This window comes from Escherichia sp. E3659 (genome assembly GCF_005781135.1).
GTDB lineage: Bacteria > Pseudomonadota > Gammaproteobacteria > Enterobacterales > Enterobacteriaceae > Escherichia.
This window is the reverse complement of the sequence record NZ_VATQ01000021.1, coordinates 39,420-94,042: the sequence shown is the minus strand read 5'-3', so window position 1 is coordinate 94,042 and position 54,623 is coordinate 39,420. Positions and strand designations below refer to the sequence as shown.

Below are 54,623 nucleotides of genomic sequence, written 5' to 3'. Positions count from 1 at the left end.
GTGCATAATACGCTTTCCCGCTACAGAGTCAAGCATTTTTTTGCTTTTCTCTGCCGGAATTCTCAGGAGAATCCCGCTGACCCGGCGGCGCGTTTGCCGTTGTTCCGTGTCAGTGGTGGCGCATTATAGGGAGTTATTCTGAGCTGACAAGAGGAAATTTAAAATAATTTTCCGAATGCGCGTTTTTTATTCTTTATGCTTATTTCGACGCCGATCTGTTGGTTAATTGAGCTATTTCTCGGGCAAAATTCGCGACCTGCTCCCAATCGGTATAGACAACCTCTTTGCGCGTATCTGTTTCTCCGCCTGACATCTTCATAATCAGCTTGATCATAAAGCGGTCGTACCAACGATAGCGTGGATAACGCAGCGCCCCAGCAATAACGGCACAGCGATCGGGGCGCCATTGTGAGTTCATCAGAAACTTTCGTGCGTAGCTGTTGGTCTGCACAGTCCGCTTCTCCGGCTTGCGTGCCACCAGGTTGACGGAGTAAAAGGCGCTCGGCATTGAGTTCAGCCGGGTGGCATGCTTTTTGACAAATGCCTGGAACGCAGAATGGTAATGACCGTAGCGAATAGAAGCGCCAATCACCACGCGATCGTAGTTTTCCCACTGTGGTTCTTCAATGCGGTGCACATTAGCGACATCCGCCTGGATCCCCAGTTCTTTCAGTTCCGAAGCCAGGTAGGAGGCAATCTCGCGCGTTTGTCCGTCCCTTGTTGAGAAAAGAATTAATGTTTTCACGTATTACTCCATCATTCACGCCAGAAAGTCGGGGTAAAGAGCACCAGCAATGTAAAGACCTCAAGACGACCAAACAGCATGTTGGCAATCAGGATCCATTTAGCCACCGGGTTCATGCTGGTAAAGTTATCAGCAACCACGCCAAGCCCAGGCCCCAGGTTATTCAATGTCGCAACAACCGAGGCAAAGGCAGAAAAGTCATCCACGCCCGTGGCGATTATCGCCAGCATACTGACAATAAACACTAATGCATAGGCGGAGAAAAATCCCCAAACGGCTTCGAGGATACGTTCCGGCAGTGCACGGTTCCCCAGCTTAATGCTGTAGACGGCGTTCGGATGCACCAGTCGTTTCAGCTCACGGTTCCCCTGCTTAAACAGCAGCAGGATGCGGATCACTTTCAGGCCACCGCCCGTTGACCCGGCGCAACCGCCGATAAAAGCTGAACATAAAAGCAGTACCGGCAAAAAGAGCGGCCAGCGGGCAATGCTGTCAGTCGTAAACCCGGCGGTTGTCGCCATCGACACCACCTGGAAAAACGCCTGGTTAATTGTCATCAGCGCTGAACTGTAGACATTATGAAACCACAGCACGAGGGTACAAATAACCACCAGCGTAAACTGTACGCCGATAAACATGCGAAATTCCGGATCGCGCCAATAAACCTTCAGACTACGCCCACTTAACAGCGAAAAGTGCAGACCGTAGTTACAGCCGGAGATCAGCAGGAAGATAGCAATGATGGTGTTAATGGTCGGGCTATCGAAATAGCCAACGCTGGCATCATGAGTCGAGAAGCCGCCAATAGCGATGGTCGCAAAGCTATGACCGATGGCATCAAAGGCATCCATTCCAGCAAACCACAGCGCCAGTGCACAGGCGACGGTCAACAAGACATAAATCAACCACAGGGTTTTCGCCGTTTCCGCAATTCGCGGGCGCATTTTGTTATCTTTCAGTGGGCCGGGCATTTCCGCGCGATAGAGCTGCATCCCACCCACGCCGAGGATAGGCAGTATCGCAACCGCCAACACGATGATCCCCATCCCGCCAAACCATTGCAGCATCTGGCGATAAAAGAGGATGGCATGAGGGAGTGAATCCAGCCCCACCAGCGTAGTGGCCCCCGTGGTGGTCAGGCCGGAGAAAGATTCAAAAAACGCATCGGTAATCGTGAGGTTCGGGCTTTCCGAGAAGATAAAAGGGAGCGCACCGACGCTACCCAGCACGGTCCAGAACAGCACCACGATCAGAAACCCTTCACGGGATTTCAGTTCGCCCTTCTCTTTACGGTTCGGCCACCACAGCATAGAGCCAATGGCGAGGGCGACAAAAAAGGTCTGGGTAAAAGCGCGGCCCGCTCCATCCCGGTAGATGAGTGCTACCAGCCCGGGAATAATCATCGTCCCTGAAAATAAGATGACCAGTAGTCCAACGATTCGGGTAATGGCGCGAAAATGCATCTCTGCCGCTTCCTTAGTTCTGCAAAACGAAGTGGGGATTATTCTTCAATCGCTAACAATTGCAATGAACCACGGCTAAAATCCGCCAGCTTTGCGGAAAATTCAGCCACTTTCGCTGCCGGAAGCGCCACCCGCAGCAAAACGAATGCCTGATAATCACTGTTGATAATTTTGCCATCACACTGCCCCAGCAACGCTTCAATGCCGGTTAACTGACTATATTCACATTGCAAAGTATATTCGGTTAATGGCGTCTTGCGTTGGGTCGTTAGCTGGCGCAGCGCCTGATTCACACCGCCGCCATACGCTTTCACTAACCCACCGGTGCCAAGCAATATGCCGCCGTAGTAGCGCACCACCACAGCGGTAATTTCCCCGACGCCGCTGCCCATTAGTTGGGCGAGCATCGGTTTACCTGCCGTTCCCGCCGGCTCCCCGTCGTCAGAGAAACCCAGCTGTTGAGAATCATCCGGCGCACCCGCCACCCACGCCACGCAATGGTGGCGGGCATCGGGGTGTTCTGCCCGCACCGATTCAACAAACGCTTTCGCCGCCTCAACGCCATCGGTATGCGCCAACATCGTTATGAAGCGGCTCTTTTTGATCTCTTCAACGACCGTGACCGGTGCCGCAGGAATTAACCAGCTTTCCATCACGCCAGTTTCAGATCCCGGGTCATGTTTTCCACGTTGTTTTCGTGGATCACCACGTTGTCTTCGATACGAATGCCACCGAACGGTTTCAGTGCTTCAATTTTCTGCCAGTTGAAGTGTTTGCTGAACTGCCCTTCACGCCACGGCGCCAGCAGCGATTCGATGAAGTAGATGCCCGGTTCGATGGTTAACACCATGCCCGGCTGGAGAATACGGGTGCAGCGCAGGTACGGATATTTTGCCGGTGCCGCGAGGTGCGTACCGCTATCATCCTGCATAAAACCTGCTACGTCATGCACCTGCAGGCCCAGCGGATGGCCGATACCGTGCGGCATAAACGGTCCGGTGAGATCGTTTTCGACCATCGCTTCTTCACTCATATCGGTGATGATTTGATGTTTACGCAGCAGTTTGGCAATGCGCTGATGGAACTGGATGTGGTAATCCACATAGCTGACGCCTGCTTTCATGGTAGCGATCAGCGCCAGTTGTTCATCATTGACGTCTTTCACCAGCTGCGCGTAGTCGTTGTCGCTTTTTGCCGACCAGGTACGAGTCAGGTCAGCCGCATAACCGTTATATTCTGCCCCGGCATCCAGCAGGAAGCTGCGCATCTCTTCCGGTGCCTGATGATCCAGTTTGGTGTAATGCAACACCGAAGCGTGTTCGTTAAGCGCCACAATGTTGCTGTAAGGTACGTCGGTATCACGATGACCGGTCGCGGTCAAATAGGCAATGTTGATATCGAACTCGCTCATGCCAGAACGGAACGCTTCTTCTGCCGCGCGATGACCGTTAACCGCCATTTTCTGCGCTTCACGCATACAGGCCAGTTCATACTCGGTTTTGAAGGAGCGGTAGTAATGCAGATAGTCGATCACCCCTTTCGGGTTGATGTTGCTGGCCTCAATACCCAGTTGCAGCGCACGTTCCGGCACCGGACCGATATAACCGATATTGCCGCGCGCAGCAGGCAGCAGGCTACCAATGCCATCGGCTTTCGGCAGCGCGATCACTTCCACGTCTTCAGTCCAGAAAGAGGTCGGCAGCGGTTCGACGTTGTGCCAGTAATCAACTGGCAGATAGAACCACAGTTTCGGCTTGTTCACGCCATCCACAAGCAACCAGCAGTTTGGCACCTGAGTTACCGGCACCCACGCTTTGAATTGTGGGTTCACTTTAAACGGGTAGGGATGATCGTCGAGAAAAACGTTGAACAGCTCGCCGGAGTGAATAAGTAACGCATCCAGCTTGAAGCGCGCCAGCGCATCGCGAGTCCGTTCTTGTAAGGTAGCTATATGATTTTTATAGAGCGAGGCCAGTGATTCCATTTTTTACCCTTCTGTTTTTTTGACCTTAAGTCTCCGCATCTTAGCACATCGTTCATCCAGAGCGTGATTTCTGCCGAGCGTGATCAGATCGGCATTTCTTTAATCTTTTGTTTGCATATTTTTAACACAAAATACACACTTCGATGCATCTGGTACGACCAGATCACCTTGCGGATTCAGGAGACTGACATGCTTTACAAAGGCGACACCCTGTACCTTGACTGGCTGGAAGATGGCATTGCCGAACTGGTATTTGATGCCCCAGGTTCAGTTAATAAACTCGACACTGCGACCGTCGCCAGCCTCGGCGAGGCCATCGGCGTGCTGGAACAGCAATCAGATCTAAAAGGGCTGCTGCTGCGTTCGAACAAAGCAGCCTTTATCGTCGGTGCTGATATCACCGAATTTTTGTCCCTGTTCCTCGTTCCTGAAGAACAGTTAAGCCAGTGGCTGCATTTTGCCAATAGCGTGTTTAATCGCCTGGAAGATCTGCCGGTGCCGACCATTGCCGCCGTCAACGGCTATGCGCTGGGCGGTGGCTGCGAATGCGTTCTGGCGACCGATTATCGTCTGGCGACGCCGGATCTGCGCATCGGTCTGCCGGAAACCAAACTGGGCATCATGCCGGGATTTGGCGGTTCTGTACGTATGCCACGTATGCTGGGCGCTGACAGTGCGCTGGAAATCATTGCCGCCGGTAAAGATGTCGGCGCGGATCAGGCGCTGAAAATCGGTCTGGTGGATGGCGTAGTCAAAGCAGAAAAACTGATTGAAGGGGCGATGGCGATTTTACGCCAGGCCATTAACGGCGACCTCGACTGGAAAGCGAAACGTCAGCCGAAGCTGGAACCGCTAAAACTGAGCAAGATTGAAGCCACCATGAGCTTCACCATTGCTAAAGGGATGGTCGCGCAAACGGCGGGGAAACATTATCCGGCGCCCATCACCGCAGTAAAAACTATTGAAGCTGCGGCCCGTTTTGGTCGTGAAGAAGCCTTAAACCTGGAAAACAAAAGTTTTGTCCCGCTGGCGCATACCAACGAAGCCCGCGCACTGGTCGGCATTTTCCTTAACGATCAATATGTAAAAGGCAAAGCGAAGAAACTCACCAAAGACATTGAAACACCGAAACAGGCCGCTGTGCTGGGCGCAGGCATTATGGGCGGCGGCATCGCTTACCAGTCTGCGTGGAAAGGCGTGCCGGTTGTCATGAAAGATATTAACGACAAGTCGTTAGCCCTCGGCATGACTGAAGCCGCGAAACTGCTGAACAAGCAGCTTGAGCGCGGCAAGATCGATGGTCTGAAACTGGCTGGCGTGATCTCCACGATCCACCCAACGCTCGACTACGCCGGGTTTGACCGCGTGGATGTTGTGGTAGAAGCGGTTGTCGAAAACCCGAAAGTGAAAAAAGCCGTACTGGCAGAAACCGAGCTGAAAGTACGCCCGGATACCGTGCTGGCCTCTAACACTTCAACCATTCCTATCAGCGAACTGGCCAACGCGCTGGAACGTCCGGAAAACTTCTGCGGGATGCACTTCTTTAACCCGGTCCACCGAATGCCGTTGGTAGAAATTATTCGCGGCGAGAAAAGCTCCGACGAAACCATCGCGAAAGTCGTCGCCTGGGCGAGCAAGATGGGTAAAACGCCGATTGTGGTTAACGACTGCCCCGGCTTCTTCGTCAACCGCGTGCTGTTCCCGTATTTCGCCGGTTTCAGCCAGCTGCTGCGCGACGGCGCGGATTTCCGCAAGATCGACAAAGTGATGGAAAAACAGTTTGGCTGGCCGATGGGTCCGGCATACCTGCTGGATGTCGTGGGGATTGATACCGCGCATCATGCCCAGGCTGTCATGGCAGCAGGCTTCCCGCAGCGGATGCAGAAAGATTATCGCGATGCCATCGACGCGCTGTTTGATGCCAACCGCTTTGGTCAGAAGAACGGCCTCGGTTTCTGGCGTTATAAAGAAGACAGCAAAGGTAAGCCGAAGAAAGAAGAAGACGCCGTCGTTGACGACCTGCTGGCAGAAGTGAGCCAGCCGAAGCGCGATTTCAGCGAAGAAGAGATTATCGCCCGCATGATGATCCCGATGGTCAACGAAGTGGTGCGCTGTCTGGAAGAGGGCATTATCGCCACTCCGGCAGAAGCGGATATGGCGCTGGTCTATGGCCTGGGCTTCCCTCCGTTCCACGGCGGCGCGTTCCGCTGGCTGGACACCCTCGGTAGCGCAAAATACCTCGATATGGCACAGCAATATCAGCACCTCGGCCCGCTGTATGAAGTGCCGGAAGGTCTGCGTAATAAAGCGCGTCATAACGAACCGTACTATCCCCCGGTTGAGCCAGCCCGTCCGGTTGGCGACCTGAAAACGGCTTAAGGAGTCACAATGGAACAGGTTGTCATTGTCGATGCAATTCGCACCCCGATGGGCCGTTCGAAGGGCGGTGCTTTTCGTAATGTGCGTGCGGAAGATCTCTCCGCTCATTTAATGCGTAGCCTGCTGGCGCGTAACCCGGCGCTGGAAGCGGCGGCCCTCGACGATATTTACTGGGGCTGTGTGCAGCAGACGCTGGAGCAAGGTTTTAACATCGCCCGTAACGCGGCGCTGTTGGCTGAAGTACCGCACTCTGTCCCGGCGGTTACCGTCAATCGCTTGTGTGGTTCATCCATGCAAGCATTACATGATGCAGCACGAATGATCATGACTGGCGATGCACAGGCATGTCTGGTTGGCGGCGTGGAGCATATGGGCCATGTGCCGATGAGTCACGGCGTCGATTTTCACCCCGGCCTGAGCCGCAATGTCGCCAAAGCAGCGGGCATGATGGGCTTAACGGCAGAAATGCTGGCGCGTATGCACGGTATCAGCCGTGAAATGCAGGATGCCTTTGCCGCGCGGTCACACGCCCGCGCCTGGGCCGCCACGCAGTCGGGCGCATTTAAAAATGAAATCATCCCAACCGGTGGTCACGATGCCGACGGCGTCCTGAAGCAGTTTAATTACGACGAGGTGATTCGCCCGGAAACCACCGTGGAAGCCCTCGCCACGCTGCGTCCGGCGTTTGATCCAGTAAACGGTACGGTAACGGCGGGCACATCTTCTGCGCTTTCCGATGGTGCAGCGGCCATGCTGGTGATGAGTGAAAGCCGCGCCCATGAATTAGGTCTTAAGCCGCGCGCCCGCGTACGTTCGATGGCGGTCGTTGGTTGTGATCCGTCGATTATGGGTTACGGCCCGGTTCCGGCCTCGAAGCTGGCGCTGAAAAAAGCGGGACTTTCTGCCAGCGATATCGGCGTGTTTGAAATGAACGAAGCCTTTGCCGCGCAGATCCTGCCGTGCATTAAAGATCTCGGGTTAATGGAGCAGATTGACGAGAAGATCAACCTCAACGGTGGCGCGATCGCGCTGGGTCATCCGCTGGGCTGTTCAGGTGCTCGTATCAGTACCACGCTGCTGAATCTGATGGAGCGCAAAGACGTCCAGTTTGGTCTGGCGACAATGTGTATCGGTCTGGGTCAGGGTATTGCAACGGTGTTTGAGCGGGTTTAAACACTTGCCGGATGCGGTGTAAACGCCTTATCCGGCCTACGGTCCAGGACTATTGTAGGCACGATAAGACACGCCAGCGTCGCATCGGGCATTGTTTGCCGGATGCGGCGTAAACGCCTTATCCGGCCTACGGTTCAGGACTATTTGTAGGCACGATAAGACGCGCCAGCGTCGCATCGGGCATTGTTTGCCGGATGCGACATAGATCCAAATGCCACTGTATAAAGTTTTAGTTGCCGTTCTTCCCGCCTGTCAGGGGCGGGTTTTTTATGGCTTAGATAAACGCAAACGCATCGCCAAACAGGCGATCTTCCCGTGCATTACGCTCATTGCAGAACAGGTCACGGGCGATTTTCGCCATCTCAAAGCGGCCAGCGATATAGATATCATGCTCCGCCAGCGTACCGTGATCCTGCAATACAGCTGTTAACACGGTGCCAGTACGTCCACGCCAGCCCGCTTCTGGTTGTTCAACCACCGGCACCACACGCAAACCAGGATGCTTCAGAGAAAGCGCCTCAAGCTCGGACAGATCATAAAGATGTTGCTCTTCACGCCCGCCCCAGTAAATGGTGATATCACGATTGGGATTACGTGCCAGCGCTGTCAGCAAAATCGAGCGCGCATAAGAGAATCCCGTGCCGCCCGCAATCAGAATCATCGGACGTTCTTCATCATCACGCAGCCACGCTTCACCGTGGGGAATATCGACCACGATTTGATGATCTTTAAGGATGCGATCCATAACGGCTTTGGCGTAGAGATTGATTTCCGAAGCGCCAATGTGCAGCTCAATGAAACCTTGTTCATTCGGCGTCGAAGCCATTGAAAACGGGCGTTTGTCGCGCTCGTCCATCACCACCATCAAATACTGACCAGCACGAAAAGAAAAGGCCGCGTCTGGCACGATGCGGACACGATATACGGTATCCGTGATAGCTTCTACCGAGGTCACTTTACAGCTTAAGGTTGTCATGCGCTTTCTCTGTCGGATCGATAAATAGGGCAAAACAAACGCGCATCAGGCGCTTTTACCGTTGTTAAAAATAGCCAGTTCATCCCAGATGGCGTCAATATGCGCGACAACATCTGGATCTTTTTTGATGGGACGCCCCCATTCACGCTGGGTTTCCCCTGGCCATTTATTCGTGGCATCCAGCCCCATTTTTGAACCCAGCCCGGAGACGGGCGAGGCAAAATCCAGATAATCAATGGGCGTATTTTCTACCAACACCGTATCCCGCGCAGGGTCCATACGGGTGGTAATTGCCCAAATCACATCGTTCCAGTCGCGTGCGTTGACATCATCATCGCAGACGATCACGAACTTAGTGTACATAAACTGGCGTAAGAATGACCAGACCCCCATCATGACGCGCTTCGCATGTCCGGCGTACTGTTTTTTGATTGTCACTACCGCCAGGCGATAAGAACAGCCTTCCGGCGGCAGGTAAAAATCGACAATTTCCGGGAACTGTTTTTGCAGAATCGGCACGAACACTTCGTTCAACGCCACGCCCAGTACCGCGGGTTCATCTGGCGGACGCCCGGTATAGGTGGAATGGTAAATCGCATCTTCACGCTGGGTAATATGCGTCACGGTAAATACCGGAAAACTATCGACTTCGTTATAGTAACCGGTGTGGTCGCCATACGGCCCTTCCGGCGCCGTTTCGCCTTGTTCGATATACCCTTCCAGCACAATCTCCGCACTGGCGGGCACTTCAAGGTCATTGGAGATACACTTCACCACTTCGGTCTTGGTGCCGCGCAGCAATCCGGCAAAGGCGTATTCCGACAATGTATCCGGGACTGGCGTCACTGCACCGAGAATCGTAGCGGGATCGGCACCCAGCGCCACAGAAACCGGGAAACGTTCGCCCGGATGCGCCGCGCACCACTCCTGATAATCCAGTGCGCCGCCGCGATGCGACAACCAGCGCATAATTAGTTTGTTTTTACCAATCAGCTGCTGGCGATAAATACCCAGATTCTGCCGCTCTTTATGCGGGCCGCGCGTTACGGTCAGCCCCCAGGTAATCAGCGGAGCGGCGTCTTCCGGCCAGCAGGTCATAATGGGAATGCGGTTAAGATCGACGTCATCACCAGAGACGATTTTTTGTTGGCAAGGCGCACCACGCAATCGCTTTGTCGGCATGTTTAACACCTGCTTAAACTGCGGCAGTTTATCAAACAGGTCGCGGAAACCTTTTGGCGGCTCCGGCTCTTTCAGAAACGCCAATAATTTACCGACTTCACGCAGCGCCGAAACATCTTCCTGGCCCATGCCCATCGCCACGCGCTTTGGCGTACCAAACAGGTTGCACAGCACCGGCATCGAATAACCTTTGGGGTTTTCAAACAACAACGCAGGTCCACCGGCACGCAGAGTGCGGTCAGCAATTTCAGTGATTTCCAGATGCGGATCCACCGGGAGCGTGATACGTTTTAGCTCACCCTGCTGTTCAAGCAGCGTCAGGAAGTCGCGTAAATCGTTATATTTCATGGCGTCCATTGTAGCCTCTTAATCTTCGCCCATTATACGGCGTTCATCTTCGCGATGCTGTAAATTTGTTAAATTAGCGTGAACTCTGACGGCATAACGCAAACCGGGGAATATAATTAACTTAGCGTAAAGCTTTTGCTATCCTTGCGCCCCGATTAAACGGATAAGAGTCATTATGCAATCCTGGTATTTACTGTACTGCAAGCGCGGGCAACTTCAACGTGCCCAGGAACACCTCGAAAGACAGGCGGTGAATTGCCTGGCGCCGATGATCACCCTGGAAAAAATCGTGCGAGGCAAACGTACCGCAGTCAGTGAACCATTGTTCCCCAACTACCTGTTTGTGGAATTTGACCCGGAAGTGATTCATACCACAACCATCAGTGCTACCCGCGGAGTCAGCCACTTTGTGCGCTTTGGCGCATCGCCGGCGATAGTCCCATCTGCGGTTATTCATCAACTGTCGGTGTATAAACCGGAAGACATTGTTGATCCGGCGACACCCTATCCTGGTGATAAGGTGATTATCACCGAAGGCGCTTTCGAAGGTTTTCAGGCTATTTTCACCGAACCCGACGGCGAGGCTCGCTCTATGCTATTGCTTAATCTTATCAATAAAGAGATTAAGCACAGTGTGAAGAACACCGAGTTCCGCAAACTCTAGAACGCAATCCTAAATAACTTTTTGACATTGGCATCCGTGGTGGCAGCCAGCCATGCGGCATCTTCCCCACGCCAGTGTGCAATACGTTGCAAAATATGGGGCAGATAGGCTGGCTCATTACGCCGTGACGATGGCTTCGGCGTGAGATCGCGCGGAAGCAAATACGGTGCGTCTGTCTCAACCAGCAATTGCTCCGCCGGAATAAATGGCAACAGTTCTCGCAGCTCCAGTCCGCGTCGTTCATCGCAAACCCAACCAGTAATGCCGATATAAATTCCGCGCGCCACGCACGCCTGCATCTCTTCGCGTGTGCCGGTAAAACAGTGCAACACTGCGCCAGGCAGTTTATCCAGCCACGGCTCCAGCAATGTCATAAACCGCTCGTGGGCATCACGGCAGTGCATAAATACCGGCATATTTAACTCTGCGGCAATACGTAGCTGGGCAACAAAAGCGCGTTCCTGCTCTTCCGGCGTCGAAAAGTTGCGGTTAAAGTCGAGGCCACACTCACCAATCGCCACCACTTCTGGCTGCGAGGCCAGCGCCACAATCATTTCTTCTGTTGCGTCTTGCCACTGGCTACTGTCGTGAGGATGCACGCCCGCCGTTGACCAACAGGACGAATACTGACGCGCCAGCTTTTGCGCCTGCTGGCTTTCGCGCAGGTTAGTGCCGGTGATGAGTAACCCATTAACTCCCGCGTCAAAAGCGCGCGCTACAACATCATCACGGTCTTTCGCAAATTGCGAACTGGTCAAATTAACGCCGATATCAAACATCCTGTACTCCATATGACAACCGCCCTGACGGGCGGTTGAATTTATTCTTCAGTTTTTTCGCTTTCTGCTTCAGCGTCGTTTTCCTCTTCCCGATTTCGCCCTTTACCAACGTAAAAGCGTGAGAAGAAGACACCGATTTCAAACAGACAGTACATCGGGATCGCCAACAGCGTTTGCGAGAAGACATCCGGCGGCGTCAGCAGCATCCCGACGACGAATGCGCCAACCAGCACATACGGACGTTTTTTGCGTAAGTCTTCTGGCGAGGTAATCCCCATCCAGCACAGCAGCACAATCGCCACAGGCACTTCAAAGGAGATACCAAACGCCATAAACAGCGCCATCACGAAGCTCAAATAGCTGGCAATGTCGGTGGATACCTGCACCCCTTCAGGCGCGGTATTGGCAAGGAAACCAAACGCCAGCGGGAAGACCACGAAATAAGCGAACGCCATGCCGATATAAAACAGCAGAGAGCTGGAAACCAGCAGCGGCACCACCAGGCGACGTTCGTGCTTATAGAGTGCAGGAGCGATAAATGCCCACACCTGATAGAGAATCACCGGCGCTGACAGAATCAGCGACACCATAAAGGTCAGCTTGATTGGCGTAAAGAACGGCGAGGCCACATCGGTGGCGATCATCGTTGAACCTTGCGGCAACTGCTTGATCAATGGCGCGGATACCAGGTGATAGATGTCATTGGCGAAATAGACCAGACACAGGAATATCACGATCACCGCGATAATGCAGTTCAGCAGACGCTTACGCAGCTCAATCAGATGCGTGATAAGCGGTTGAGTATCTTCTACAGACATGTTTACGGTTTATCACTCGACGAAGGGGAAGGTGCAGCGGTTTTCGGTTCAGCGTCCGCAGCAGGTTTTACCACCGGCTCTGGCGTGGTTTCTGGCTTCTGTTCCGGCGAACTGGCCTGCGTTTGTGCAGCAGCAGGCGTTACGCCTTCATGCGCAGCCTCATTGTCCTTCACCACCGGGTTATGAATGGTGTGCGCTTCATCGCTCGCCTTTTCAGGGTCATTCGCAACGTAGGAACGCTTCATCGACTCCGCAGCCTGGCGCAGTTCATCCATTGACGCTTTCAGTTCAGGCGTCAGGTTGGTGAGACTCGCCTTTTCAACCTTTTTCAGGCTGTCCTGAAACTCCTGGAGTTTTAACTCCTGGGTCAGTTCGTTCTGCACCGTTGTCGCCAGTGAACGCAACGCGCGAATCCAGCCCGCTACCGTTTTTACCGCCACAGGCAGTCGTTGCGGCCCCAGAACGACGAGGCCGATGATGAACACCAATAGCAGTTCGCTAAAACCGATATCAAACACGGATTACACCTGCTCTTTATCGTGGCGCTTCGCGTCTTCTGTTTTAGCCTGTTCCTGATTCGTATCCGCCTGCTTATCGGCGATAGTTTTCGCAGTAAAATCAGCATCCTGACTGGTTTTATCCTGCTTTGGTTCATCATCGCTCATTGCTTTTTTAAAGCCTTTGATCGACGCACCAAGATCGGAACCGATGGAGCCGAGCTTTTTGGTGCCAAAAAGCAGTACAACGATGACGGCAATAATCAATAACTGCCAAATACTGATACCACCCATACATGTTCCTCTGTGGTAGATGATGATTAAACAAGGCCGCATTATACGTTACACGGCCCGCCTTGAGCGATGAAAAAATCAGCGTGTTTTGCACCAACCGACAAACCAGGCGATCAGACCGGCCGCCATTAACCAGCCGGGCATCAGCCCCCATTCCGGTCGGCTGACCAACAAGAATGTGCCGCTTAATACTAACGTCGCACCAATCCCCAATAAGTAACGAGATTGTCCCTGACGCACATGATTCGACTGTAACTCGCGCGCAATCTTATCAACACTATGCTGTAAATACTTGCCCTGGCGCAAACTGTCATAAACCAATTCAGGCAGTTCTGGCATTTTTTCGATCCAGAACGGCGCTTTTTCCTTAAATGCTCTCACCAGCGCGGGAATACCGACCTGATCTTTAATCCACGATTCAAGGAAAGGTTTTGCAGTTTTCCATAAATCGAGCTGCGGATAAAGCTGCCGTCCTACCCCTTCGATATAGAGCAAGGTTTTCTGAAGTAACACCAGTTGCGGCTGCACTTCCATATTGAAGCGACGCGCCGTATTAAACAGATTTAACAGCACATGTCCAAACGAAATTTCGGCCAGCGGTTTCTCAAAGATAGGTTCGCAAACGGTACGAATGGCAAATTCGAACTCTTCAACGTTGGTATCTGGCGGTACCCAGCCTGAATCGACATGCAGCTCTGCCACTTTGCGATAGTCGCGGTTAAAGAAGGCGATAAAGTTTTCCGCCAGATAACGTTTATCTTCCTTGTTTAGCGAGCCGACTATCCCGCAATCAATGCCGATATATTTCGGGTTTTCCGGGTGTTCATAGCTTACGAAGATGTTGCCTGGATGCATATCGGCATGGAAAAAGCTGTCACGGAAAACCTGGGTGAAGAACACCTGCACACCGCGTTCCGCCAGCAATTTCATGTTAGTGCCATTTTTCTCCAGCGCCGCAACATCAGAAACGGGAATGCCGTAAATGCGCTCCATCACCATCATCCCTTCGCTGCAATAGTCAGGGTAAACTTCCGGGATGTAGAGCATCGGGCTGTCTTCAAAATTGCGTCGTAACTGAATGGCGTTGGCAGATTCCCGCAGCAAATTCAGTTCATCAATCAAGGTCTTTTCGTACTCGCGCACCACTTCAGTTGGGCGCAGACGGCGGCCATCCGGCAGCAAACGCGGCACCCAACGAGCCAGACGGTAGATAAGTTTCAGATCCGCTTTAATCACCGGCAAAATGTCCGGACGGATGACTTTAATTACCACATCTTTGCCATTCGATTTCAATCGCGCGGTATGAACCTGGGCGATAGAGGCCGACGCCAGCGGCTCGATTTCAAAATCGTCAAACCACGCCTCCACCGGCAGACCGCCCATTGCAGCTTCAATCTGCTGCTTTGCCAGCTTGCCATCAAACGGAGCGACTTTGTCCTGCAATAACGCCAGCTGATCGGCAATATGCGGCGGGAAAAGGTCGCGACGGGTAGACAACATCTGCCCGAACTTGATCCATACCGGCCCCAGCTCTTGCAGCGCCAGTCGCAGTCGCTCACCTAACGGTTTTTCTTTATGCCGGTTCGGCATCCAGAAGAGCGTGTATCGCCATAGCCGCAGCGGCAGGGTGATACGCATGTTGGGGATCAGTTCATCAAGTCCGTAGCTTAGAAAGGTGCGAATGATGAAATATAGGCGCCGTACTTCACCTGGCGTCATTTAGCCTCCAGTTTTTCCAGCCGTTTGGTCAGGGCATCAACAGCACGCTCGACGGCAGCCGTCTCTTCCGCAAACCAGGCCACTTCAAGCGGACCTGGCGCCATACGCCACTCTTCGGTGATAGCTTCCGCCACGTAACGTTGCTGGCGTTTAATACCATGATGCAGGAATTTTGCACCGCCGCGCAGGGCTTTGCTGATTCCTTCAGCGGCGATATCACCGGTATAAGGGGCCAGCAGTTCCGCAGGGTCGAACTCTGCCAGATCTGCCAGCGCAACGAAATTCTGTACCACCTGAATATCGCCCTGCACTTCCAGCTCACCGCTACGAATTAGTGCGGCAAGCTGCTGGCGGTCACGAAGTTTCGGCAACACGCTGGCGTAGGCGATAACGGTGCAATCAGCATCGCCAGACCATTCGCCCAGCACATCGACCTGGCGTTCACTAAACACCAGAATTAGCGACGTCGAAAAGCCTTTTACCTCCACGCGCAATACTTTACCCAGCAGACGCGAGCGGGCTGTTTTCAGCGCGGGTGAGCGATACAGGAAAGTGTTGAGCAGACTTTCAATTCCTGCCGTCACAAAAGGTTTAAAAGGCATAGTCGTACTCCTGTCAGAATTTATAACCACGATGCAGCGCCACAACGCCAGCCGTCAGGTTGTAATAATCGACACTTTCGAATCCGGCATCCTGCATCATGGCTTTCAGCGTATCCTGATCGGGATGCATACGGATGGATTCGGCCAGATAGCGGTAGCTGTCGGCATCGTTCGCCACCAGCGAACCAATACGTGGCAGCACATGGAAGGAGTAAGCGTCATAGGCTTTGCTTAACGGTTCGATAATCGGCTTCGAGAACTCAAGCACCAGCAGGCGGCCGCCCGGTTTCAGCACGCGATACATCGAACGCAGTGCTTTATCTTTGTCGGTAACGTTACGCAGACCAAACGAAATGGTGATGCAATCAAAGGTGTTATCCGGGAACGGCAGCGCCTCTGCGTTCGCCTGAACATACTCAACGTTGCCAATCACACCGATATTACGCAACTTCTCGCGGCCCATTTTGAGCATGGATTCATTGATATCGGCGAGGACCACTTTGCCAGTCTCACCGACCAGGCGGGAGAATTTTGCCGTCAGGTCACCGGTGCCGCCAGCCAGATCCAGCACGGTCTGCCCACGGCGTACGCCGCTGCAATCGATCGTGAATCGCTTCCACAAACGATGAATACCAAATGACATCAAATCATTCATGACATCGTATTTAGATGCCACGGAATGGAAAACGTGGGCGACCATATCCGCTTTTTGTTCTTTCGCGACGGTCTGAAAACCAAAGTGCGTCGTTTCTTGTGACTTATCCACCATCTCAATGCCTGCTCATCAAAAAATTGTTCCAGAAGTGTAACAGATTGGGCGTCGATGCCCTAGATTTCTACCCGGCTTAACTACCCCTAATGGGCTAGCGCGACTGCTGATTATATTCATCATCGCGTTGATAAGCTTCATCATTCGGCTGCCCCGGAACCGACCGCAGTCGATACTCTTCATCCTGGCTCACCGCCTGTTCAGCCAAGTCCGGATTAATCTCGCGTTTAATTTCTACCCCTAAACCGCGAAACGCTTCTGCCTGCGCCAGCACATTTCCGCGACCTGAAGAGAGTTTTTTCATCGCCTGGCGATAGTTATCCTGCGCTTTGTCCAGACTTTGACCAATCGCGGACATATCATCAATAAATAGACGCATCTTGTCGTACAGCTTGCTGGCACGATCGGCGATTTGCTGGGCGTTACGGCTTTGATGCTCATAACGCCACAGGTTGGCGATAGTACGCAACGCCACCAACAGCGTGGTGGGGCTAACCAGCATGATGTTGTTCTTTAACGCTTCGGTGATCAGCTCCGGCTGGCGATCAAGCGCCAGTAAAAACGCTGGCTCAACGGGGATAAACATCAGCACGTAATCCAGCGTTCGTAGCCCCGGCAGCTGTTGATAGTCTTTGCGCCCAAGCAAGCGGATGTGATTACGTACCGAAGCAATATGCTCCTGCAATGCGCTTTCACGTGTGTAGTCGTCTTCCGCGTTGAAGTAGCGTTCATAGGCGACCAGCGTCATTTTTGCATCGATCACCACATCTTTCCCCTGCGGTAGCCGCACGATGACATCCGGCTGCATCCGCGAGCGAGCGTCATTTTCAATGCTTACCTGGGTTTCGTATTCATATCCTTCACGCAGTCCGGAAGCCTCCAGCACCCGCGTCAGTACCACTTCGCCCCAGTTCCCCTGGGTTTTGTTATCACCTTTCAGCGCGCGCGTCAGGTTGATCGCTTCCTGGGCCATTTGCGCGTTGAGTTGCTGTAGATTACGAATTTCGTGGGTCAGGGTATGGCGTTCTTGTGCTTCTTTACCAAAGCTGTCCTGTACCTGTCGGCGAAAACCATCTAGTTGTTCACGCAGCGGCGATAGCAGGTTGTTCAGACTCTGGCGATTTTGTTCATCTACACGGCGATTACTGTGCTCAAAAATACGGTTGGCGAGGTTTTCAAACTGCTCGCTCAAACGCTGCTCGCTGTTAATCATCTGGCGAATTTTATCGTCAGCATGTTGCTGTGCAGCTTCCATCCGCGTAGTTACTTCACGCAGATCTGCCTCCAGCGAGGTGTTAATACTTTGCAGACTACGCACTTCGTTATTGAGCAATTCACACTCTGCACGCCAGTGCTCACTTTGGGTAATTTGTTGTTTTGCCGCACTTAACTCCGCAACCATCTCTTCACGTTCGGCTAATTGCTCGGCTTTTTGCTGCGCATGTTGATAACTGGCAAACAGCCAACCGATGGCCACACTGACCAGCGCAATAATGGCATAAACAATGATTGAGAAATCCACAAAGCCTCCTGACGCAACAACTTACCCGCACAAAATAGAATTGTGCTGTACAAACGTCCAGTTTGAAAGGTATTTCCTGCGAGGCGCTACGCAAAACGATCGTTTATTTTGCTTATTTTATCCCACAATATGAGACTAAGTTTATATTGTGGGATGCATCACCTTTTCCCCACTTTATTCTGTGAAACACTCGGCAATATCCTCAGGAGACACCTATGGCAGAAACCTCTTCAACCACCGCTGGCGCACAAACGTTATTACGCGGACTGGCGGTTATTAATGCTGTTTATAACGGTTGCCATGACCTGAAAAGTATCGGCGAGTTCACCGGCACGACGCGGAGTACAACCCATCGTTTAGTCTCTGTTTTGGTGGAGCAACGCTATCTGCGCCATGTCCCAACTCAGGGCTACCAACTGGGCGCCAAACTGATCGAACTCGGTGCCAGAGCTCTGGAAAGCACTTCATTGTATGAAGTTGCACAGCCCGTTTTGCAGCGTCTGGCCCGTTACACCCTGGACACCGTGCATCTGGGTATCGTTGAGAGCGACGAAGTGCTGTATCTGGAGAAGATCAACGGTCAGCGCGGGCTGGAGATGCGCTCACGTCCTGGGCATCGCATGCCTCTGGCAATTACGGGAATCGGTAAGGCGTTGATCCTCAACCGAACAGAAGAAGAGTGGCGCACACTATTTTTGACTTGTGGTGATGAAACAAAACTGGGCGCATTTATACAAAACATGCGCCGTTATGCCGCCAGTGGTTTTGCTTTTGATCTGGAAGAGAACGAGCCCACTATCCGTTGCATTGCAGCGCCGATTTACAACGCCCGGAATGAAATTGTGGCGGCCATTTCTGTCGCCAGTACCACCACGTATATGTCGCTGGCGCGCCTGGAAGAACTGGCACCTTACGTCAAATCCTGTGCAGAAGAGATCTCCGCTGAACTGGGCTGGGGTAAGCACGTCCGCAAAGATAATTAAACCATGATTAAAGGAAACGGCTAATGTCGGGAAATACCTCATTTATTGCCCTGGACTGGGGAACGTCATCGCTTCGGGCATGGCGTTTTGGTGACTCACCAGATCCACAAGAAAAACGTGAATTCCCCTGGGGAATCATGAAATTACCCTCCCAGGCAGCAACACGTGAGGACGCTTTCCACGATACATTTTTGCGTGTCTGTGGAGACTGGCTGGCACAAACCTCATGCCCGGTTCTGGCTTGCGGCATGATCGGCAGTGCGCAAGGGTGGCAACCAGCAGCTTATTTACCTTGCCCGGTCACTCTCGATGGACTGGCGAAGCAACTGACGCCGGTTATCCACCAACAGCAGACAATGCTGCACATCATTCCCGGCGTGATTAAAGAAGGTGAAATGCCCGAAGTGATGCGTGGCGAAGAGACACAAATCTTCGGTGCCATCGCAATGGAACCTGCCCTGCAAGACGCAATCCGTAGGGGTATGCCGGTGCTGATTGGCTTACCTGGCACTCATGCGAAATGGGCGGTGGTTGAAAACAACACCATTACCGATTTCCGAACCTTTATGACGGGCGAGTTATTTGATGTTTTATCCCGCCATTCGATTCTTGGTGCCACCATGCGTTCGGGAGATGAACCTCACTGGGATGCCTTCGCCCAAGGACTGACAGCGGCACTGGAGCATCATCAGACCGGATTATTATCGACGCTGTTTTCGACCCGTTCGCGCTTGCTGACCGATAATCTTACGCCGTCCTCACAGGGCGATTATCTTTCCGGATTACTGATAGGCCATGAATTATGTGGTCTGGCATCCAGCTTGCTGCGTGATTTACCCGCCACAACGCCGATCGCCTTAATCGGTAGCGCCACCCTGAACAGCCGCTATTCACGGGCGTTCAGCCACGTTTTTCCCGACAGACAGCTTCACGCAATTCCTAATGCCACTGAACAGGGATTATGGCGAATCGCCCACGCTGCCGGGTTACTCTCCACCAACGCCAGGGAATGTACTCATGCCATTTAATACTCTTTTGCAAAAAACCGGGTTAGTCGCCATTTTACGCGGCGTGAAACCGGATGAGATTGTCGCCATCGGTGAAAAGCTGTACGCCGCCGGATTCCGCCTGATTGAGATTCCCATGAACTCGCCGGAGCCGTTGCAAAGTATCAGTCTACTGCGCGACGCCCTGCCTAAGGACTGCCTGGTCGGAGCCGGAACTGTGCTTTCAGTAGAGCAGGTGGTCGCGGTTAAAGAGGCTGGAGGCCAGATTATCGTGATGCCGCATTGCGATACTGCGGTGATCCGTCGCGCCCGTGCGCTGGGTATGTATTGCGCGCCTGGCGTCGCTACGCCCACCGAGGCTTTTGCTGCCATTGAACATGGCGCCAATGCCATCAAGCTGTTCCCGGCTGAACAAATTACGCCAGAAGTCACCAAAGCCTGGCGTGCGGTTATTCCACAATCCGTTCCGATGTTACCGGTTGGCGGCATCACACCGGAAACCATGGCGCGTTATCTGAGCCACGGCGCAAACGGTTTTGGTCTCGGTTCTGCGCTATATCGCCCCGGCATGACGCCAGAGCAGGTCTATGAAAATGCAGTGCTGTTTATGAACGCATGGAACAATTTAAATAATAAATAACTGAACAGAGGATGCAGCCAACCTCGGGGATATCGCTCCCCGAAGTTGGGGAGCGTGAGACTGATGACAAACGCTAAATTGCCTGATCTCTGCAATATACTGGATATGCAGACTTTTGTAGGCCAGATAAGGCGTTCACGCCGCATCCGGCAAAGGCAGCGCAGCCCGATTTAGCGATAGCGCCGGATGCGATGCTGGCGCATCTTATCCGGTCTACAGGACGCTGCAATTTATTGAATTTACACGATATTGCAGGCCGAATAAGGCGTTTACGCCACATCCGGCATGAATAAATCGCACTTTATCAACAAGTTGTCATTTCAGCAGACGACGCGCCGCTTCCACCACGATTTTCACCGCATGGCTTTCAGTTTGTTTCATCGTCTCAGCATTTGGGATCTCTTGCTGGGTGCGGTTAACGATAACGCCCGCCACCATACCCGCACGCAGGCCCTGGCTTGCGCACATGGTTAGCAACGTTGCAGATTCCATTTCATAGTTCATCACGCCCATCGCCTGCCACTCTTCCATAGAACCTTTAAAGTGACGGACTACGCGACCAGAGTATGTGTCATAACGTTCCTGGCCCGGGTAGAAGGTGTCAGAAGAAGCAGTCACACCAATGTGGGTGGTCGCGCCAATGGATTTCGCGGCTTCTACCAGTGCAGTAGTACATTCGAAATCAGCGACAGCCGGGAACTCCAGCGGAGCGAAGTGCAGGCTCGCGCCATCCAGACGAACAGACGCCGTGGTAACCAATACATCACCAACATTAATATGCGGCTGAATAGCACCCGTCGTACCGATACGCAGGAAGGTGCGAATGCCCAGCTGTGCCAGCTCTTCAACAGCAATAGAAGTAGACGGACCGCCGATACCGGTAGAGCAGACAATAACAGGTTTACCATCCAGCTCTGCGCGCCAGGTGGTGAATTCGCGGTGAGATGCCAGCTTAACCGGCTTATCCATCAGCGCGGCGATCTTTTCCACACGATCCGGGTCGCCAGGGACGATGGCAAGCGTAGCCCCTTGTAAATCGTTTTTAGTGAGGCCGAGATGAAAAACATCAGACTTGGACATATACAACTCCTCTGTGAATCGGTTTAGTCAGAAGAAGCAAAAAGACACTTTACCGAAGGATTTAACATTTTTTCGTGACACCCATCACCATGACGCAAATGTGTTGCATGCATTTACCTGATAAAAGTGATTTAAATCACATAAATAACTCTTTGCCATGTGTTGTTGCATAAAAGATGAGCCGATTCAGGCAATGTGATTTGTTGCATGCTGACTATAGTTAACATTGCGCAAAATTTTTATAAGGGTACGGAGAATACCATGGCAACAACACAACAATCTGGATTTGCACCTGCTGCATCGCCCCTCGCCTCGACCATCGTTCAGACTCCGGAAGATGCGATTGTGGCAGGGTTCACCTCTATCCCTTCGCAAGGGGATAACATGCCTGCTTACCATGCTCGCCCAAAGCAGAGCGATGGCCCACTGCCAGTGGTCATTGTAGTGCAAGAAATTTTTGGCGTGCATGAACATATCCGCGATATTTGTCGCCGTCTGGCGCTGGAGGGGTATCTGGCTATCGCACCAGAACTCTATTTCCGCGAAGGCGATCCGAATGATTTCGCCGATATCCCAACGCTGCTAAGTGGTCTGGTGGCAAAAGTACCTGACTCACAGGTATTGGCCGATCTCGATCATGTCGCCAGTTGGGCGTCACGCAACGGTGGCGATGTCCATCGTTTAATGATCACCGGGTTTTGCTGGGGCGGACGCATCACCTGGCTGTATGCCGCGCATAATCCACAGTTAAAAGCCGCAGTGGCGTGGTACGGCAAACTGACGGGCGATAAGTCGCTGAATTCACCGAAACAACCTGTTGATATCGCAACCGATCTTAACGCTCCGGTTCTCGGCTTATATGGCGGCCAGGATAACAGCATTCCGCAGGAGAGTGTGGAAACGATGCGCCAGGCGCTGCGGGCAGCAAACGCGAAAGCAGAGATTATCGTTTACCCGGATGCCGGGCATGCGTTCAACGCCGATTATCGTCCGAGCTATCATGCAGCATCTGCAGAAGATGGCTGGCAGCGTATGCTGGAATGGTTCCGGCAGTATGGTGGCAAGAAGTCGCTGTAATGAGAAAAGACCGGGTGGTATTACCACCCGGTTTGGATTTTATCCCCGACGCAAATTCTGCGCCGCCTGTACCATGTTCGCCAGCGCGGCGCGGGTTTCTGGCCAGCCGCGCGTTTTCAGGCCGCAGTCCGGGTTGACCCACAGACGCTCTGCCGGAATGCGTTTTGCCGCTTTCTTCAGCAGGGCTTCAATCCATTCCACGCTCGGTACGTTTGGCGAGTGAATGTCATAGACGCCTGGGCCAATTTCATTCGGATAATCAAACTCTTCGAACGACTCCAGCAACTCCATGTCGGAACGCGAGGTTTCGATGGTGATGACGTCTGCGTCCAGCGCGGCAATCGAATCCATGATGTCGTTGAACTCGCAATAACACATGTGGGTGTGGATTTGCGTGTCATCTTTCGCCACGGCGGCGTTGATACGGAAAGCCTCCACGCCCCACTGGAGATAGGCATCCCAGTCGCTGCGACGCAACGGTAAACCTTCGCGCAGCGCCGGTTCATCAATCTGGATGATGCCAATTCCAGCGGCTTCCAGGTCCGCCACTTCATCACGCAGCGCCAGCGCAATTTGTTTGGCGATGGTTTCACGGCTGACATCTTCACGCGGGAACGACCAGCAGAGAATCGTCACCGGGCCAGTCAGCATCCCTTTCACCGGTTTGTCGGTCAGCGATTGTGCATACTTCGCCCACTCTACGGTGATCGGTGCCGGGCGGCTAACGTCACCAATAACAATCGGTGGCTTCACGCAGCGGGAACCGTAGCTCTGTACCCAACCGTTTTGCGTAAAGACAAAACCGTCGAGGTGCTCGCCAAAGTATTCCACCATGTCGTTACGCTCAGCCTCGCCATGGACCAGCACATCCAGTCCCAAACGTTCCTGCTCAACAATGGCCTGCTTGATATGTTCCGCAATGCCCGTGCGGTAGTTATTGGCGTCAAGATTGCCCTTTTTGAAATCCAGACGCAGGGTACGAATTTCCGTGGTTTGCGGGAAGGAACCAATCGTGGTGGTCGGCCACGCGGGCAGTTTAAAACGCGCACGCTGGGCTTCAGCACGCACTTCATAGACATTCGCACGCTGACTGTCCTGGGCGGTGATCGCCACCAGACGTTTTTCTACCGCCGGATTATGGACACGGGTAGAATGGCGGCGCGCCTGAATCGGGGCGCTCCACTCTGCCAGAGCAGCCGTGTCACCACTGTTCAGCGCATCGCGCAGCAGTGTCAGTTCATGACATTTTTGCAGGGCGAAGGCAAACCAGCTTTTCACTTCTGCATCAAGACGCGTTTCCACGCTCAGGTCGATGGGGCTGTGCAGCAGTGAGCAGGAAGATGCCACCCACAAATCACGTTTGCCGACAATGTCCTTAATTTGTGCATATTTCTCGGTAAGATCGGCGCGCCAGACGTTACGACCATTGATAAGTCCCGCAGACAGTAGCCAGTCTGAAGGCAGGCGCTTGTGCAGTTCGGCAATGTCATCTTTACCATGTACTAGGTCCACATGCAGCCCCTGAACAGGCAGCGCAGTAATCGTGTCGAGGTTTGGCGTTACGCCTTCAAAATAGGTGGTCAGCAGCAGTTTCACCTGGCCCTGGAGCGCGTCGTAAGCGGGTTTGTATGCGTCCAGCCACGCCTGCGGTAGTTCCAGTACCAGAGCCGGTTCGTCGATCTGTACCCACTCAATGCCGCGTTTTGCCAGTTCTGCCAGCACTTGCTGATAAACCGGCAGAATGTCGTTCAGCAGACTCAGGCGATCAAACTGTTCACCTTTCACTTTCCCCAGCCACAGGTAGGTAATCGGCCCCAGCAGCACAGGCTTGACCTTGTGGCCCAGCGCCAGCGCCTCGTCCACTTCCTCCAGCAGCTGCGTCCAGGTCAGTTTGAACTGTTGGCCTTTAACAAACTCCGGCACCATGTAGTGATAGTTGGTGTTAAACCATTTGGTCATTTCCGCTGCCGCCGCAGGTTCACCAGTCGGCGCACGTCCACGACCAATACGGAACAGGGTGTCGATATCTACCGAACCCTCTTTGTTCTGATGACGCGCCGGAACATTACCCAGCAGCAGACTGGTAGTCAGAACATGATCGTACCAGGCAAAATCGCCCACCGGCAGCAGGTCGATACCCGCTTGCTTTTGTTGATCCCAGTGACGAGCACGCAATTCACGCCCTACTGCCAGCAGTTCTTCACGCGTGGAGTTCCCCGCCCAATAACTCTCTTGCGCTTTTTTCAGCTCGCGACGCAGGCCAACGCGAGGGAAACCGAGGGTGTGATTAAGAATTGTCATTATATGCCCCTTGTGGAATTTTTAGTATTTAGACGTCCAGATGTTTACACATCCATATTTGCCAGTTACTGTATATTCCTCAAGCGCAAATTATTCATGCCGAAGTGAAGGACTTTCATGATCGAAGTAAAACACCTGAAAACGCTACAAGCGTTGCGGAACTGCGGCTCGCTCGCAGCCGCTGCGGCGACGTTGCATCAGACGCAATCCGCCCTGTCTCACCAGTTTAGCGATCTGGAACAACGTCTTGGCTTCCGGCTATTTGTGCGTAAAAGCCAGCCGCTTCGCTTTACACCGCAGGGAGAAATCCTGTTGCAACTGGCAAACCAGGTACTGCCGCAAATCAGCCAGGCACTGCAAGCCTGCAATGAACCGCAGCAGACGCGCCTGCGCATCGCCATTGAGTGCCACAGCTGTATTCAGTGGCTGACGCCCGCGTTAGAAAATTTCCATAAGAACTGGCCGCAGGTCGAGATGGACTTTAAATCGGGCGTGACGTTTGACCCGCAGCCTGCGTTGCAACAGGGCGAGCTGGATCTGGTGATGACGTCCGATATTCTGCCGCGCAGTGGACTGCATTATTCGCCGATGTTCGATTATGAAGTGCGTCTGGTGTTAGCACCTGACCATCCCCTGGCGGCAAAAACGCGTATCACGCCGGAAGATCTCGCCAGCGAGACGCTATTGATTTATCCGGTGCAGCGTAGCCGACTTGATGTCTGGCGGCATTTTCTTCAGCCGGCAGGCGTCAGCCCGTCACTGAAAAGCGTCGATAACACCTTATTATTGATTCAGATGGTTGCTGCGCGGATGGGCATTGCCGCCCTGCCGCATTGGGTAGTAGAGAGTTTTGAGCGCCAGGGTCTGGTGGTGACCAAAACCCTGGGCGAAGGCTTGTGGAGCCGACTGTACGCCGCCGTGCGCGATGGCGAGCAGCGTCAGCCGATTACGGAAGCATTTATTCGCTCAGCGCGCAATCACGCCTGCGATCATCTGCCGTTTGTGAAGAGCGCGGAGCGACCCACTTACGATGCACCCACAGTGAGGCCAGGATCACCAGCGCGCCTGTAATAAACGTAGGCCAGTGCGGCTGTTGGTGCCAGATAGCCAGGTTTACCAGCAGCCCTGCCGGAACGTGCATATTATTCATAATGCCCAGCGTTCCGGCGTCCACCTGCGTCGCGCCGTAGTTCCACATAAAGTAGCCAATTCCGGAAGCCACCACGCCAAGAAACACCAGAATGCCCCATTGCAGCGAGGTTTGCGGCATTTTCTGCGCATTTCCCAGCAAGAACCATGCAATCACCGCCACCAGGAACGCGCCGAGATAGAACCACGCAAAGGCGTTATGCTGTGGCATCGGGCGAGTTTCCATCAGGCGTTTGTAACCCACCATGCCGATGGCGAAAGTGATATTGGAGAGTTGCACCAGCAGCAGGCCGGTCCAGAAATGGTCAGTCACCTGATCATAGCGAATAATTCCGGCACCAATCACCGCCAGTAACGCGCTAAAGGCATATCCCCAGCGCAGACGGCGCTTACTCATGATGTCATAAATCAGCGTGATGTAGAGCGGCGTCAGTACGGTGAACAACAGCAGTTCAGAGACCGTCAGGTAGAGATAAGCACGGAAACTCAGCATATACATCACGCCAAGCTGCATCGCGCCCACCAGCATATACAGGCCGACCGTTTTCAGGCTATTGCCACGGGTACGCAGAAACGGCAGAAAAACGAGTGCCGCCAGGCCAACGCGCACCAGCACCGCAAAATAGCTATCGACGTGCCCCGCAAGGTACTCGCCATAAAAGCTAAAGGAGAAGGCCCACAGAATCGTGGTGATGATAAGTAGCGCCACAATGGAAAACTCTTTGATTAACGAGTATCCATTGTAGCGAAGTATCAGGTTGACAACTGACCAAATAAAGAACGATTACGATAAATAGAGTTTACGCAGATAATGCGGCACTGCGTCTTCGGCGTTAGTACCAATCACTTCCAGCTCTGGATGCAGATCTTTCAGGCGCTGATGCGCGCTGCCCATAATGCAGCCTTTACCCGCCATCGACAGCATTTCGGCATCGTTCATTCCATCGCCAAAGGCAATACAATCTTGCAGGCTGTAGCCCAGTTTCTTCGCTACCGCTTCCAGGGCATGGCCTTTTGAAACGCCGCCAGCCATGACTTCCAGGCAGGTTAAGGTAGAGAAACTGACATTGACGCGATCGCCCCAGCGAGCGTTAATCGCTTGCTCCAGTGGCAGAAGTTTTTCATGGGTATCACTGGTGAAGAACACTTTGCTGACGCCTTCTGGTTCCAGCAATCCCGGCTCATACAGCGCGTAATTGAACACCGCTTCTTTGAAAAAGCGCATCTCTTCCGGGCGATGGCGATTCATAAACCATTCATCATCGCGATAAACGTTAGTAATGATCTCCGGGTTGTCGTTGACCACGCCAAACAGATCGCTGGCAATGTCGCGATCCAGATTATGAGCAAAAATCAGGTTGCCATCGAGGTCGTGAACGCGCGCGCCATTGGAGGTAATCATGTAAGACTTAATCTCCAGATTATCGCGAATTTGCCCCACATCAACGTGGTGGCGACCGGTCGCAAATACAAAGTTGATGCCGCGCGCGGTGAGCAGCTTCAGAGTTTCTTTGGCGTAAGGGGATAACGTATGGTCGGGAGAAAGTAACGTGCCATCTAAATCAGACGCAACAACCTGGTACATAAGAAATTTAAACCTCTGTAGAGCGGTTTCCGCTGGGTGAGTTATGCCTGTTGAAAAAATCAACGATGGCGTGGAGCGCGACTGAGCGCATTGCGTCCTTTTCAAAAAGGATCTCGTGGTACGCACCTTTAATTACCAACGGTCGACCTCCTTCTACAGGGTGGCCCGCGGCGGCGCGAAGTTCACAAAAACGGTCGTGCATGCGGTTATCCACCACGCGCTCTTCTTCAGCCTGCAAGAGAAGCGTTGGCGTGGCGTCATCACCTGCTCCGGCTAACACCTGTTCTCCGGCCAGAATACTTTCACGTACCCAATGGTAGGTCGGCCCGCCGACACGAATTGTTGGGTCATCAGCATAGAAGCGTAGATTGCGCCGATATCGCTGCCCGCTGTGGGTAAGCACGTTGATGGCAAACGGCAAGGCGCGCCAGCGCCCGGTGCCTATCGCATAGCCATCGCGAAAACGTGGGTGCGCTTCGGCCCAGTTTAGGATCTGCCGCGCCATAAATGACGGCATGCGAATCACAATGCCGAACATTGGCGCGGTCAGTGCAATGGCATCGCACACGCCAGGATGGCGTTGCAGGAACAGAGTGGAGATTGCGCCGCCCATCGAGTGGGCCAGTATATAGCGTTTACGCCACGGACCTGGCTGGACCTCTTGTTGCCAGAACGCCGCCAGATCATCAACATAATCATCAAAACGATTAACATGGCCGAGATGTGGATCGGCTAACAGACGACCAGAACGCCCTTGCCCGCGATGGTCGATGATTAATACGTCAAACCCCAGGTGAAACAGGTCGTAGGCCAGTTCCGCATATTTTACGTAGCTCTCAATGCGCCCTGGACAGATGACGACCACCCGGTCATGGTGCTGTGCGCGAAAACGGACAAAGCGCACCGGGATGTCATCCACACCAGTAAACTCTGCTTCATCACGCTGACGCCAGAAATCAGTCAGCGGTCCCATGGTAAAAGCAGCAAACGCTTTTTCTCTTGTTTCCCAGTCTTTTTGCTGCTGAAACATCGGGTAATCTGCCTCTTAAACCACGTAAAATCGTTTTTTTAAGCGTGCCTGACACAACGCTGCGACAGTAGCGTATTGTGGCACAAAAATAGACACACCGGGAGTTCATCATGACTTTAGAATGGTGGTTTGCCTACCTGCTGACATCGATCATTTTAAGCTTGTCGCCAGGCTCTGGCGCAATCAATACCATGACCACTTCCCTTAACCACGGTTATCGTGGCGCAGTGGCGTCTATTGCTGGTTTACAAACCGGGCTGGCGATTCATATTGTGCTGGTTGGCGTGGGATTGGGGACGCTATTTTCCCGCTCAGTGATTGCGTTTGAAGTGTTGAAGTGGGCGGGAGCGGCTTACCTGATTTGGCTGGGGATCCAGCAGTGGCGCGCCGCTGGTGCAATTGACCTTAAGTCGCTGACTCCGACCCAATCACGGCGTCATCTGTACCAACGGGCCGTGTTTGTGAATCTCACCAATCCTAAAAGTATTGTGTTTCTGGCAGCGCTATTTCCGCAATTCATCATGCCGCAGCAGCCGCAAGTTATGCAGTATATCGTGCTCGGCGTCACCACCATTGTGGTCGATATTATTGTGATGATCGGTTACGCCACGCTCGCCCAACGAATCGCGTTATGGATAAAAGGGCCGAAACAAATGAAGGCATTGAATAAGATTTTCGGCTCGCTTTTTATGCTGGTGGGAGCGCTGTTAGCATCGGCGAGACATGCTTAAAAAATAATGTCGGATGCGGCGTAAACGCCTTATCCGACTTACTCTGATGACGCGTCTGGCATCAACGCGAAATAATCAAATGAATGCCAAATCCAGCAAATAACGCCCCGGCAAAACCATCAATCCACTTCGCCAGACGTTGATAACCACGGCGCATTTGCGGCAGGGCAAACAGGCTGGCAACGACGGTAAACCATGCCAGCGTTTCGACAATAATCAGCGCGAAAATGCCCCAGCGTTCGGTGGTGCCGACGTTATCGCCGACAAACAGCGAGAACACCGAACCAAAGTAGATAATCGCTTTCGGATTGGCGAGATTGGTCAGTAAACCTTTCAGGAAACTGCGCCCACTTTTCGCCAGTTCTACCTGTGGCGCAGGTGCAGAAACAACCTCTTTTTTCAGTGCGCTACGCAGCATCTGATAACCCATCCAGCAGAGATACAGGCCACCACCTACCATAATCAGCGTATGCAGCCAGGCCATTTTTTCGATAATCAGATGCAGGCCAAGCAGCGCAATCCCAGCCCAAACCATTACGCCGCAGGTAATGCCCAGCACACCCATCATCGCTTCTTTACGGGAACGACTGACAGCGGTCTGAGAGACAAAAAAGAAATCGGGACCGGGGCTCATAAGCGCCACGATGTGCACCATGGCAACGGTGAGGAATAACATCAACATACAATTGACTCGCGGGGAAAACGTTTACGGAATGTTCATCCTGGCACTTTTTTATGCCGCTGACTACTCTTCGTCGTCGCCATCGACATGCGCACGAATCAGCGCCATAAACGGTTTACCAAAGCGTTCCAACTTGCGCATCCCAACGCCGTTAACACTCAACATTTCGCTGGCAGTGATTGGCATTTGTTCCGCCATCTCAATCAAGGTTGCGTCGTTAAACACCACGTACGGCGGGACATTGCTTTCATCGGCAATCGATTTACGCAGTTTGCGTAATTTAGCGAACAGTTTACGGTCATAGTTGCCGCCGAACGATTTCTGCATCGCTTTCGGTTTGAGCGCCACAATACGCGGCACGGCAAGTTGCAAAGAGGATTCGCCGCGCAGCACCGGGCGCGCGGCTTCTGTCAGCTGTAACGCGGAGTGCTGGGCAATATTTTGCGTCACCAGGCCGAGGTGAATCAGCTGGCGGATCACGCTCACCCAGTGCTCATGACTTTTATCACGGCCCATGCCGTAGACTTTCAGTTTGTCATGACCATAGTCGCGGATACGCTGGTTATTGGCGCCGCGAATCACTTCCACCACATAGCCCATACCAAACCGCTGATTCACACGACCAATGGTGGAAAGGGCAATCTGTGCATCGGTTGAACCATCGTACTGTTTCGGCGGATCGAGGCAGATATCGCAGTTACCACATGGTTCCTGACGACCTTCGCCAAAATAGTTCAGCAACACCAGACGACGGCAAGTTTGCGCTTCGGCAAATGCGCCCATCGCATTGAGTTTATGGCGCTCGATATCCTGCAATTGCCCTTGCGGCTTCTCTTCCAGGCAACGGCGCAGCCACGCCATATCAGCCGGATCGTAAAACAGCATCGCTTCCGCGGGCAGGCCATCACGCCCGGCGCGACCGGTTTCCTGATAATAGGATTCGATATTACGCGGGATATCAAAATGCACCACGAAGCGGACGTTCGGCTTGTTGATGCCCATGCCAAACGCCACCGTCGCCACCACAATTTGCAGGTCATCGCGCTGAAATTTTTCCTGCACATCGGCGCGGACATTATTTTCCAGCCCGGCATGATACGCCGCCGCGCTAATTCCTTTACTTTGCAGACGCGCGGCTGTGTCTTCTACTTTCGCCCGGCTGTTGCAGTAGATAATGCCCGACTTACCGCGCTGTTCTTGCACGTAACGCATCAACTGATCGAGCGGTTTGAACTTCTCCATCAGCATGTAGCGAATATTCGGACGGTCAAAACTGCTGATTTGAATTAGCGGATCGTTCAGCCCCAGCAGACGCACAATATCCTGGCGCGTGGTGTCGTCGGCGGTGGCGGTTAGCGCCATAAACGGCAGCGTCGGAAAACGCTGACGCAGCTGACCGAGCGCGGCATATTCCGGGCGGAAATCGTGGCCCCATTGGGAGATACAATGCGCTTCATCGACGGCTAATAAGACAGGATTCCAGTGCGCCAGATGCTCAAGAAAGTTATCCAGCATCAGGCGTTCCGGGGCGATATAGAGCAGACGAATTTGCCCGGTGCGACAGCCTGTCATCACTTCAAGTTGCTGCTCGCGGGTTTGCGTCGAGTTAAGGCACGCCGCCGCCACGCCGTTGGCTTGCAGTTGATCCACCTGATCTTTCATCAACGAAATCAGCGGTGAAACAACCACGGTAAGGCCGTTTAGCAATAAGGCAGGAATTTGATAGCAAAGGGATTTTCCGCCTCCAGTGGGCATGACGACCAGGCAATCGCGACCGGAAAGTACGGTGTCGATAATCTCTTCCTGACCAGGGCGAAACTGTTGGTAGCCAAAGGTTTCTTGTAAAACCTGCTTAGCTCCGAACTCCAGATTCAACACTTCCGCCTGCGCCACATTCACCCCGATTGCCTGAAATAAAAACAGGCGCTATTTTCAGCGCCTGCGCGAGAAACTGCAATGCTTTTAGTCTCTGAGAGGGTAATCCTGGATGCTGGATTCCAGATTTGCCTTTCAATCAACTCACATCAGAACAGGTCGTTTAACATAACTCCCACACCGACGCGGGTCTGGTTAAAGTTATAGTCGATGAGCGATTCGCCATAGCCGCTGTAGACTTGGGTATAAAGACGCACATGTTTGGTGATCGGGTAGCTTAAGCCTAACTCCGCACCACCATAACCGGTGTTCCAGTTGTACTGCCCTTTCGCGCTCAGCACAGCATCACCGAGGTGATAACCAATTTTAAGCTGGTAGTAACCCATATATTTGGTGATGTCCGGGTTATCGTCCGTATTACCCACCACATACCACGGCTTCACTTCCACCAGCCAGTTACCATTTTCTGCCATCAGGCGGGTGTAGATACGGTTCCAGCTACGGGAAGTCGGGTCTGAACGTCCGTTTGAGTCGTGGTTGTAGCCCATTTCCACATCGCGCAACGTCCAGCCAGCAAAGCTGTAATCCGTGGCAAAGCCGAGGAACAATTGCGGTTCGTAATTAGTTTCACGAAACGGTGATGACTCATCGCTATTAGAAAGCTGCCACCAGGATTTCTGGGTGTAGGAGGCGCCCAGTACAGAGTTTGGCCCCAAAATCCCCCGCCACAGCGGAAACGCCAGGCTCAACTGGAACTTTACTTCATCCTTACGCGCGTTTTCTGCCCAGTCGTAACTGGCAATCGCTTCTTTATTGAGATCGCTTGTTTGGGTATAGATGATGTAGTTGGTGTCATAAGGATAAAGGGTGAAAGGATTGTCATGCTCCTGCAACATATTGGCGATAATGCTGCCACGTACTGCTGGCGCGTCATGCACATTTTTCACCGTTGCCTCTTGCGCATTTGCCACTATCGGCAACATACACATCGGCAACAAGCAGCCCAGTAGAGTCCGCATCGCTCGTGTTCTCCGTAACGAATTATTGATTAGATGAATATTTTTTCTGCGGGCTATTTTACATACTTAACTCAATTGCCGTTAGTTATCCCTTCCTAAAGTAGAAACCAACAACAAAGAAGCATAAAATCAACATTTCATTAACCAATGAAGTGTAAGGATGATATGTCTGCCGTACTGACCGCCGAACAAGCCCTGAAATTAGTGGGTGAAATGTTTGTTTATCACATGCCATTTAACCGCGCATTGGGGATGGAGCTGGAGCGTTACGAAAAAGAGTTTGCACAGCTGGCCTTTAAAAATCAGCCGATGATGGTTGGTAACTGGGCGCAAAGCATTTTGCACGGTGGGGTCATTGCGTCGGCGCTGGACGTCGCCGCGGGTCTGGTGTGTGTAGGTAGCACCTTAACCCGCCACGAAACCATCAGTGAGGATGAACTGCGCCAGCGGCTATCGCGGATGGGGACAATTGATCTTCGCGTCGATTATCTACGTCCAGGCAGAGGCGAGCGTTTTACAGCTACCAGTAGCCTGCTGCGTGCGGGTAATAAAGTCGCCGTCGCCCGCGTTGAACTGCATAATGAAGAACAGCTTTATATTGCCAGTGCTACCGCCACCTATATGGTAGGTTGAATACATAAAAGCAGGTAAACTGCTGAGACTTATGACAAACGCAAAATTGCCTGATGCGCTGCGCTTATCAGGCCTACCAGAGAAATGCAATATATTGAATTTGCATGGTTTTGTAGGCTGAATAAGGCGTTAACGCCGCATCCAGCATGAACAAAGCACACTTTGTCAGCAAACTGAGCAGGTCAACTGCTATCAACAACAAAAAATGAGTTTTCCAATGGATGCAAAACAAACGCGGCAGGGCGTATTACTCGCTCTTGCCGCTTATTTTATTTGGGGTATAGCCCCAGCGTACTTCAAGCTGATTTACTACGTGCCCGCCGATGAAATCCTGACGCATCGCGTGATCTGGTCGTTTTTCTTTATGGTGGTGCTGATGAGCATTTGCCGCCAGTGGTCCTATTTAAAAACGCTGATTCAGACACCGCAGAAAATCTTTATGCTGGCTGTCTCTGCCGTGCTGATTGGCGGCAACTGGTTACTGTTTATCTGGGCGGTGAACAATCACCATATGCTGGAAGCGAGCCTTGGTTACTTTATTAACCCGCTGGTGAACATTGTGCTGGGGATGATTTTCCTCGGCGAGCGATTCCGCCGGATGCAATGGCTGGCGGTGATTCTGGCGATATGTGGCGTGTTGGTCCAGCTGTGGACTTTTGGTTCGCTACCTATTATCGCGCTGGGGCTGGCGTTTAGTTTTGCCTTCTACGGCCTGGTACGCAAGAAAATTGCCGTTGAAGCGCAAACCGGCATGTTAATCGAAACCATGTGGTTGCTGCCCGTGGCGGCGATTTACCTGTTTGCTATTGCCGACAGCTCAACCAGCCATATGGGGCAAAATCCTATGTCGCTGAATTTACTGCTGATCGCCGCCGGTATTGTCACTACCGTACCGCTGTTGTGTTTTACCGCCGCAGCCACGCGCCTGCGTCTCTCAACGTTAGGCTTTTTCCAGTACATTGGCCCGACGCTGATGTTCCTGCTGGCTGTGACGTTTTATGGTGAAAAACCGGGTGCCGATAAGATGGTGACTTTCGCCTTTATTTGGGTGGCGCTGGCAATTTTTGTGATGGATGCGATTTATACGCAGCGTAGAACGTCCAAATAAATATATTCTGAAAAAATATGCCTGCTCTTGCATGAGAGTGGGCATATTGCCATGCTGACAGGAGACTCACACAAGGATGTAAAATTTATGTTACGTATGTTTATCCCAACATCGAACGGTAAGATTTCCAGACGCCGATATATATTTTCATTTATTTTAATAAATTTCATTTTTGCCTTTCTTATTATCTTTTTTAACGATGGGGAAGCAGGTTTTCTTGTTATAGTCTCTACCATCGCACTCCATTATCTCGTCATCAACATGAATTGCCAACGACTCCGTGATAGTGGTTTCATATATATAAAAACTTATGTTTTTGGTACATTGGCAGTATATATTATCTCTATCATCACAATGATAGCCGAAGATTTTGCCTGTTCAGGCAATGGTTCGATGATTTTTTTAATTTGCTACTTTTCCACTTTCAGTATGCTAATGCTTGCACCTACTGATTCATCAAAACAATAGTACGGAGTATTTATGAGTAAGGAATATATGAACGATGGTTCATTAAGTGAAAAATGGAAATATCGATTTAATTTTTATGATCAACATGGTTTTCCTGGATTCTGGGGGGCAACACCAGAATATAAAGCAGCATTTAAAGCATTAAAAGTAAGACAACGCTTAACTATTCAAATGAATTTCATTGCTTTCTTCTGTTCCTGGATATATTTATTTGTCCTGGGATTATGGAAAAAAGCAATTATAGTTCTATTACTTGGTATTCTATCTCTATTTGTTGGTGCACTAATTGGCGTTAACATTCTGGGAATTGCCGTAGCAGCCTATGTTGCTGTTAACACGAACAAATGGTTCTATGAGAAAGAAGTAAAAGGGTTAAATACCTGGAGTCTTTGAATAAGAGATGGCTTAGCCAGGCTAAGCCAGGCTAAGCCACCGCCTTCTTTTTACAACCAGTTCTTGCGCTTAAAGTACAGATACTGTGCCAGGCCCGCGAGGATCATAAAGATAATCGCTGCCGGGTAGCCGAAGCTCCACTTCAGTTCTGGCATAAACTCTAAGTTCATGCCATAGCTGGAGGCAATCCGCGTAGGAAAAAGTTTCCTAATCGGTAAATTCAACATTTTGTTATTAACAATGAGCAAGACCAATCATTAACGACGTTCTCTTCAGAGATGTAATAAAAATGTGAAGTGCACTTCTTTTTTAAAAATTTTTTTACCCTAGCATTTGTTCTCGAATTGATATTGAGCTTAAATATAACCAAGGTAAATGCAAATGAATAACACATTACATCCATCAATTAATATTCCTTGTACACTTTTCGAAACTATTACTTTATTCGATGATTCTTCTGCTGACGATATGCAATATGGTGATATGGTAGAACAAGATTTTCTCTCACTCGGCCTAAGCGATATCTCAGAAAAAGTTGATCCTTACCGACTTATTAAATACCATTTTCCTGTACCAGGCTCTATTGATGGTGCTTTTAGTGTCCCAAGTTCCGGGACAAAAATATCAAAAAGTGAATGCATTGATATTTTATTTGCAGAAATGAAAGATCTAGCAAAAATTTTTTCCTTTTTTGGACAATACAAAACGCTTATCGAAGATCTGATTGAACATTTTAGATATGGAAATGGCAGCAATTTTCATAGCCAACAATTAAACTTATCTTTTCATGAAAGAATAAATAAATATGATTATGATAGTCCAATACGTATAATCAGAGAATGTATCGAAAATAGCATTAATTCAACTCCCTCGACAGGATACCAACCTCTTATCCTGCAAAGCATTAAAACCAAATTACTTTCATCAAGACTAAATAAATTTAATGACTTCGAGGACAGTTTTAATGGCTTAGGAATCAGTGTTCATGATATTTCAGCTCAAAAAATATCTCTTTTAAGTTTTCAAAAATACGCTATAGGATGGAGTGCGACAATTCATTTTGTAGCACAGGACCACTTCGGTCTTGATGTAACTGATATCAAAAACAAGACTTACAGCAAATATAGATTTTTTCGCATATGGTTCTTTTTACAACGGCATAAAGACTTTGCTTTCAAACCTTTTTTCCCCAATTTTAACACTATCGAAAGAATCGAAAATTATCAATGAAAAGCAAACTCCAGAAAATTATATTATGTTTATTTCTTCTATGCTGCATCTATAATTTATGGACACTGCGTCCTGTACAGATTTTGTATACATACTCTGATGCTGGCAACTCAGTCTTTCTGGTCGTTGATCATCTGCCATGGACTGACAGCGATAAAATAAATTGGTATCTGAAGCATCAGAATGAAATTAAAAATCAACATCCCCTACCAGAAGGTAGTTGGCATACCTGGTATGTCATTGATATCGGTAATGGCTTCACTGACTATAAAAAATATATCGAAGGGCCGTATGAAGATCTCTACTGTTTCCCAACGATTAAGAGCAATGATAATTGCATCGTGAAAAATTACTTAATGGTTATTAATGAATACCCTTATCGTAACACTCATATTGGTATTAACGATTTTACTGAGTATCAATTAACACAAGAAAATAAAATAGAGCGAGTTTTCAATCCGCATGACTTTAAAAAAGACAATTTTTAGAAATAAGCCGGATAAAAAATAGCTTTATCCGGCACACATATTACAACCAGTTCTTGCGCTTAAAGTACAGATACGGTGCCAGGCCCGCGAGGATCATAAAGATAATCGCTGCCGGGTAGCCGAAGCTCCACTTCAACTCTGGCATAAACTCAAAGTTCATCCCGTAGCTGGAAGCGACCAGCGTTGGCGGCAGGAACACGACGGATACCACCGAGAAGATCTTGATGATGCGGTTCTGCTCGATGTTAATAAAGCCCATCGCCGCCTGCATCAGGAAGTTCACCTTCTGGAACAAGGATTCGTTATGCGGCAGCAGGGATTCGATATCTCGCAGGATTTCACGCGCCTGCTCCAGTTGCCCACCCGGTAAGCGTGCTTTACGCACCAGGAAGTTGAGCGCGCGCTGGGTATCCATCAGACACAGGCGAACTTTCCAGCCGATATCTTCCAGTTCTGCCAATGTGGAGAGTGCCTCGTCGTACTCATCGCCCTGACGCCCTTCCATAATCACCCGGCTCAGTTGCTCCAGATCGCTGTAGATGTTTTCAATTTCATCCGCTAACTGTTCGATTTTGGTTTCGAACAGATCCAGCAGCAGCTCGTAAGCGTTACCGTCTACCATCGACTGGCTGCGGGCGCGCATACGATACAGACGGAATGCAGGCAGCTCTCGTTCACGCAGTGTAAACAGACGACCATCACGGATGGTAAATGCTACAGTAGAGTTACCGGCGTGATCTTCCGCATCTTCAAAGAAGAAGAAGGAGTGAATATGCAGGCCGTCATCGTCTTCAAAGAAACGCGCCGATGCTTCGATGTCTTCCAGTTCCGGGCGGGTTGCCAGGCTCTGGCCAAGTTCAGATTGTACGCGCAGTCGCTCGTCGTCATCCGGTTCGACAAGATCAATCCATACTGCATTTACAAGGGGTTGTGACTCTTCGACTTCCAGCCGGGTCAGTCGGTTATTTTCCAGTTGAAATGCGCTCAGCATGACCGGGACTCCCAATGCTTAAAATATCGGACAGTTCGGTGGGCACACAGAAACAAATTGAGTTTCAGACCATTAAACAGCCTGACTCAGCGCGACGGGAAAATTGAGGTCGCTGACAACCGCTAAGGCTATCAGCAAAAGGGGATAGCCTTAGGAGTTGATCCTGGATGACAGGATAGTGAGCCAGTATCTACTGGGTGTGTCCAAGGCGAATGTCCTCTTAGAGTGATCGTGCGCGCATGTTACGCCAGCAAAATTTTGCCGTCAACACGCAACGGAACACCACAGAACAATAGTTGAACTTCGCGCTTTTTGGTACTCGTCAAGGTCATTAACAGGATAAAAAAATCCCACATCCAGGACCTATAATGGCGCATCGGCTACTCATTGGTAAAGGAATGATCACCTTGAATCTCAAACGGATTTTTCTCGCCCTCACCTTGCTCCCCTTGTTTGCTGTTGCTGCTGATGACTGCGCGCTCTCTGACCCAACGCTGACTGTGCAGGCGTATACCGTTAATCCTCAAACCGAACGGGTGAAAATGTACTGGCAAAAAGCCAATGGCGAAGCGTGGGAAACGTTACATGCACTGCTGGAGGATATTAATAGCCAGGAGCAAGTTCAGATGGTGATGAACGGCGGCATCTATGATGAAAGCTATGCGCCGCTCGGTTTGTACATCGAAAACGGTCAGCAGAAGGTGGCGTTAAATCTCGCTTCAGGTGAAGGGAATTTCTTTATCCGTCCTGGCGGCGTGTTTTATGTCGCGGGAGATAAAGTCGGCATCGTTCGTCTGGATGCCTTCAAAACCAGTAAAGAGATTCAGTTTGCGGTGCAGTCAGGGCCAATGTTGATGGAAAACGGTGTAATTAATCCGCGTATTCATCCCAACGTCGCCTCACGCAAAATTCGTAACGGTGTTGGGATTAATAAACATGGGAACGCCGTGTTTTTGTTGAGCCAGCAGGCGACAAATTTTTATGATTTTGCCTGTTATGCCAAAGCGAAACTGAACGTTGAGCAGCTGCTTTATCTTGATGGCACGATTTCACATATGTATGTGAAAGGCGGGGCAATCCCGTGGCAACGCTATCCTTTTGTTACCATGATTTCCGTCGAGCGGAAAAGTTAAGCATTGTACACTCGAGGAGGCCAGACAAACTGGGGCTGGCTACACAGCTGGAAAATCATCAGATAAATGAAGGGAAACAAAAATGAAAAAAACGCTCGCAACGTTATTTTTATTAACGTGTCTGGGATCATCGTCCGCTTATGCGGATAACGCTTTGATTTTACAAACGGATTTTAGCCTGAAAGATGGGGCCGTCTCGGCGATGAAAGGCGTCGCTTTCGGCGTTGACCATAATCTTAAAATCTTTGATTTAACCCACGAAATTCCACCGTATAACATCTGGGAAGGTGCTTATCGCCTGTATCAGACTGCCAGTTACTGGCCGCAAGGTTCGGTGTTTGTCAGTGTGGTCGATCCGGGCGTAGGCACTGACCGTAAATCGGTAGTGCTGAAAACCAAAAACGGTCAATACTTCGTTTCACCGGATAACGGTACGCTCACTTTGGTGGCGGAATCGCTGGGTATTGAGAGCGTCCGGCAAATCGATGAAAAAACCAACCGCCTGAAAGGTTCCGAAAAGTCATATACCTTCCACGGTCGTGACGTGTATGCCTACACAGGGGCGCGTCTGGCATCCGGCGCGATTTCCTTTGAGCAGGTGGGGCCTGAGCTTCCGGCAAAAGTTGTCGAACTGCCTTATCAGAAAGCGAAAGCGACAAAAGGTGAAGTGAAGGGCAATATCCCGATTCTCGATATTCAGTACGGTAACGTCTGGAGCAATATCAGCGACGAGTTGCTGAATCAGGCAGGAATCAAACTCAACGATACGTTATGTGTGACCATTTCCGAAGGTTCCGAGAAAAAATACGAAGGGAAAATGCCGTATGTCGCCAGCTTCGGCGATGTGCCGGAAGGCCAGCCGATGGTCTATCTGAACAGCTTGTTGAATGTTTCCGTGGCGCTGAATATGGATAATTTTGCGCAGAAACATCAGGTTGCGTCTGGTGCTGACTGGAATATTGATGTGAAGAAGTGCGCTAAGTAAGATGCTGATGCCGGATGCGGCGTAAACGCCTTATCCGGCCAACCGGGTGCAATTCTCGTAGGCCGGATAAGGTGCGCAGCACCGCATCCGGCAACGTGATCGTAAATTACACCGTCTCCAGTCGGGCGTAAGCTGCCACCAGCCATTTGATTCCCTGGCCCTGGAATGCCACCTGCAAACGGCTATGCTCGCCGCTGCCTTCCATATTGACGATAGTGCCTTCACCAAACTTAGCGTGGCGCACGCGCTGGCCGAGTTTGTAGCCGCTGTCGTTCTCGACCATCGGCGTACCCATCCGCTGATGGCTAACCGGGCGGCTTACCGTGGCGCGCAGGCGCACCTCTTCCACACACTCTTCCGGCAGCTCGCCGATAAAGCGCGACGGGCGATGGTAAACCTCTTTGCCATACAGACGGCGAGTTTCCGCGTAGGTCAGCGTCAGTTTCTGCATCGCGCGGGTTACGCCAACGTAGGCCAGACGGCGTTCTTCTTCCAGACGCCCACCTTCATCCAGCGACATCTGGCTTGGGAACATGCCCTCTTCCATACCAACGATAAACACCTGCGGAAACTCCAGACCTTTCGCCGAGTGTAGCGTCATCAACTGCACCGCGTCCTGCCAGGTATCCGCCTGCCCTTCACCTGCTTCCAGTGCCGCATGGGAGAGGAACGCCTGCAGCGGCATTAAATCTTCGTCTTCTTCGTTGTAGCTGAACTGGCGCGTTGCCGTCACCAGCTCCTCTAAGTTTTCGATACGCGTCTGGCCTTTTTCGCCCTTCTCCTGCTCGTACATGGTGCGCAGGCCGGAGTCTTTAATTACCCGGTCAGTCTGTACATGTAGAGGCATATCGGCAGTTTCTTGCGCTAAGGCGTCGATTAATTCCATAAATCGCTGCAAGGCGCTGGCAGCTCGCCCGGCGAGCGCTTTTTCCTGCAACAGTTCACGACATGCCTGCCAGAGAGTTAACTGGCGATCGCGCGATGTTTGACGCACCACGTCCAGCGTCCGGTCACCAATACCCCGCGTTGGCGTATTGACCACGCGCTCAAAGGCCGCGTCGTCGTTGCGGTTGGCAATCAGGCGCAGATACGAGAGCGCATCTTTGATTTCCTGGCGTTCGAAGAAGCGCATCCCGCCGTAAATACGGTACGGCATACTGGCCTGCAATAACGCTTCTTCCAGTACACGCGACTGGGCGTTGCTACGGTAGAGAATGGCGCACTCAGCGAGCGCCCCGCCGTTGTCCTGCCAGGTTTTGATGCGGTTAACGACGAAACGCGCTTCGTCGAGTTCGTTAAAAGCGCAATAGAGGGAAATCGGCTCACCGTCCGCGCCATCGGTCCACAATTTTTTACCCAAACGCCCGTTGTTGTTTTCAATCAGGGCGTTCGCGGCGCTCAGAATATTGCTGGTAGAGCGGTAGTTCTGCTCCAGACGGATAGTTTCAGCACCGGGGAAATCATTGAGGAAACGCTGAATATTCTCTACCTGTGCCCCGCGCCAGCCGTAGATTGACTGGTCGTCATCACCGACGATCATCACTTTGCCGGTATCGCCCGCCAGCAGGCGGATCCACGCGTACTGAATGTTGTTGGTATCCTGGAATTCGTCCACCAGGATGTTGGTAAAACGTTCGCGGTAGTGTTGCAGGATATGCGGCTTGTTAAGCCACAGTTCGTGGGCGCGCAGCAGCAACTCGGCGAAGTCCACCAGGCCCGCGCGGTCACACGCTTCCTGATACGCCTGATACACCTTCTGCCAGGTCTGCTCCACCGGGTTACCGTAGCTTTGAATATGATGCGGACGCAGGCCTTCATCTTTTTGGCTGTTGATGTACCACATTGCCTGGCGCGGCGGCCACTGCTTCTCGTCGAGGTTCATCGCCTTGATCAAACGCTTAAGCAGGCGCAGCTGGTCTTCGCTATCGAGGATCTGGAAATCCTGCGGCAGGTTGGCGTCCATATGGTGCGCACGCAGCAGGCGGTGCGCCAGCCCGTGGAAGGTGCCGACCCACATGCCGCCCTGGCTGGTGCCCATCAGTTGCCCGATACGATGGCGCATCTCCGCCGCCGCTTTGTTGGTAAACGTCACCGCCATAATCGAGTACGGCGAGCAGTTTTCCACGCTCATCAGCCAGGCGATACGATGCACCAGTACGCGCGTCTTACCACTGCCCGCGCCCGCCAGCACCAGAAGGTTGCTGCGTGGCGCGGCCACCGCTTCGCGCTGTTTGTCATTAAGGCTGTCGAGCAGGTAAGAAACGTCCATTGGCACCGCCGCGTAAAAATAGGTTGGGCGGAGAAGCGCAACGCCCTCCGCCAAAAAGCTGGGTATATATACAGATTTGCTGATTATATCAGCGAGGTCAGAGATGCCAACCGGGAAATTTCCAGATGCGGCAGTAAACGGCTGTCCCAGGTTTGCATCAGATCGCCATTTTCCGGTCTGATCCAACAAGCCTGCATTCCGCTGCGAATTGCCCCACCCACGTCAGTGGTGAGATCGTCCCCAACATGTAAGATCTCGCCGATCGGCACGTTGAGTTTTTCCGCCGCCAGAAAGTACATATCGCTGAACGGTTTCGAGCGCCCGTGCGGGCCAGCGCGCAGCACAAACTCAAAATAATCCCCCAAACCAAACAGCTCCGGCTGGGCGTTACCGTTGGTGATCGCCACCAGCGGCCATTTCTTCGCCAGCTGTTTTAAGGTGTCGTGGGTTTGCTGCGGGACGTCGATTCGGCTGCGCCATTTGGCAAAGTTGATCATTGCTGCGTGTGCGCCTGCACTGGCTTCTTCGGCACTCAGCCCGGCGTCGAGCATCGCTTGTTCAATCGAACGAAAACGCCAGCGCGTCACGTCGTGATAAATCTCGGGTTCCGCTTCCCGTACCGCCTGGCGCAGGCGTTGCAGATCTTCATTCTGGAAGCTGCGCAGCGCCGGATGATAATTTTGCACAAAGATAAGTGCTTCTTGCTCAGTACGTTGGATCACCGGACGGTTATCGTAAAGGGTATCATCCAGGTCAAAGGTGAGCGCCGAGATGCGCCCCAAAGGCCGGTAAAAACGCATTATTTCCCCCGTTTGGCGCGTGGATGCGCCGCATCGTACACCGAGGCAAGGTGTTGAAAATCAAGATGAGTATAGATTTGCGTGGTGGAGAGGTTGGCATGACCCAGCAGCTCCTGCACACCACGAAGATCGCCGCTCGACTCCAGCATATGCGTAGCGAACGAGTGACGTAATTTATGCGGGTGAACGTGATTATTCAGCCCTTGTTTTATGCCCCATTCGGCAAAGCGTTTCTGTACATTACGCGCGGAGATACGCTTGCCCAGTTTCGACAGGAAAAGCGCGTCGTCTTCGCTGCCAAACAGGTCGCGCAAATCAAGCCAGTGCTCAATCCACGCTACAGCGTTGCGACCAATCGGCAGGCGGCGCTCTTTGCTGCCTTTCCCCATCACCCACACTTCGCCGGACTCCAGGTCGAGGTGTTTGATATCGAGCCCCACCAGTTCGGAAAGACGCAGACCCGCGCCGTACATCACTTCCAGCATTGCCCGGTCGCGCACGGCGAGGGGATCGTTGATATCAATATCCAGCAGCCGATTCATATCGTCGACGTCGATATTCTTCGGCAGATGACGTGGCGCTTTCGGTGCTGAAACACCTTTCGCCGGGTTGGCTTTGAGCTCGTTCTGGCTGACCAGCCAGTCAAAAAAGCTACGTAGCGCAGAGAGGCGTAATGCGAGGCTTGCCGCGCCCAGCCCTTTACGGCGACTGCGTACAGCAAAATTGCGCACCATCGTCACATCACATTGCTGCCAGCTTTGCAGGCCGTTTTCGCTGGCAAAATTGATGATCGCCTCAAGCTGGCGCTGGTAGTTAAGCAGGGTTATCGGGCTAAGCTGACGCTCCACGCTCAGATAACGTAGATAGCGTTCTACATCGGTATGTAAATTGGTCATACGCGTTCAATCCAACGCTCCAGAAGCTCCGGCAACATCAGCGCAATTTCATCAAGTAACTGCGTTCCCTGCCCTTGTTGATAGTGATTAGCATCGCGACTGGTGAACAGCACTACGCCTAAATCAGCATCGCTTCCCAGCATCGACATCGCCACCGATCCCACCGCTTTCGCTTCCGGTAGCACCACCAGCAGCTCCGGCCCGTTAAGCGGCCCCAGATAGTGCTGCTCCTGCCCCAGACGCTGAATACGCAGTGGTTCGAAAGCCTGACGGTTTAATGCCAGATGAGTATGGTTCGACGGCGCACCTAAGCGCCAGCGATCCGGAAACAGACGCACACTCGCGCCCGCCAGACCGAGATCGCGCGCCCAGCGGTGAAAACGCATCAGCATATCGTCGAGACTGCTGGCGGCGGTGAGACTGCGCTGCAGGTAGAGTAAGCGATAAAACAGGCCTTCGTTGGCGATAGCCTGTTCCATCAACAGCGACATGTTCTCTTCCAGAACATGAATATGGTTACGCGCGCGAGCCATATGCCATTCGACCAACGAAACGGTACCACGTACCGGATGTGGCACACGTATCGCTTCTACTGCGCGCGCATTGCGGATAAAAAACTCAGGATTTTTAATCAGATAATCGACAACCGCCCGGTCATCAAGCTCCGTGAGTGTTTCCTGTAGTTCTTCCCCTGGTTGCTTCATAGATGAATAAATCCGTCGTAAACATGTACTGCCGGACCCGTCATATATAACGGATGACCCGGACCTTTCCAGGCGATATCAAGACGACCACCAGGGAGTTCCACACGTACTTCTTCGGCCAGCAAACCTTGTTGAATCCCTACCGCAACCGCCGCACACGCGCCGCTGCCGCAGGCCTGGGTTTCTCCTGCCCCACGCTCATAAACGCGTAAACGAATATGCTCGCGCTTAACCACTTGCATAAAACCGATATTGGCGCGCTCCGGAAAACGTTCGTGGCTTTCCAGAACAGGCCCCAGTGTTTCTACCGCCGCAGTATCGACATCATCGACCTGAATCACGCAGTGCGGATTTCCCATCGACACCACACCGCATAAGATTGTCTGCTCGGCGGCGCGCATAATATAGGTCTTTTCCGCTTTGTTAGCGCGAAACGGCACAGCGGAAGGCTCGAAGTTGGGCTCGCCCATATTTACGCGGACCAGATCATCATCGGTGACGGTCAGAACCATCCGCCCGTTGGCGGTGCTGACGCGGATATCGCGCTTATTGGTCAGCCCTTTCAGACGCACAAAACGGGCAAAGCAGCGCGCGCCGTTGCCACACTGCGCCACTTCACTGCCATCAGCATTAAAAATGCGATAGTGAAAATCCAGTTCAGGATCGTAAGGCGGCTCAACCACCAGCAACTGGTCAAACCCTACCCCCAGGTGCCGATCCGCCAGGCGACGAATCAGTTCCGGTGAAAAAAAGACATTCTGCGTTACCGCGTCGACGACCATAAAATCGTTGCCAAGGCCATGCATTTTCGAGAACTGCATCATTTACTCCAATCACGCGGGTACAGAAACTGACTTTTAGTAATTCACCTGGGATGGACCATCGCCAGTGGCGCGGTCGTTTTTATCCGGCACCGTGGATTGCGTTTGCGTCTCTACCGGTTTGGTCGGCGGCGGTGCGTTTTTATCTGCAGGCGGGAAATAGAGCGGACCTTTCAGACCGCAGCCCGTCAGGCTGAAGAGAGTAAGTAATACAGTGAGTGCCTTAAACACGTTTTTCATTATGGATTGCCTGTAAAGTTCATCGCTTTCTGCTTTCTATCATCGCAGGAGAAGGCGTAAAAGCAAGCGTTTAGCGACTCTTTATGAAGTCTGAAAAGTGAGGAATTGCTGCGAGTATAACGCTTACACGTGGGGATTTATGTTTTGCTGGTAGTTTCGTGATCGGCACCTCGCGCCAGGATGGCTTTATGCACTATCGCAATGTGGTTTGTTTGTTGTCTTGTTCGTTGTTCTTATCATCGGCATGGGGATGTCGGCTTGATGAGCCGGAACATAATATTTACCAGAAACAGGGAAAAGGCGTGGTGTACCTGCGCCCTTATCAGGAAACAAATCTTTCTCTTCCTGGCGTAAATTACAAGAGATTGCGTCGGTTACCCAATTTATTAATAAACCCGGCAACACTAGACGAATGGGACAAAGAACCACCCCTGACTGATTTGACAACCGACTACATCTATAAGGGCGCACAGGCCTGGTATCCCCATTACACCTGGCATAGCGATGGTCGCCATATCCTCTACGCGGGTGAAGTTGTGCAAAACCCGCCAGGCAAACCACCCGTTGATGTCGCCTCGTTCAAGGCCTGGGGTAGTTTTGCAGCGGATAAACACAGTCTCTATTTCGAAGGCAAACGCACCGATGACAATGGCGGAGAAAATAGTTTAGATATCAAAACGCTGCAGCAGGTGAAATTCCCTTTCCCCTGGAAACCTGACGTTCTGGGGCTGATATTACGTGACGCTAATTTCTTATATGTCGATGGGCATCGCCTCGCTGACCCCGAGAGTTTCCGCGTGCTGGCGCAGAAGTCCTGGGATCGGCGAGGTAAGTTTTCCACCGCGTTTAACCCCTGCGTTGCAGTGCCGTTCGGCCCCTGGGATACATTAGCCCGTACACACACGGAAATGATGATCAACGGCGAACAGCTTGATGCCGACCCGGAGACATTTACTGTCGTGCGCTGGATGCCTGGGTCGTTATTGAGCTGGCGAGATAAAAGCGGCCTGCACCGGAAGGTGCTGAATCAGGGAAATCTGGACAAAGATAGGGCAAATAGCTGCGCAGCGTTCAATTTACAGGAACACTATGTTTCATGGCGCAAAGGGCCAGAATGCCAGCAAGAAGTCCTACCCGGCCTCGATCCAGAACAATTTCACCCTCTTAGCAAGACTGTCGCGCAGTATCAGGACAAGCTGTACACCATTAATAAGACAGAATTTGGCGAAAACAGGCTGGATATCGTCACACTGGATAATCCTGATTTAGTGATTGATAAACGCTTTAACGCGGGAAGAACTCACGGCTATTTACTGACCAAATTACCAGTTGATGGTGAAGAAGAAGATGGTTTCCAGGTATTCGAGTCTTCCGGGCCGCTTATTCTGATGGATTATCGTGTTCCTGATGAACGTGAGGCCCACCTTAACGATAGCCCCCATTACAAGAAATGGTATGCACACGACGATCGTTATGTTTACGCATTTGATGGCTCACAGCTGTGGCGCTACCCAACGCCCAATACCAAAGCCGTGCGGGTGAAATGGAAAACCGAAAATTCAGGATATGGCTATTGGGCAGACTACCGTCATGGAGAGTTGGACGGCAGACTTCTTAAGGATGGTGCGTTTATTCCAACGGGAATTCCCTATAACTCATCCGTTAACATTGCCCAATATTCTGATGGCGAAAGCTCTTTTCTCATCGGTGAAACCGATGTTAGCTGGCGTAAGCTTCGCTCTACAGACCAGCAATGGAGTCAATGGAAGAAACTCCCCGATATTGACCCGAAAGCATTTCATCCCATCACCGATCGTATCGCGCAGTACAAAAATCATCTGTACATTGCGAAATTGTCTCCTTTCGGTGAGGACACCCTGGAAACCCTAACGCTCGACTCTTCTGCATCTTTCCTGAACCAACGAATTAACGCCGGGAAAGACCATGGCTACTTTATGCGCTCTTCCCGATTACGCGACGATATTCAAATCTTTGCCATTGATGGACCATTGAAGACCACCGAACGCTTCGCTTATGACAATCGCTATGTTTATACCTGGATTGGCAGCCAACTTTATCGAACCGCATCACCCTGCCCGGCCAGGACACGTAATCTGCATCAGAACATGTTTTCATCCAATGATGACATCATCATCTTGAAGACGGAGGAAGAGTGCCGAAAAACACCAGATATTGGGCAACCTTTGAAGCCCTGACCCCATGCCGCTATACTGCCGCCATCACTTAAAAACAGGATACAACAATGAACGACAGTGAATTTCATCGCCTGGCTGATCAACTCTGGCTGACCATTGAAGAACGCCTGGACGACTGGGATGGCGACAGCGATATCGACTGCGAAATCAACGGCGGCGTACTGACCATTACCTTTGAGAACGGCAGCAAAATCATTATCAACCGCCAGGAACCACTGCACCAGGTATGGCTGGCGACCAGGCAGGGCGGCTACCATTTTGACCTGAAAGGCGATGAGTGGATTTGCGACCGTAGCGGTGAAACCTTCTGGGATTTGCTGGAACAGGCGGCAACGCAGCAGGCAGGTGAAACAGTCAGTTTTCGCTAAGATTGCATGCCGGATAAGCCTCGCTTTCCGGCACGCGCATCACGAAAAATACTGCTGTAACAGTGGCGTATCGTTATCCTGATTGGCAGGCGGCATGTTGCCGATAGATTTGGTGCGGAACGGAATCACCTGTTCGCGACCATCGACCTTCACAATCTGATAGAACTGCGGCAGGTTGAAGTTGATGAAGCTTGAGCCGTAGGTAAAACGGTCGTGCGATGACGAGTAGAAGCGACTGACGTCACGCACCAGTTCCTCTTTGCTACCTTCGCAGTGGTGATACACCTCAACCCGGTTGCTTTCGTCGAGAATGTAGATATTAAAGCCATTCTCGTCTTGCGTTTCTTCGAAGAAGAACTGGATGATCCCTTCACTAGCAAAGCCGTCCACCACCGCCGGTAATTTGACGTGATTGGTTTCAACCTGCACTGACAGGCCGTGCAGTTTGTTATGCGAAATAGCGCCATAAAACTCGATGGCGTTCTCCAGTTTCTGTACCGATACATTCAGGCGCTCGAAGAACAAGCCCCAGGTTTGACCGGAAACGCGCAGCGCCTTAAAGCGCCCGGTTTCCTGGCGGGTGCTGGAAAGACGCAGTTCAATACACTCAGAAACCAGTTGCTGCACGCGAGTACGGATTAAGCCGCGCAGATGTTGGCTGTAGCAGAAGACTTCCACGCTATCTGGCGGTGCGGCGTCCTGATGCATTTTGCCGAGAATGGTTTTCAGGGCTTCAATCATCGACTGCTCACCGTTGAAGTGCAGCGTACGCACTTCGTTCCACGAGTTGCGATACAGCAGGTCCACACTACCCACCAGGCAATTTTGATTCTCGCCAAAGCTGAAGACATCCAGCTTACGGAAATCAAAATGCACCACCTGATTGCGGAAGGCTGCCGTCGGGTCATATTCCAGGTTAACGATAATCGCCAGATGGCGGATCTCACACGGGCTGTAGAGCGCCTTCGGTGTCGGTGCAGGTAAGCGCAGCGGGAAATGGTGCGACACGTCGGCGACCATCTCCTGCAACTTCGGCAAGTCGACAACGCCGTTGCCTTTAATGTACAAACGGGTGCGCGAGGTCAGCAGGCCGTTAAACCATGCCCACGCCACCAGCTTATTCAGGTAACGGTTATATTCCAGCGGCTGATGGCTGATGATCGACTCAATATTTGGCGCGCGGTTATACAGATACCAACCTGAACGGTTAGCACGGCCCGGCGGTACATAAATAAAGGTCAGATTCGGTTCCGAGAGATCAGGTGAAATCTGCGGGTTTACCAGCGTCACTTTACCCGGTAATGCTTCAAACGCCGCGTACAGTTTACGCGTCAGCACGCCGATATCCTGCGGGCTGGCGGAGACGCTAAGGTTATTGCGGCGCGCAAAGCGGATCAGATTACGGTAGCTCTGCATCATTGCGTCGAGCAGCTCGTTGTGCGCCTCACGCACCTGATCTATCTTCCAGTTAGCGCGGTTATCGAGCATTGCCAGACGAGCATCGTCCCATTCCCACTCTTTCACCAACTGGCTTAACACTTCACGACGCCAGCCTACGCAGGCGCGTTCACGGCTGAGTTTTTCGCACACTTTTAAATAGAAGCAGCGGCGTACTAAATCCAGACGGGTGAAATCTTCAATCGCCGTCAGGTACTCAGTAACACGCTCCAGCATCATGCAGTACGGATCGAGGCCAAACGACACAATCTCGCCGTCGTGCAAACGCTGTTTGATATCTTTCGCCAGCAGGCGTGGATTCGGATATTCCCAGGAATAGGCTTCCAGCAGCAGTGTCTTCAGCACCGCTTTGTACGGGGAATCGATACTTTTGTAGAGTTGCCAAAGGCTGGCACCAAAGTACTCTTCAGCGGAAAGCGAGCTTAAGCCGCCGAGATCCAGCCATTCATTTGGCGTCAGCACGCCCTGCGCGTAGAGCGTCATTACGTAGTCATCGTAATGCTCTTCTTCGTCGCAAGGCACCATATTCCACAGAATACGCTTACCGGCGAGACGCACGGCGGTACGGTAAAATTCATCAAGTAGCAGTATATGCTGGGTGGAGCCGCAATCCTCTCCCCCCAGACTGCCACTCTCGTTGTGGCGGAAACGGTTTTCATCAATCAGGAAGAAGCTAACTTCCACCCCCAGCGAGGCGGCCCAGCTTTCCAGCAGGCTACATTTACGTTGTAGTAATTGGCGCTCTTCGCTATCGAGCCAGGATTGATGACAGACCCAGATATCCAGGTCAGAGGAACAACTTTGCCCTACGGACGAAGTACTGCCCATGGTGTATACACCAGTAATCGGAAGCTCGCCTTTCGGCGGGTCCTGTACTGACATTCCACGATACAGTTCAAGTTCGTTCAGGTAGTGGCGTTGGGTTTCATCAGGCGTGTAAAGGCAAATGCCTTTGGGAACGTTACCATCAAGGTAACCCGGCATTAGCGGATGGTGATAGTGCAACAATGTCGGCAGCAGACTGTAAACCTGTTGGAATGCAGGCCCCATGGCAGCAAGCGCGCGATCCACGCGCAATTGATTTATGGCATCCAGTCTCTGTTTCAGAGTCTCAATATAGAGGTACAAGACGTATCGCCTGATTTGCTACCCGTCATGTCTGTGATTCCGGCAACATCAACGGAAACACGCGGCATTCGGGATATTTCGTATGTCAAAGGTAACTGTTACCACTTTCCGCGCCTGGTTTTTTTAGTTTCACGACGAAAAAATGGTCTAAAACGTGATCAATTTAACACCTTGCTGATTGACCGTAAAGAAAGATGCGCTACATACAAGTGTAGCACCGTTTATTCTCTGTAAATTCCTTATTACGACGGTTTGAAACGCCTGTCAGGATTCCATTTACGTTTTGCATTAACGTCAACGTTTCACCACAACACTGACATCGCTCCAGCAAGGATGTTAGGATGGACCACGGATGATAATGACGGTAACAAGCATGTTAGACAATGTTTTAAGAATTGCCACACGCCAAAGCCCACTTGCACTCTGGCAGGCACACTATGTCAAAGACAAGTTGATGGCGAGCCATCCGGGATTAGTCGTTGAACTAGTACCGATGGTGACGCGCGGCGATGTAATTCTTGATACGCCACTGGCGAAAGTAGGCGGAAAAGGCTTATTTGTTAAAGAGCTGGAAGTCGCGCTTCTGGAAAACCGCGCCGATATCGCCGTACATTCGATGAAAGATGTGCCGGTTGAATTCCCGCAAGGTCTGGGGCTGGTCACCATTTGCGAACGCGAGGATCCGCGTGATGCCTTTGTGTCCAATAATTATGACAGTCTGGATGCGTTACCGGCTGGCAGTATCGTCGGGACTTCCAGCTTACGTCGCCAGTGCCAACTGGCGGAACGCCGCCCAGACCTGATTATCCGCTCTCTGCGTGGGAACGTTGGAACACGCCTTAGCAAGCTGGATAACGGCGAATACGATGCCATTATTCTTGCCGTGGCTGGATTAAAACGTTTAGGGCTGGAGTCCCGCATTCGCGCTGCGCTGCCCCCAGAAATTTCTCTTCCGGCAGTCGGACAAGGTGCCGTAGGTATTGAATGCCGCCTTGATGATACGCGTACCCGCGAGCTTCTTGCCGCGCTTAATCACCATGAAACTGCGCTACGCGTCACCGCTGAACGTGCGATGAATACCCGTCTGGAAGGGGGTTGTCAGGTGCCGATTGGCAGCTATGCCGAACTTGTCGACGGCAAAATCTGGTTGCGTGCGCTGGTCGGTGCGCCGGACGGTTCGCAGATTATTCGTGGTGAACGCCGCGGTGCGCCGCAGGATGCCGAGCAAATGGGGATTTCACTGGCGGAAGAGCTACTGAATAACGGCGCACGGGAGATTCTCGCTGAAGTCTACAACGGAGACGCGCCAGCATGAGTATCCTGGTCACCCGCCCATCTCCAGCTGGAGAAGAGTTAGTGAGCCGTCTGCGCACACTGGGGCAGGTGGCCTGGCATTTTCCGCTGATAGAGTTTTCCCCGGGTCGGCAATTGCCACAACTTGCCGACCAGCTATCAGCACTTGGTGAAGGCGATCTGTTGTTTGCCCTTTCGCAACACGCCGTTGCTTTTGCCCAATCACAACTGCATCAACAAGCTCTTAAATGGCCATTACTTGCTGGTTATTTCGCCATCGGCCGCACCACTGCGCTGGCGCTGCATACCGTGAGCGGGCACCAGGTTCGTTATCCGCAGGATCGGGAAATCAGTGAAGTCTTGCTACAATTACCGGAATTACAAAGTATTGCGGGCAAACGTGCGCTGATATTACGTGGCAACGGCGGTCGTGAGCTGATTGGAGAAACTCTGACGGCACGCGGTGCTGAAGTCACTTTTTGTGAATGTTATCAACGGTGCGCCATTCATTATGACGGTGCAGAAGAGGCGATGCGTTGGCAATCCCGCGAAGTGACGACCGTCGTTGTTACCAGCGGTGAAATGTTGCATCAACTCTGGTCATTGATCCCACAATGGTATCGTGAGCACTGGTTACTACGCTGTCGGCTTTTGGTCGTCAGTGAGCGTTTGGCGAAACTCGCCCGGGAACTGGGCTGGAATGACATTAAGGTCGCCGATAACGCTGACAACGATGCGCTATTACGGGCATTACAATAACTCTCATAACAGGAAGCCATAATGACGGAACAAGAAAAAACCTCCGCCGTGGTTGAAGATACCAGGGAGGCCGTGGACACCACGCCACAACCTGTCGTTGCAGAAAAGAAGAGTAAGAACAGTACCGCTCTGATTCTCAGTGCGGTGGCTATCGCCATTGCTCTGGCAGCAGGCGTCGGTTTGTATGGCTGGGGTAAACAACAGGCCGTCAGTCAGACTGCCACCAGCGATGCCCTGGCGAGCCAACTCACGGCACTGCAAAAAGCCCAGGAAAGCCAAAAAGCGGAGCTGGAAGGCATTATTAAGCAACAGGCTGTACAGTTAGAGCAGGCGAATCGACAGCAAGAAACGCTGGCAAAACAGCTGGATGAAGTCCAACAAAAGGTCGCTACCATCTCTGGTAGCGATGCCAAAACCTGGCTTCTGTCACAGGCGGACTTTCTGGTAAAACTTGCCGGACGTAAACTCTGGAGCGATCAGGACGTTACCACCGCAGCAGCGTTACTGAAAAGCGCTGATGCCAGCCTGGCAGATATGAATGACCCCAGCCTTATTGCTGTTCGTCGAGCAATTACCGATGATATCGCCAGCCTTTCTGCGGTATCGCAGGTGGATTATGACGGTATTATCCTCAAGTTGAATCAGCTCTCTAATCAAGTGGATAACCTGCGTCTGGCCGACAATGATAGCGACGGTTCGCCAATGGATTCCGATGGTGAAGAGCTTTCCAGCTCCATCAGCGAATGGCGCATCAATCTGCAAAAAAGCTGGCAGAATTTTATGGACAACTTCATTACGATTCGCCGTCGTGATGATACTGCCGTACCGCTGTTAGCGCCGAATCAGGATATCTATCTGCGCGAAAATATTCGTTCCCGTCTGCTGGTCGCCGCACAAGCTGTGCCGCGTCATCAGGAAGAGACGTACCGCCAGGCGCTGGAGAACGTCTCCACCTGGGTTCGTGCTTATTACGATACTGAAGATGCCACCACCAAAGCGTTTCTCGACGAGGTGGACCAGTTAAGCCAACAAAATATCTCGATGGATCTCCCGGAAACACTGCAAAGCCAGGCGATGCTGGAAAAACTGATGCAGACTCGCGTGCGTAACCTGCTGGCGCAACCGGCTGCAGGGACAACAGAAGCTAAACCTGCACCTGCACCTGCACC

At 51.9% G+C, this 54,623-nt stretch carries 53 protein-coding genes and 1 pseudogene; 22 read left to right on the top strand and 32 right to left on the bottom strand.

Annotated elements, in window-relative coordinates; genetic code table 11:
* Positions 1 to 199 precede the first annotated feature (199 nt).
* Genes hemG through pepQ form a run of 4 tightly spaced genes read right to left on the bottom strand, consistent with a single transcriptional unit; the run spans position 200 to position 4,192 of the window.
* Positions 200 to 745: a menaquinone-dependent protoporphyrinogen IX dehydrogenase gene (gene hemG, locus FEK47_RS15875; RefSeq protein WP_130219468.1), complete on the bottom strand. Its 546-nt coding sequence runs from the start codon at positions 743 to 745 to the stop codon at positions 200 to 202.
* A gap of 11 nt (positions 746 to 756) precedes the next feature.
* On the bottom strand, positions 757 to 2,208 hold the full coding sequence (trkH, locus tag FEK47_RS15870) for a Trk system potassium transporter TrkH (RefSeq protein WP_000545680.1): 1,452 nt from the start codon (positions 2,206 to 2,208) through the stop codon (positions 757 to 759).
* 38 nt (positions 2,209 to 2,246) lie between these two features.
* The gene (locus tag FEK47_RS15865) at positions 2,247 to 2,861 is read right to left on the bottom strand and encodes an IMPACT family protein (RefSeq protein ID WP_001296979.1); all 615 of its coding nucleotides are present in this window, start codon (positions 2,859 to 2,861) and stop codon (positions 2,247 to 2,249) included.
* Positions 2,861 to 4,192: a Xaa-Pro dipeptidase gene (gene pepQ / locus FEK47_RS15860; RefSeq protein WP_000444568.1), complete on the bottom strand. Its 1,332-nt coding sequence runs from the start codon at positions 4,190 to 4,192 to the stop codon at positions 2,861 to 2,863. The genes FEK47_RS15865 and pepQ overlap by 1 nt, the downstream gene beginning before the upstream one ends.
* Positions 4,193 to 4,381: 189 nt before the next feature.
* On the opposite strand from pepQ, the gene fadB reads away from it, so the two are divergent.
* Together fadB and fadA are read left to right on the top strand one after the other, a co-directional pair.
* Complete coding sequence (gene fadB / locus FEK47_RS15855; RefSeq protein ID WP_135486951.1) at positions 4,382 to 6,571, top strand: fatty acid oxidation complex subunit alpha FadB; 2,190 nt, start codon at positions 4,382 to 4,384, stop codon at positions 6,569 to 6,571.
* A 9-nt stretch (positions 6,572 to 6,580) separates the two neighbouring features.
* Entirely contained in the window at positions 6,581 to 7,744 is a 1,164-nt protein-coding gene (gene fadA, locus FEK47_RS15850; protein ID WP_000438735.1) for an acetyl-CoA C-acyltransferase FadA, read from the top strand.
* Between the two features lie 274 nt (positions 7,745 to 8,018).
* Here the strand turns inward: fadA and fre are convergent, their stop codons facing one another.
* Both fre and ubiD read right to left on the bottom strand, forming a co-directional pair.
* Positions 8,019 to 8,720, bottom strand: a complete 702-nt coding sequence (gene fre, locus FEK47_RS15845; RefSeq protein ID WP_130209480.1) for an NAD(P)H-flavin reductase — start codon at positions 8,718 to 8,720, stop codon at positions 8,019 to 8,021.
* A gap of 45 nt (positions 8,721 to 8,765) precedes the next feature.
* Positions 8,766 to 10,259, bottom strand: a complete 1,494-nt coding sequence (gene ubiD / locus FEK47_RS15840) for a 4-hydroxy-3-polyprenylbenzoate decarboxylase (protein WP_000339804.1) — start codon at positions 10,257 to 10,259, stop codon at positions 8,766 to 8,768.
* A 166-nt stretch (positions 10,260 to 10,425) separates the two neighbouring features.
* Here ubiD and rfaH point away from each other — a divergent pair, with 166 nt between their 5' ends.
* The gene (rfaH, locus tag FEK47_RS15835) at positions 10,426 to 10,914 is read left to right on the top strand and encodes a transcription/translation regulatory transformer protein RfaH (protein ID WP_130209478.1); all 489 of its coding nucleotides are present in this window, start codon (positions 10,426 to 10,428) and stop codon (positions 10,912 to 10,914) included.
* Here the strand turns inward: rfaH and tatD are convergent.
* The 8 genes from tatD to rmuC form a co-directional block, all read right to left on the bottom strand.
* Positions 10,911 to 11,693: a 3'-5' ssDNA/RNA exonuclease TatD gene (gene tatD, locus FEK47_RS15830; protein WP_138183267.1), complete on the bottom strand. Its 783-nt coding sequence runs from the start codon at positions 11,691 to 11,693 to the stop codon at positions 10,911 to 10,913. The two genes, rfaH and tatD, sit on opposite strands and share 4 nt — an antisense overlap.
* A gap of 41 nt (positions 11,694 to 11,734) precedes the next feature.
* A complete protein-coding gene (gene tatC / locus FEK47_RS15825) occupies positions 11,735 to 12,511 on the bottom strand; it encodes a Sec-independent protein translocase subunit TatC (protein WP_000109937.1) in 777 nt (258 codons plus the stop codon).
* Between the two features lie 2 nt (positions 12,512 to 12,513).
* Positions 12,514 to 13,029, bottom strand: coding sequence for a Sec-independent protein translocase protein TatB (tatB, locus tag FEK47_RS15820; protein ID WP_000459594.1), 516 nt, complete (start codon positions 13,027 to 13,029; stop codon positions 12,514 to 12,516).
* A 3-nt stretch (positions 13,030 to 13,032) separates the two neighbouring features.
* Complete coding sequence (gene tatA, locus FEK47_RS15815; protein WP_001295260.1) at positions 13,033 to 13,302, bottom strand: Sec-independent protein translocase subunit TatA; 270 nt, start codon at positions 13,300 to 13,302, stop codon at positions 13,033 to 13,035.
* Positions 13,303 to 13,380: 78 nt separating this feature from the next.
* Positions 13,381 to 15,021 (bottom strand): ubiquinone biosynthesis regulatory protein kinase UbiB, encoded by a 1,641-nt coding sequence (gene ubiB, locus FEK47_RS15810; RefSeq protein WP_135486953.1) that lies wholly within the window; start codon positions 15,019 to 15,021, stop codon positions 13,381 to 13,383.
* On the bottom strand, positions 15,018 to 15,623 hold the full coding sequence (ubiJ, locus tag FEK47_RS15805; RefSeq protein ID WP_135486954.1) for a ubiquinone biosynthesis protein UbiJ: 606 nt from the start codon (positions 15,621 to 15,623) through the stop codon (positions 15,018 to 15,020). Before ubiJ ends, ubiB begins: the two co-directional genes overlap by 4 nt.
* A 13-nt stretch (positions 15,624 to 15,636) precedes the next feature.
* Positions 15,637 to 16,392, bottom strand: a complete 756-nt coding sequence (ubiE, locus tag FEK47_RS15800) for a bifunctional demethylmenaquinone methyltransferase/2-methoxy-6-polyprenyl-1,4-benzoquinol methylase UbiE (RefSeq protein ID WP_000227958.1) — start codon at positions 16,390 to 16,392, stop codon at positions 15,637 to 15,639.
* 94 nt (positions 16,393 to 16,486) lie between these two features.
* Complete coding sequence (gene rmuC, locus FEK47_RS15795; protein WP_130219483.1) at positions 16,487 to 17,914, bottom strand: DNA recombination protein RmuC; 1,428 nt, start codon at positions 17,912 to 17,914, stop codon at positions 16,487 to 16,489.
* Between the two features lie 215 nt (positions 17,915 to 18,129).
* On the opposite strand from rmuC, the gene FEK47_RS15790 reads away from it, so the two are divergent.
* From FEK47_RS15790 to FEK47_RS15780, 3 genes are read left to right on the top strand one after another with little or no spacing between them, the layout of a single operon-like run.
* Positions 18,130 to 18,897 carry an IclR family transcriptional regulator gene (locus FEK47_RS15790; protein ID WP_135520288.1) on the top strand — a complete coding sequence of 256 codons (768 nt, stop codon included), beginning with the start codon at positions 18,130 to 18,132 and terminating at the stop codon, positions 18,895 to 18,897.
* A gap of 23 nt (positions 18,898 to 18,920) precedes the next feature.
* Complete coding sequence (locus FEK47_RS15785) at positions 18,921 to 19,925, top strand: 2-dehydro-3-deoxygalactonokinase (protein ID WP_135486955.1); 1,005 nt, start codon at positions 18,921 to 18,923, stop codon at positions 19,923 to 19,925.
* A complete protein-coding gene (locus FEK47_RS15780) occupies positions 19,915 to 20,544 on the top strand; it encodes a 2-dehydro-3-deoxy-6-phosphogalactonate aldolase (protein WP_130209460.1) in 630 nt (209 codons plus the stop codon). The genes FEK47_RS15785 and FEK47_RS15780 overlap by 11 nt, the downstream gene beginning before the upstream one ends.
* Positions 20,545 to 20,859: 315 nt before the next feature.
* Here the strand turns inward: FEK47_RS15780 and udp are convergent, their stop codons facing one another.
* Positions 20,860 to 21,624, bottom strand: coding sequence for a uridine phosphorylase (gene udp / locus FEK47_RS15775; protein ID WP_130209452.1), 765 nt, complete (start codon positions 21,622 to 21,624; stop codon positions 20,860 to 20,862).
* A gap of 261 nt (positions 21,625 to 21,885) precedes the next feature.
* Between udp and FEK47_RS15770 the strand changes: the two genes are divergently transcribed.
* The gene (locus FEK47_RS15770) at positions 21,886 to 22,701 is read left to right on the top strand and encodes a dienelactone hydrolase family protein (protein WP_135486956.1); all 816 of its coding nucleotides are present in this window, start codon (positions 21,886 to 21,888) and stop codon (positions 22,699 to 22,701) included.
* Positions 22,702 to 22,740: 39 nt separating this feature from the next.
* On the opposite strand, the gene metE is transcribed toward FEK47_RS15770, so the two are convergent.
* On the bottom strand, positions 22,741 to 25,002 hold the full coding sequence (metE, locus tag FEK47_RS15765; RefSeq protein ID WP_135486957.1) for a 5-methyltetrahydropteroyltriglutamate--homocysteine S-methyltransferase: 2,262 nt from the start codon (positions 25,000 to 25,002) through the stop codon (positions 22,741 to 22,743).
* Positions 25,003 to 25,119: 117 nt separating this feature from the next.
* Between metE and metR the strand changes: the two genes are divergently transcribed.
* Positions 25,120 to 26,073 (top strand): HTH-type transcriptional regulator MetR, encoded by a 954-nt coding sequence (gene metR, locus FEK47_RS15760; RefSeq protein WP_000573618.1) that lies wholly within the window; start codon positions 25,120 to 25,122, stop codon positions 26,071 to 26,073.
* On the opposite strand, the gene bioP is transcribed toward metR, so the two are convergent.
* From bioP to pldB, 3 genes are all read right to left on the bottom strand, one after another.
* Entirely contained in the window at positions 25,961 to 26,860 is a 900-nt protein-coding gene (gene bioP, locus FEK47_RS15755; RefSeq protein WP_001196233.1) for a biotin transporter, read from the bottom strand. The two genes, metR and bioP, sit on opposite strands and share 113 nt — an antisense overlap.
* 75 nt (positions 26,861 to 26,935) lie before the next feature.
* Positions 26,936 to 27,736, bottom strand: coding sequence for a sugar/pyridoxal phosphate phosphatase YigL (yigL, locus tag FEK47_RS15750; protein ID WP_135486958.1), 801 nt, complete (start codon positions 27,734 to 27,736; stop codon positions 26,936 to 26,938).
* Between the two features lie 7 nt (positions 27,737 to 27,743).
* Positions 27,744 to 28,766 carry a lysophospholipase L2 gene (gene pldB, locus FEK47_RS15745; RefSeq protein WP_135486959.1) on the bottom strand — a complete coding sequence of 341 codons (1,023 nt, stop codon included), beginning with the start codon at positions 28,764 to 28,766 and terminating at the stop codon, positions 27,744 to 27,746.
* 110 nt (positions 28,767 to 28,876) lie between these two features.
* Between pldB and rhtB the strand changes: the two genes are divergently transcribed.
* On the top strand, positions 28,877 to 29,497 hold the full coding sequence (gene rhtB, locus FEK47_RS15740; protein ID WP_130219502.1) for a homoserine/homoserine lactone efflux protein: 621 nt from the start codon (positions 28,877 to 28,879) through the stop codon (positions 29,495 to 29,497).
* A 61-nt stretch (positions 29,498 to 29,558) separates the two neighbouring features.
* On the opposite strand, the gene rhtC is transcribed toward rhtB, so the two are convergent.
* The 3 genes from rhtC to pldA form a co-directional block, all read right to left on the bottom strand.
* The gene (gene rhtC / locus FEK47_RS15735; RefSeq protein WP_000928845.1) at positions 29,559 to 30,179 is read right to left on the bottom strand and encodes a threonine export protein RhtC; all 621 of its coding nucleotides are present in this window, start codon (positions 30,177 to 30,179) and stop codon (positions 29,559 to 29,561) included.
* 63 nt (positions 30,180 to 30,242) lie between these two features.
* Positions 30,243 to 32,072, bottom strand: a complete 1,830-nt coding sequence (gene recQ / locus FEK47_RS15730; RefSeq protein ID WP_135486966.1) for an ATP-dependent DNA helicase RecQ — start codon at positions 32,070 to 32,072, stop codon at positions 30,243 to 30,245.
* Positions 32,073 to 32,203: 131 nt separating this feature from the next.
* Positions 32,204 to 33,073 (bottom strand): phospholipase A, encoded by an 870-nt coding sequence (pldA, locus tag FEK47_RS15725; RefSeq protein WP_135486960.1) that lies wholly within the window; start codon positions 33,071 to 33,073, stop codon positions 32,204 to 32,206.
* 165 nt (positions 33,074 to 33,238) lie between these two features.
* On the opposite strand from pldA, the gene yigI reads away from it, so the two are divergent.
* The 4 genes from yigI (at position 33,239) to FEK47_RS15705 (ending at position 35,675) form a co-directional block, all read left to right on the top strand.
* Positions 33,239 to 33,706 (top strand): acyl-CoA thioesterase YigI, encoded by a 468-nt coding sequence (gene yigI, locus FEK47_RS15720; RefSeq protein ID WP_001277142.1) that lies wholly within the window; start codon positions 33,239 to 33,241, stop codon positions 33,704 to 33,706.
* 217 nt (positions 33,707 to 33,923) lie between these two features.
* Positions 33,924 to 34,814, top strand: a complete 891-nt coding sequence (gene rarD, locus FEK47_RS15715) for an EamA family transporter RarD (RefSeq protein WP_000339104.1) — start codon at positions 33,924 to 33,926, stop codon at positions 34,812 to 34,814.
* Positions 34,815 to 34,901: 87 nt separating this feature from the next.
* A complete protein-coding gene (gene yigG / locus FEK47_RS15710; protein ID WP_021557372.1) occupies positions 34,902 to 35,282 on the top strand; it encodes a protein YigG in 381 nt (126 codons plus the stop codon).
* A gap of 12 nt (positions 35,283 to 35,294) precedes the next feature.
* Positions 35,295 to 35,675 (top strand): DUF2628 domain-containing protein, encoded by a 381-nt coding sequence (locus FEK47_RS15705; RefSeq protein ID WP_000032581.1) that lies wholly within the window; start codon positions 35,295 to 35,297, stop codon positions 35,673 to 35,675.
* A gap of 50 nt (positions 35,676 to 35,725) precedes the next feature.
* Here the strand turns inward: FEK47_RS15705 and FEK47_RS15700 are convergent.
* Positions 35,726 to 35,878: pseudogene (locus FEK47_RS15700) on the bottom strand (CorA family divalent cation transporter); the annotation flags it as partial.
* 178 nt (positions 35,879 to 36,056) lie between these two features.
* Here FEK47_RS15700 and FEK47_RS15695 point away from each other — a divergent pair.
* The gene (locus FEK47_RS15695; RefSeq protein WP_138183266.1) at positions 36,057 to 36,905 is read left to right on the top strand and encodes a YPO3983 family protein; all 849 of its coding nucleotides are present in this window, start codon (positions 36,057 to 36,059) and stop codon (positions 36,903 to 36,905) included.
* Positions 36,902 to 37,393, top strand: coding sequence for a DUF943 family protein (locus tag FEK47_RS15690; protein ID WP_000837562.1), 492 nt, complete (start codon positions 36,902 to 36,904; stop codon positions 37,391 to 37,393). The genes FEK47_RS15695 and FEK47_RS15690 overlap by 4 nt, the downstream gene beginning before the upstream one ends.
* A gap of 40 nt (positions 37,394 to 37,433) precedes the next feature.
* Here the strand turns inward: FEK47_RS15690 and corA are convergent, their stop codons facing one another.
* Together corA and ysgD are read right to left on the bottom strand one after the other, a co-directional pair.
* On the bottom strand, positions 37,434 to 38,384 hold the full coding sequence (corA, locus tag FEK47_RS15685) for a magnesium/cobalt transporter CorA (protein WP_130209436.1): 951 nt from the start codon (positions 38,382 to 38,384) through the stop codon (positions 37,434 to 37,436).
* 150 nt (positions 38,385 to 38,534) lie between these two features.
* Positions 38,535 to 38,591, bottom strand: coding sequence for a protein YsgD (ysgD, locus tag FEK47_RS25480; RefSeq protein WP_211180520.1), 57 nt, complete (start codon positions 38,589 to 38,591; stop codon positions 38,535 to 38,537).
* A gap of 161 nt (positions 38,592 to 38,752) precedes the next feature.
* Here ysgD and FEK47_RS15680 point away from each other — a divergent pair, with 161 nt between their 5' ends.
* Together FEK47_RS15680 and FEK47_RS15675 are read left to right on the top strand one after the other, a co-directional pair.
* Positions 38,753 to 39,517, top strand: coding sequence for a phosphodiester glycosidase family protein (locus FEK47_RS15680; protein WP_135486962.1), 765 nt, complete (start codon positions 38,753 to 38,755; stop codon positions 39,515 to 39,517).
* Positions 39,518 to 39,599: 82 nt separating this feature from the next.
* On the top strand, positions 39,600 to 40,502 hold the full coding sequence (locus FEK47_RS15675) for an S-adenosyl-l-methionine hydroxide adenosyltransferase family protein (RefSeq protein WP_130223379.1): 903 nt from the start codon (positions 39,600 to 39,602) through the stop codon (positions 40,500 to 40,502).
* A 106-nt stretch (positions 40,503 to 40,608) separates the two neighbouring features.
* On the opposite strand, the gene uvrD is transcribed toward FEK47_RS15675, so the two are convergent.
* The 6 genes from uvrD to FEK47_RS15645 all read right to left on the bottom strand — a co-directional run bounded on the left by uvrD (position 40,609) and on the right by FEK47_RS15645 (position 46,232).
* The gene (uvrD, locus tag FEK47_RS15670; RefSeq protein WP_000383407.1) at positions 40,609 to 42,771 is read right to left on the bottom strand and encodes a DNA helicase II; all 2,163 of its coding nucleotides are present in this window, start codon (positions 42,769 to 42,771) and stop codon (positions 40,609 to 40,611) included.
* A gap of 83 nt (positions 42,772 to 42,854) precedes the next feature.
* Positions 42,855 to 43,571: a 5-amino-6-(5-phospho-D-ribitylamino)uracil phosphatase YigB gene (gene yigB / locus FEK47_RS15665; RefSeq protein WP_130223381.1), complete on the bottom strand. Its 717-nt coding sequence runs from the start codon at positions 43,569 to 43,571 to the stop codon at positions 42,855 to 42,857.
* Positions 43,571 to 44,467, bottom strand: a complete 897-nt coding sequence (gene xerC, locus FEK47_RS15660; protein WP_130209428.1) for a tyrosine recombinase XerC — start codon at positions 44,465 to 44,467, stop codon at positions 43,571 to 43,573. Before xerC ends, yigB begins: the two co-directional genes overlap by 1 nt.
* Positions 44,464 to 45,171 (bottom strand): DUF484 domain-containing protein, encoded by a 708-nt coding sequence (locus FEK47_RS15655; RefSeq protein WP_130219517.1) that lies wholly within the window; start codon positions 45,169 to 45,171, stop codon positions 44,464 to 44,466. Before FEK47_RS15655 ends, xerC begins: the two co-directional genes overlap by 4 nt.
* Positions 45,168 to 45,992, bottom strand: coding sequence for a diaminopimelate epimerase (gene dapF, locus FEK47_RS15650; RefSeq protein ID WP_001160654.1), 825 nt, complete (start codon positions 45,990 to 45,992; stop codon positions 45,168 to 45,170). Before dapF ends, FEK47_RS15655 begins: the two co-directional genes overlap by 4 nt.
* A 36-nt stretch (positions 45,993 to 46,028) precedes the next feature.
* Entirely contained in the window at positions 46,029 to 46,232 is a 204-nt protein-coding gene (locus tag FEK47_RS15645; RefSeq protein WP_000799889.1) for a lipoprotein, read from the bottom strand.
* Between the two features lie 188 nt (positions 46,233 to 46,420).
* Between FEK47_RS15645 and FEK47_RS15640 the strand changes: the two genes are divergently transcribed.
* Both FEK47_RS15640 and cyaY read left to right on the top strand, forming a co-directional pair.
* Positions 46,421 to 48,448, top strand: a complete 2,028-nt coding sequence (locus FEK47_RS15640) for a hypothetical protein (RefSeq protein ID WP_138183265.1) — start codon at positions 46,421 to 46,423, stop codon at positions 48,446 to 48,448.
* A gap of 47 nt (positions 48,449 to 48,495) precedes the next feature.
* Positions 48,496 to 48,816 carry an iron donor protein CyaY gene (gene cyaY, locus FEK47_RS15635; protein ID WP_000999954.1) on the top strand — a complete coding sequence of 107 codons (321 nt, stop codon included), beginning with the start codon at positions 48,496 to 48,498 and terminating at the stop codon, positions 48,814 to 48,816.
* A 39-nt stretch (positions 48,817 to 48,855) separates the two neighbouring features.
* On the opposite strand, the gene cyaA is transcribed toward cyaY, so the two are convergent.
* A complete protein-coding gene (gene cyaA, locus FEK47_RS15630; RefSeq protein ID WP_112826877.1) occupies positions 48,856 to 51,402 on the bottom strand; it encodes a class I adenylate cyclase in 2,547 nt (848 codons plus the stop codon).
* 373 nt (positions 51,403 to 51,775) lie between these two features.
* Here cyaA and hemC point away from each other — a divergent pair, with 373 nt between their 5' ends.
* The 3 genes from hemC to hemX all read left to right on the top strand — a co-directional run.
* The gene (hemC, locus tag FEK47_RS15625; protein ID WP_130237980.1) at positions 51,776 to 52,717 is read left to right on the top strand and encodes a hydroxymethylbilane synthase; all 942 of its coding nucleotides are present in this window, start codon (positions 51,776 to 51,778) and stop codon (positions 52,715 to 52,717) included.
* The gene (hemD, locus tag FEK47_RS15620; RefSeq protein WP_135385303.1) at positions 52,714 to 53,454 is read left to right on the top strand and encodes a uroporphyrinogen-III synthase; all 741 of its coding nucleotides are present in this window, start codon (positions 52,714 to 52,716) and stop codon (positions 53,452 to 53,454) included. Before hemC ends, hemD begins: the two co-directional genes overlap by 4 nt.
* 21 nt (positions 53,455 to 53,475) lie before the next feature.
* Positions 53,476 to 54,623: uroporphyrinogen-III C-methyltransferase (gene hemX, locus FEK47_RS15615; protein WP_138183269.1), on the top strand; the 1,148-nt coding region annotated here is incomplete at its 3' end.

Excerpts from the sequence above, each read along its gene's own strand:
- trkH (WP_000545680.1), bottom strand. The coding sequence starts at position 2,208 with ATGCATTTTCGCGCCATTACCCGAATCGTTGGACTACTGGTCATCTTA.
- FEK47_RS15865 (WP_001296979.1), bottom strand. The coding sequence starts at position 2,861 with ATGGAAAGCTGGTTAATTCCTGCGGCACCGGTCACGGTCGTTGAAGAG.
- pepQ (WP_000444568.1), bottom strand. The coding sequence starts at position 4,192 with ATGGAATCACTGGCCTCGCTCTATAAAAATCATATAGCTACCTTACAA.
- fadB (WP_135486951.1), top strand. The coding sequence starts at position 4,382 with ATGCTTTACAAAGGCGACACCCTGTACCTTGACTGGCTGGAAGATGGC.
- fadA (WP_000438735.1), top strand. The coding sequence starts at position 6,581 with ATGGAACAGGTTGTCATTGTCGATGCAATTCGCACCCCGATGGGCCGT.
- fre (WP_130209480.1), bottom strand. The coding sequence starts at position 8,720 with ATGACAACCTTAAGCTGTAAAGTGACCTCGGTAGAAGCTATCACGGAT.
- ubiD (WP_000339804.1), bottom strand. The coding sequence starts at position 10,259 with ATGGACGCCATGAAATATAACGATTTACGCGACTTCCTGACGCTGCTT.
- rfaH (WP_130209478.1), top strand. The coding sequence starts at position 10,426 with ATGCAATCCTGGTATTTACTGTACTGCAAGCGCGGGCAACTTCAACGT.
- tatD (WP_138183267.1), bottom strand. The coding sequence starts at position 11,693 with ATGTTTGATATCGGCGTTAATTTGACCAGTTCGCAATTTGCGAAAGAC.
- tatC (WP_000109937.1), bottom strand. The coding sequence starts at position 12,511 with ATGTCTGTAGAAGATACTCAACCGCTTATCACGCATCTGATTGAGCTG.
- tatA (WP_001295260.1), bottom strand. The coding sequence starts at position 13,302 with ATGGGTGGTATCAGTATTTGGCAGTTATTGATTATTGCCGTCATCGTT.
- ubiB (WP_135486953.1), bottom strand. The coding sequence starts at position 15,021 with ATGACGCCAGGTGAAGTACGGCGCCTATATTTCATCATTCGCACCTTT.
- ubiJ (WP_135486954.1), bottom strand. The coding sequence starts at position 15,623 with ATGCCTTTTAAACCTTTTGTGACGGCAGGAATTGAAAGTCTGCTCAAC.
- ubiE (WP_000227958.1), bottom strand. The coding sequence starts at position 16,392 with ATGGTGGATAAGTCACAAGAAACGACGCACTTTGGTTTTCAGACCGTC.
- FEK47_RS15790 (WP_135520288.1), top strand. The coding sequence starts at position 18,130 with ATGGCAGAAACCTCTTCAACCACCGCTGGCGCACAAACGTTATTACGC.
- FEK47_RS15785 (WP_135486955.1), top strand. The coding sequence starts at position 18,921 with ATGTCGGGAAATACCTCATTTATTGCCCTGGACTGGGGAACGTCATCG.
- FEK47_RS15780 (WP_130209460.1), top strand. The coding sequence starts at position 19,915 with ATGCCATTTAATACTCTTTTGCAAAAAACCGGGTTAGTCGCCATTTTA.
- udp (WP_130209452.1), bottom strand. The coding sequence starts at position 21,624 with ATGTCCAAGTCTGATGTTTTTCATCTCGGCCTCACTAAAAACGATTTA.
- FEK47_RS15770 (WP_135486956.1), top strand. The coding sequence starts at position 21,886 with ATGGCAACAACACAACAATCTGGATTTGCACCTGCTGCATCGCCCCTC.
- metE (WP_135486957.1), bottom strand. The coding sequence starts at position 25,002 with ATGACAATTCTTAATCACACCCTCGGTTTCCCTCGCGTTGGCCTGCGT.
- metR (WP_000573618.1), top strand. The coding sequence starts at position 25,120 with ATGATCGAAGTAAAACACCTGAAAACGCTACAAGCGTTGCGGAACTGC.
- yigL (WP_135486958.1), bottom strand. The coding sequence starts at position 27,736 with ATGTACCAGGTTGTTGCGTCTGATTTAGATGGCACGTTACTTTCTCCC.
- pldB (WP_135486959.1), bottom strand. The coding sequence starts at position 28,766 with ATGTTTCAGCAGCAAAAAGACTGGGAAACAAGAGAAAAAGCGTTTGCT.
- rhtB (WP_130219502.1), top strand. The coding sequence starts at position 28,877 with ATGACTTTAGAATGGTGGTTTGCCTACCTGCTGACATCGATCATTTTA.
- rhtC (WP_000928845.1), bottom strand. The coding sequence starts at position 30,179 with ATGTTGATGTTATTCCTCACCGTTGCCATGGTGCACATCGTGGCGCTT.
- pldA (WP_135486960.1), bottom strand. The coding sequence starts at position 33,073 with ATGCGGACTCTACTGGGCTGCTTGTTGCCGATGTGTATGTTGCCGATA.
- yigI (WP_001277142.1), top strand. The coding sequence starts at position 33,239 with ATGTCTGCCGTACTGACCGCCGAACAAGCCCTGAAATTAGTGGGTGAA.
- rarD (WP_000339104.1), top strand. The coding sequence starts at position 33,924 with ATGGATGCAAAACAAACGCGGCAGGGCGTATTACTCGCTCTTGCCGCT.
- yigG (WP_021557372.1), top strand. The coding sequence starts at position 34,902 with ATGTTACGTATGTTTATCCCAACATCGAACGGTAAGATTTCCAGACGC.
- FEK47_RS15705 (WP_000032581.1), top strand. The coding sequence starts at position 35,295 with ATGAGTAAGGAATATATGAACGATGGTTCATTAAGTGAAAAATGGAAA.
- FEK47_RS15695 (WP_138183266.1), top strand. The coding sequence starts at position 36,057 with ATGAATAACACATTACATCCATCAATTAATATTCCTTGTACACTTTTC.
- FEK47_RS15690 (WP_000837562.1), top strand. The coding sequence starts at position 36,902 with ATGAAAAGCAAACTCCAGAAAATTATATTATGTTTATTTCTTCTATGC.
- corA (WP_130209436.1), bottom strand. The coding sequence starts at position 38,384 with ATGCTGAGCGCATTTCAACTGGAAAATAACCGACTGACCCGGCTGGAA.
- FEK47_RS15680 (WP_135486962.1), top strand. The coding sequence starts at position 38,753 with ATGGCGCATCGGCTACTCATTGGTAAAGGAATGATCACCTTGAATCTC.
- FEK47_RS15675 (WP_130223379.1), top strand. The coding sequence starts at position 39,600 with ATGAAAAAAACGCTCGCAACGTTATTTTTATTAACGTGTCTGGGATCA.
- uvrD (WP_000383407.1), bottom strand. The coding sequence starts at position 42,771 with ATGGACGTTTCTTACCTGCTCGACAGCCTTAATGACAAACAGCGCGAA.
- yigB (WP_130223381.1), bottom strand. The coding sequence starts at position 43,571 with ATGCGTTTTTACCGGCCTTTGGGGCGCATCTCGGCGCTCACCTTTGAC.
- xerC (WP_130209428.1), bottom strand. The coding sequence starts at position 44,467 with ATGACCAATTTACATACCGATGTAGAACGCTATCTACGTTATCTGAGC.
- FEK47_RS15655 (WP_130219517.1), bottom strand. The coding sequence starts at position 45,171 with ATGAAGCAACCAGGGGAAGAACTACAGGAAACACTCACGGAGCTTGAT.
- dapF (WP_001160654.1), bottom strand. The coding sequence starts at position 45,992 with ATGCAGTTCTCGAAAATGCATGGCCTTGGCAACGATTTTATGGTCGTC.
- FEK47_RS15645 (WP_000799889.1), bottom strand. The coding sequence starts at position 46,232 with ATGAAAAACGTGTTTAAGGCACTCACTGTATTACTTACTCTCTTCAGC.
- FEK47_RS15640 (WP_138183265.1), top strand. The coding sequence starts at position 46,421 with ATGCACTATCGCAATGTGGTTTGTTTGTTGTCTTGTTCGTTGTTCTTA.
- cyaY (WP_000999954.1), top strand. The coding sequence starts at position 48,496 with ATGAACGACAGTGAATTTCATCGCCTGGCTGATCAACTCTGGCTGACC.
- hemC (WP_130237980.1), top strand. The coding sequence starts at position 51,776 with ATGTTAGACAATGTTTTAAGAATTGCCACACGCCAAAGCCCACTTGCA.
- hemD (WP_135385303.1), top strand. The coding sequence starts at position 52,714 with ATGAGTATCCTGGTCACCCGCCCATCTCCAGCTGGAGAAGAGTTAGTG.